General features: G+C 63.6%; 54 protein-coding genes (2 of these 54 running past the window's edge). 14 read left to right on the top strand and 40 right to left on the bottom strand.

What is annotated here, in order from left to right:
* The 5 genes in view from ccsB to QRM57_RS08755 are tightly spaced (at most 5 nt apart) and all read right to left on the bottom strand, a layout consistent with a single transcriptional unit that may run on beyond the window.
* On the bottom strand, positions 1-283 hold the start of the coding sequence (gene ccsB / locus QRM57_RS08775) for a c-type cytochrome biogenesis protein CcsB (protein WP_235517350.1). It extends 785 nt beyond the left edge of the window; the window shows 283 of its 1,068 coding nt (coding positions 1-283); the start codon lies at positions 281-283; its stop codon lies off the left edge, out of view.
* Positions 283-2,004: a cytochrome c biogenesis protein ResB gene (resB, locus tag QRM57_RS08770; protein WP_284986299.1), complete on the bottom strand. Its 1,722-nt coding sequence runs from the start codon at positions 2,002-2,004 to the stop codon at positions 283-285. The genes ccsB and resB overlap by 1 nt, the downstream gene beginning before the upstream one ends.
* Positions 2,004-2,759, bottom strand: coding sequence for a cytochrome c biogenesis CcdA family protein (locus QRM57_RS08765; RefSeq protein ID WP_284986298.1), 756 nt, complete (start codon positions 2,757-2,759; stop codon positions 2,004-2,006). The genes resB and QRM57_RS08765 overlap by 1 nt, the downstream gene beginning before the upstream one ends.
* Before the next feature lie 4 nt (positions 2,760-2,763).
* Positions 2,764-3,369 carry a TlpA family protein disulfide reductase gene (locus QRM57_RS08760; RefSeq protein WP_235517352.1) on the bottom strand — a complete coding sequence of 202 codons (606 nt, stop codon included), beginning with the start codon at positions 3,367-3,369 and terminating at the stop codon, positions 2,764-2,766.
* Positions 3,370-3,374: 5 nt separating this feature from the next.
* The gene (locus QRM57_RS08755; RefSeq protein ID WP_284986297.1) at positions 3,375-4,040 is read right to left on the bottom strand and encodes a histidine phosphatase family protein; all 666 of its coding nucleotides are present in this window, start codon (positions 4,038-4,040) and stop codon (positions 3,375-3,377) included.
* Positions 4,041-4,247: 207 nt separating this feature from the next.
* Here QRM57_RS08755 and QRM57_RS08750 point away from each other — a divergent pair, with 207 nt between their 5' ends.
* The 3 genes from QRM57_RS08750 to QRM57_RS08740 all read left to right on the top strand — a co-directional run bounded on the left by QRM57_RS08750 (position 4,248) and on the right by QRM57_RS08740 (position 6,797).
* Positions 4,248-4,799: a YceI family protein gene (locus QRM57_RS08750; protein WP_235518626.1), complete on the top strand. Its 552-nt coding sequence runs from the start codon at positions 4,248-4,250 to the stop codon at positions 4,797-4,799.
* A gap of 250 nt (positions 4,800-5,049) precedes the next feature.
* Positions 5,050-5,748 carry a hypothetical protein gene (locus QRM57_RS08745; RefSeq protein ID WP_257370963.1) on the top strand — a complete coding sequence of 233 codons (699 nt, stop codon included), beginning with the start codon at positions 5,050-5,052 and terminating at the stop codon, positions 5,746-5,748.
* A gap of 251 nt (positions 5,749-5,999) precedes the next feature.
* On the top strand, positions 6,000-6,797 hold the full coding sequence (locus tag QRM57_RS08740; RefSeq protein ID WP_257370871.1) for a hypothetical protein: 798 nt from the start codon (positions 6,000-6,002) through the stop codon (positions 6,795-6,797).
* A gap of 50 nt (positions 6,798-6,847) precedes the next feature.
* Here QRM57_RS08740 and QRM57_RS08735 read toward each other — a convergent pair whose 3' ends face one another.
* Together QRM57_RS08735 and QRM57_RS08730 are read right to left on the bottom strand one after the other, a co-directional pair.
* Positions 6,848-7,555 carry a redox-sensing transcriptional repressor Rex gene (locus QRM57_RS08735; RefSeq protein WP_235517356.1) on the bottom strand — a complete coding sequence of 236 codons (708 nt, stop codon included), beginning with the start codon at positions 7,553-7,555 and terminating at the stop codon, positions 6,848-6,850.
* Positions 7,556-7,631: 76 nt separating this feature from the next.
* Positions 7,632-7,886 (bottom strand): glutaredoxin family protein, encoded by a 255-nt coding sequence (locus QRM57_RS08730; protein ID WP_257370872.1) that lies wholly within the window; start codon positions 7,884-7,886, stop codon positions 7,632-7,634.
* A gap of 140 nt (positions 7,887-8,026) precedes the next feature.
* Between QRM57_RS08730 and QRM57_RS08725 the strand changes: the two genes are divergently transcribed.
* Positions 8,027-8,845, top strand: coding sequence for an HAD family hydrolase (locus QRM57_RS08725; protein WP_257370873.1), 819 nt, complete (start codon positions 8,027-8,029; stop codon positions 8,843-8,845).
* Between the two features lie 150 nt (positions 8,846-8,995).
* Positions 8,996-9,961, top strand: coding sequence for a DUF559 domain-containing protein (locus QRM57_RS08720; protein WP_284986296.1), 966 nt, complete (start codon positions 8,996-8,998; stop codon positions 9,959-9,961).
* A gap of 200 nt (positions 9,962-10,161) precedes the next feature.
* Here the strand turns inward: QRM57_RS08720 and QRM57_RS08715 are convergent, their stop codons facing one another.
* From QRM57_RS08715 to QRM57_RS08665, 11 genes are all read right to left on the bottom strand, one after another.
* Entirely contained in the window at positions 10,162-10,260 is a 99-nt protein-coding gene (locus QRM57_RS08715) for a 30S ribosomal protein bS22 (RefSeq protein WP_003792170.1), read from the bottom strand.
* A 163-nt stretch (positions 10,261-10,423) separates the two neighbouring features.
* The gene (locus tag QRM57_RS08710; protein ID WP_211713427.1) at positions 10,424-10,636 is read right to left on the bottom strand and encodes a helix-turn-helix domain-containing protein; all 213 of its coding nucleotides are present in this window, start codon (positions 10,634-10,636) and stop codon (positions 10,424-10,426) included.
* A 139-nt stretch (positions 10,637-10,775) separates the two neighbouring features.
* Positions 10,776-11,924: a 3-deoxy-7-phosphoheptulonate synthase gene (locus tag QRM57_RS08705; protein WP_284986295.1), complete on the bottom strand. Its 1,149-nt coding sequence runs from the start codon at positions 11,922-11,924 to the stop codon at positions 10,776-10,778.
* A gap of 219 nt (positions 11,925-12,143) precedes the next feature.
* Positions 12,144-13,151, bottom strand: coding sequence for an acetylxylan esterase (locus tag QRM57_RS08700; RefSeq protein WP_284986294.1), 1,008 nt, complete (start codon positions 13,149-13,151; stop codon positions 12,144-12,146).
* A gap of 14 nt (positions 13,152-13,165) precedes the next feature.
* The gene (locus QRM57_RS08695) at positions 13,166-13,879 is read right to left on the bottom strand and encodes a DUF1961 family protein (RefSeq protein WP_284986293.1); all 714 of its coding nucleotides are present in this window, start codon (positions 13,877-13,879) and stop codon (positions 13,166-13,168) included.
* Entirely contained in the window at positions 13,876-14,526 is a 651-nt protein-coding gene (locus tag QRM57_RS08690) for a rhamnogalacturonan acetylesterase (RefSeq protein WP_257370889.1), read from the bottom strand. Before QRM57_RS08690 ends, QRM57_RS08695 begins: the two co-directional genes overlap by 4 nt.
* 21 nt (positions 14,527-14,547) lie before the next feature.
* Positions 14,548-15,420 (bottom strand): carbohydrate ABC transporter permease, encoded by an 873-nt coding sequence (locus tag QRM57_RS08685; protein ID WP_284986292.1) that lies wholly within the window; start codon positions 15,418-15,420, stop codon positions 14,548-14,550.
* The gene (locus QRM57_RS08680) at positions 15,421-16,410 is read right to left on the bottom strand and encodes an ABC transporter permease (protein WP_284986291.1); all 990 of its coding nucleotides are present in this window, start codon (positions 16,408-16,410) and stop codon (positions 15,421-15,423) included. It abuts the gene before it with no gap.
* On the bottom strand, positions 16,389-17,918 hold the full coding sequence (locus QRM57_RS08675) for an extracellular solute-binding protein (protein WP_257370892.1): 1,530 nt from the start codon (positions 17,916-17,918) through the stop codon (positions 16,389-16,391). Before QRM57_RS08675 ends, QRM57_RS08680 begins: the two co-directional genes overlap by 22 nt.
* 4 nt (positions 17,919-17,922) lie before the next feature.
* Positions 17,923-18,138 (bottom strand): hypothetical protein, encoded by a 216-nt coding sequence (locus QRM57_RS08670; protein WP_284986290.1) that lies wholly within the window; start codon positions 18,136-18,138, stop codon positions 17,923-17,925.
* A complete protein-coding gene (locus tag QRM57_RS08665) occupies positions 18,131-18,832 on the bottom strand; it encodes a YesL family protein (protein ID WP_284986289.1) in 702 nt (233 codons plus the stop codon). Before QRM57_RS08665 ends, QRM57_RS08670 begins: the two co-directional genes overlap by 8 nt.
* A 338-nt stretch (positions 18,833-19,170) precedes the next feature.
* Here QRM57_RS08665 and QRM57_RS08660 point away from each other — a divergent pair, with 338 nt between their 5' ends.
* Complete coding sequence (locus QRM57_RS08660; RefSeq protein WP_284986287.1) at positions 19,171-21,309, top strand: DUF6807 family protein; 2,139 nt, start codon at positions 19,171-19,173, stop codon at positions 21,307-21,309.
* 62 nt (positions 21,310-21,371) lie between these two features.
* On the opposite strand, the gene QRM57_RS08655 is transcribed toward QRM57_RS08660, so the two are convergent.
* The 5 genes from QRM57_RS08655 to QRM57_RS08635 are packed head-to-tail and all read right to left on the bottom strand — an operon-like array spanning position 21,372 to position 26,524.
* Positions 21,372-22,655, bottom strand: coding sequence for an MFS transporter (locus QRM57_RS08655; protein ID WP_284986286.1), 1,284 nt, complete (start codon positions 22,653-22,655; stop codon positions 21,372-21,374).
* Positions 22,656-22,685: 30 nt separating this feature from the next.
* Positions 22,686-23,327, bottom strand: coding sequence for a Poxvirus protein I5 (locus tag QRM57_RS08650; protein ID WP_284986285.1), 642 nt, complete (start codon positions 23,325-23,327; stop codon positions 22,686-22,688).
* An 11-nt stretch (positions 23,328-23,338) separates the two neighbouring features.
* On the bottom strand, positions 23,339-24,259 hold the full coding sequence (locus tag QRM57_RS08645; RefSeq protein ID WP_257370899.1) for a carbohydrate ABC transporter permease: 921 nt from the start codon (positions 24,257-24,259) through the stop codon (positions 23,339-23,341).
* Positions 24,256-25,206, bottom strand: coding sequence for a carbohydrate ABC transporter permease (locus tag QRM57_RS08640; RefSeq protein WP_257370900.1), 951 nt, complete (start codon positions 25,204-25,206; stop codon positions 24,256-24,258). The genes QRM57_RS08645 and QRM57_RS08640 overlap by 4 nt, the downstream gene beginning before the upstream one ends.
* Positions 25,207-25,237: 31 nt before the next feature.
* The gene (locus tag QRM57_RS08635; RefSeq protein ID WP_235517374.1) at positions 25,238-26,524 is read right to left on the bottom strand and encodes an ABC transporter substrate-binding protein; all 1,287 of its coding nucleotides are present in this window, start codon (positions 26,522-26,524) and stop codon (positions 25,238-25,240) included.
* 207 nt (positions 26,525-26,731) lie between these two features.
* On the opposite strand from QRM57_RS08635, the gene QRM57_RS08630 reads away from it, so the two are divergent.
* Complete coding sequence (locus QRM57_RS08630) at positions 26,732-28,750, top strand: beta-galactosidase (protein WP_257370901.1); 2,019 nt, start codon at positions 26,732-26,734, stop codon at positions 28,748-28,750.
* 75 nt (positions 28,751-28,825) lie between these two features.
* On the opposite strand, the gene QRM57_RS08625 is transcribed toward QRM57_RS08630, so the two are convergent.
* The 3 genes from QRM57_RS08625 to QRM57_RS08615 form a co-directional block, all read right to left on the bottom strand.
* The gene (locus QRM57_RS08625; RefSeq protein WP_235517376.1) at positions 28,826-30,178 is read right to left on the bottom strand and encodes an ABC transporter substrate-binding protein; all 1,353 of its coding nucleotides are present in this window, start codon (positions 30,176-30,178) and stop codon (positions 28,826-28,828) included.
* A 134-nt stretch (positions 30,179-30,312) separates the two neighbouring features.
* On the bottom strand, positions 30,313-31,236 hold the full coding sequence (locus QRM57_RS08620) for a carbohydrate ABC transporter permease (protein ID WP_235517377.1): 924 nt from the start codon (positions 31,234-31,236) through the stop codon (positions 30,313-30,315).
* Positions 31,229-32,173: a carbohydrate ABC transporter permease gene (locus QRM57_RS08615; RefSeq protein ID WP_211713445.1), complete on the bottom strand. Its 945-nt coding sequence runs from the start codon at positions 32,171-32,173 to the stop codon at positions 31,229-31,231. The genes QRM57_RS08620 and QRM57_RS08615 overlap by 8 nt, the downstream gene beginning before the upstream one ends.
* A gap of 369 nt (positions 32,174-32,542) precedes the next feature.
* Here QRM57_RS08615 and QRM57_RS08610 point away from each other — a divergent pair, with 369 nt between their 5' ends.
* Genes QRM57_RS08610 through QRM57_RS08600 form a run of 3 tightly spaced genes read left to right on the top strand, consistent with a single transcriptional unit; the run spans position 32,543 to position 36,908 of the window.
* Entirely contained in the window at positions 32,543-33,757 is a 1,215-nt protein-coding gene (locus tag QRM57_RS08610) for an acetylxylan esterase (protein ID WP_284986284.1), read from the top strand.
* The gene (locus tag QRM57_RS08605; RefSeq protein WP_284986283.1) at positions 33,754-35,802 is read left to right on the top strand and encodes a DUF6807 family protein; all 2,049 of its coding nucleotides are present in this window, start codon (positions 33,754-33,756) and stop codon (positions 35,800-35,802) included. Before QRM57_RS08610 ends, QRM57_RS08605 begins: the two co-directional genes overlap by 4 nt.
* Complete coding sequence (locus QRM57_RS08600) at positions 35,799-36,908, top strand: M24 family metallopeptidase (protein WP_284986282.1); 1,110 nt, start codon at positions 35,799-35,801, stop codon at positions 36,906-36,908. Before QRM57_RS08605 ends, QRM57_RS08600 begins: the two co-directional genes overlap by 4 nt.
* 84 nt (positions 36,909-36,992) lie before the next feature.
* Here QRM57_RS08600 and QRM57_RS08595 read toward each other — a convergent pair whose 3' ends face one another.
* From QRM57_RS08595 to QRM57_RS08575, 5 genes are read right to left on the bottom strand one after another with little or no spacing between them, the layout of a single operon-like run.
* Positions 36,993-38,447 (bottom strand): aldehyde dehydrogenase (NADP(+)), encoded by a 1,455-nt coding sequence (locus tag QRM57_RS08595; protein WP_284986281.1) that lies wholly within the window; start codon positions 38,445-38,447, stop codon positions 36,993-36,995.
* On the bottom strand, positions 38,428-39,564 hold the full coding sequence (locus QRM57_RS08590; protein WP_257370906.1) for a mandelate racemase/muconate lactonizing enzyme family protein: 1,137 nt from the start codon (positions 39,562-39,564) through the stop codon (positions 38,428-38,430). The genes QRM57_RS08595 and QRM57_RS08590 overlap by 20 nt, the downstream gene beginning before the upstream one ends.
* Positions 39,564-40,469 (bottom strand): 5-dehydro-4-deoxyglucarate dehydratase, encoded by a 906-nt coding sequence (locus tag QRM57_RS08585; RefSeq protein WP_235517384.1) that lies wholly within the window; start codon positions 40,467-40,469, stop codon positions 39,564-39,566. Before QRM57_RS08585 ends, QRM57_RS08590 begins: the two co-directional genes overlap by 1 nt.
* A complete protein-coding gene (locus tag QRM57_RS08580) occupies positions 40,466-41,464 on the bottom strand; it encodes an NAD-dependent epimerase/dehydratase family protein (RefSeq protein ID WP_284986280.1) in 999 nt (332 codons plus the stop codon). The genes QRM57_RS08585 and QRM57_RS08580 overlap by 4 nt, the downstream gene beginning before the upstream one ends.
* A 30-nt stretch (positions 41,465-41,494) precedes the next feature.
* Positions 41,495-42,907, bottom strand: a complete 1,413-nt coding sequence (locus QRM57_RS08575; RefSeq protein WP_284986279.1) for a Gfo/Idh/MocA family protein — start codon at positions 42,905-42,907, stop codon at positions 41,495-41,497.
* Positions 42,908-43,086: 179 nt separating this feature from the next.
* Between QRM57_RS08575 and QRM57_RS08570 the strand changes: the two genes are divergently transcribed.
* Complete coding sequence (locus tag QRM57_RS08570) at positions 43,087-44,118, top strand: LacI family DNA-binding transcriptional regulator (protein ID WP_257370909.1); 1,032 nt, start codon at positions 43,087-43,089, stop codon at positions 44,116-44,118.
* Positions 44,119-44,185: 67 nt separating this feature from the next.
* Here QRM57_RS08570 and QRM57_RS08565 read toward each other — a convergent pair whose 3' ends face one another.
* Positions 44,186-44,884 (bottom strand): FadR/GntR family transcriptional regulator, encoded by a 699-nt coding sequence (locus QRM57_RS08565; protein WP_284986278.1) that lies wholly within the window; start codon positions 44,882-44,884, stop codon positions 44,186-44,188.
* 78 nt (positions 44,885-44,962) lie between these two features.
* On the opposite strand from QRM57_RS08565, the gene QRM57_RS08560 reads away from it, so the two are divergent.
* Entirely contained in the window at positions 44,963-46,294 is a 1,332-nt protein-coding gene (locus QRM57_RS08560) for an alpha-hydroxy acid oxidase (RefSeq protein ID WP_284986277.1), read from the top strand.
* A gap of 20 nt (positions 46,295-46,314) precedes the next feature.
* Here the strand turns inward: QRM57_RS08560 and gdhA are convergent, their stop codons facing one another.
* The 3 genes from gdhA to QRM57_RS08545 all read right to left on the bottom strand — a co-directional run bounded on the left by gdhA (position 46,315) and on the right by QRM57_RS08545 (position 49,726).
* Positions 46,315-47,652: an NADP-specific glutamate dehydrogenase gene (gene gdhA / locus QRM57_RS08555; protein ID WP_284986276.1), complete on the bottom strand. Its 1,338-nt coding sequence runs from the start codon at positions 47,650-47,652 to the stop codon at positions 46,315-46,317.
* A 207-nt stretch (positions 47,653-47,859) separates the two neighbouring features.
* Complete coding sequence (locus QRM57_RS08550; RefSeq protein WP_257370912.1) at positions 47,860-48,393, bottom strand: ArsR/SmtB family transcription factor; 534 nt, start codon at positions 48,391-48,393, stop codon at positions 47,860-47,862.
* A gap of 106 nt (positions 48,394-48,499) precedes the next feature.
* Positions 48,500-49,726 (bottom strand): acetoin utilization protein AcuC, encoded by a 1,227-nt coding sequence (locus QRM57_RS08545; RefSeq protein WP_284986275.1) that lies wholly within the window; start codon positions 49,724-49,726, stop codon positions 48,500-48,502.
* A 103-nt stretch (positions 49,727-49,829) separates the two neighbouring features.
* Between QRM57_RS08545 and QRM57_RS08540 the strand changes: the two genes are divergently transcribed.
* Both QRM57_RS08540 and QRM57_RS08535 read left to right on the top strand, forming a co-directional pair.
* Positions 49,830-51,263: a TrkH family potassium uptake protein gene (locus tag QRM57_RS08540; RefSeq protein WP_284986274.1), complete on the top strand. Its 1,434-nt coding sequence runs from the start codon at positions 49,830-49,832 to the stop codon at positions 51,261-51,263.
* A 40-nt stretch (positions 51,264-51,303) separates the two neighbouring features.
* Positions 51,304-51,942, top strand: a complete 639-nt coding sequence (locus QRM57_RS08535) for a potassium channel family protein (RefSeq protein ID WP_011775951.1) — start codon at positions 51,304-51,306, stop codon at positions 51,940-51,942.
* A 3-nt stretch (positions 51,943-51,945) separates the two neighbouring features.
* On the opposite strand, the gene proC is transcribed toward QRM57_RS08535, so the two are convergent.
* The 5 genes from proC to topA all read right to left on the bottom strand — a co-directional run.
* A complete protein-coding gene (gene proC, locus QRM57_RS08530; RefSeq protein ID WP_235517393.1) occupies positions 51,946-52,776 on the bottom strand; it encodes a pyrroline-5-carboxylate reductase in 831 nt (276 codons plus the stop codon).
* A gap of 307 nt (positions 52,777-53,083) precedes the next feature.
* Positions 53,084-53,917, bottom strand: a complete 834-nt coding sequence (locus QRM57_RS08525) for a sugar phosphate isomerase/epimerase family protein (RefSeq protein WP_235517394.1) — start codon at positions 53,915-53,917, stop codon at positions 53,084-53,086.
* A gap of 1 nt (position 53,918) precedes the next feature.
* Positions 53,919-55,034 (bottom strand): Ppx/GppA phosphatase family protein, encoded by a 1,116-nt coding sequence (locus QRM57_RS08520; protein WP_235517395.1) that lies wholly within the window; start codon positions 55,032-55,034, stop codon positions 53,919-53,921.
* Positions 55,035-55,111: 77 nt separating this feature from the next.
* A complete protein-coding gene (locus tag QRM57_RS08515; protein WP_235517396.1) occupies positions 55,112-55,546 on the bottom strand; it encodes an SseB family protein in 435 nt (144 codons plus the stop codon).
* A 66-nt stretch (positions 55,547-55,612) separates the two neighbouring features.
* Positions 55,613-56,769, bottom strand: partial view of a type I DNA topoisomerase gene (topA, locus tag QRM57_RS08510; RefSeq protein ID WP_284986273.1) — the final stretch only. The gene runs 1,567 nt beyond the window's last position; the window shows 1,157 of its 2,724 coding nt (coding positions 1,568-2,724); its start codon lies off the right edge, out of view — the gene reads right to left on this strand; its stop codon occupies positions 55,613-55,615.

Raw genomic sequence — 56,769 nt, 5'->3', positions numbered from 1 at the left:
CCGCGGTTCCGCCCTCAAAGGTGAGGCTCGACGTCGGCCGCTCGGCGCGGCCTGCAGGCCCACCGGCGTCGGCGCCGCCCAGGGCTGCACCTACGCGACCAGCTGCTACCGTCACCTTTTCGCCGGCCGAGCTGGCCGCCGCCTTGAGGTCCACGGCTTGGAACGTCTTGCTGCTTTTCGCCAGGTCCCAAGCGAAGGCAATGAACGCCACGGTGTACGTGCCGGCGGCCAACAGCATGAACAGTTCGCTGTACTGGCCCAGGGTTTCGTTGATGGCTGGCATTACTGGTCCTTCGAGGTTGAGGAAGAGACTGCTGTTGTGGGGGGTGCCTGAGGCGTTTCCGGGAGGTTCCATTCCCGGGCAAAGTGTTCACGGAGGGCCGCGGCCTCGCCGGCCAACCTGTGGTCTTCACCGCGGGCAAGGAGGCCGTATTCCACCATGGTGCGGCCGTCGGCGTGGGTTCCGGTGCGTACCCAGACGCGGCGTCGGTTGACGTACAGGGACGTCATGAGTCCTGCGACTGCCAGGAGGCCGAAAATCAAGGCATACAACTGGCCGGGGTTGTGGTGGATATCCACGCCAATGTACTTTTTCACGCCGTCGAACGTGATGCTGCCCTTGCCTTCGGGCAGGTTGACGGTTGCTCCGGGAGTCAGGGTGATGCCGCCTGCCGCGAGGTTGCGGCTGTTCAACGGCTTGAGCTTCTCGACGTCCAGTTCAAACACGTTCTGGGGCACGCCCTTGTCCAGGCCAAGGTCACCGTAGAACGAGTTGAGGCTCAGCTGCGGGTTGACCAGTTCGGGGGCTCCGCTGAAGGAGATCCCGTCACTGGTGACCAACGCCGTGGGGAGGAAGAAGCCCACGAATCCGAGCTGTTCAGGCTTGGCATCCGGCACCTTGATGACCACGGAGGAGTAGTAGTTGTCGCCTTGGACCTTGGCGATGACCGGGCCTTGGAAGGACACGTTGCCCTCGCCGTCGCGGACGGTCACCATGGGTGCGTAGCCGTTTCCGGTGAGGTACAGGCTGGTTCCGCCCAGGGAAACGGGATCGTTGACCTTGAGGGTTTCCTTTTTGGCCGGCGAATCAGGAGTTTCCTTGGTGGTGACTTCGGCGGTGTAGTCGATGGGCTGGCCGGCCTTGCCCGGTGATTCACGGTCGAACTTGGCATTGAACTTGTCCAGCTGCATGGAGTAAGGCTGCAGGGAACTGCTCTGGAAGTTCGTGCCGGGCGTGAATTGGTCGTAGCCCACCAGGGTGTTCACGAATGTATCGCCCTCCACCAGGATGCGCTGGCCGCTGTAGCCGAAGAGGCCACCAATTGCCACGGACACCAACACCCCGATCAGGGACGTGTGGAACACCAGGTTGCCCACCTCCTTCAGGAAGCCGCGCTCGGCACCCAGGGACGGAAGGTCGCCGTCGGCGTTCCTGACCTCGACGCGGTAGCCGCGTTTCTTAAGCAGTCCAGCGGCATCGTTGATGGCCTTCGACGCCGGGATCCCGGCGTCGGCGGGCAATGCGAGGGTGCCGTACTCCGGCAGGCGGGAAAGGCGCTTGGGAGTGCGCGGGGGCTGCGACTTCATGGCCTTGTAGTGGGCGATCGCGCGCGGAGTGACACAGCCGATCAGCGAGATGAACAGCAGGATGTAGATCGCAGAGAACCAAGCAGACGAGTACACGTCGTAAAGCTGCAGCGCATCCAGGAACTGGCCGTAGGACGGGTTGTCCTTGATGTATTGGGTGACCACGGCAGGGTTGGCGGGCCGTTGCGGGAACAATGACCCGGGAACAGCCCCCACCGCGAGCATGAGCAACAGGAAAAGCGCCGTCCGCATGCTGGTGAGTTGCGTCCAGGCCCAACGCAGCATGCCCCTGAAGCCAAGCGCGGGAAGCGCGGCCTCGGACTTTGCCTGCTGGAGTTTGCCTTCGCCTGCTGTGCCTTCTGCGGTGGCGCGGTCAGCGGGAGGCGACTTCTTCTTGGCTTTCACGGACTCACTCATCAGATCGGCAACTTCACGTCGTTTTGGAACCAGTACTGCAACTCGGTCACCCAGGTCCCCCACACTCCGGTGGCCATCAGGATGCCGAGCAAAATCAGGATGCCTCCGCCGATCCGCTGTATAGCCAGGCGGTGCTTGCGGAAGAAGGACATGACGCCCATGCCGCGGCGAACGGCCAAAGCGATCAGGAGGAACGGAATGCCCAGGCCAAGGCTGTAGATGAAGGCAAGGAATGCACCCTTGGCCGCCGACGAACCGCCGGACAGGCTCAGCAACTGTACCGCGGAGTACGTCGGACCGATGCAGGGTGCCCAGCCGAGGCCGAACGTGAGCCCCAGCAGAGGTGCGCCCCACAGGCCCGCCGGCGGTTTGGCGTGGATTTTCGCGTCACGCTGGAGCCAGCCGAAACCGCCCATGAACACCACGCCCATGACAATCACCAGAAGGCCAAGCACCTGGGTGATCCAGGCGTTCTGCGGACCGGTCAGGAGGGTACCCAACTGGCCGAAGGCACCGCCGAGCAGGACGAAAATCACCGAGAAGCCAAGCACGAACAGGCCGATTCCGGCCAGCATGCGGCCACGCCGCTGCTTTTCAAGGTCGACGCCGGTCAGTCCAGTGACGTAGCCAAGGTACCCGGGCACCAGGGGCAGCACGCATGGCGAGAGGAAGGAGACCAGCCCGGCGAGCAGTGCCACGGGCACAGCCAGCAGCAGGGATCCGTTGAGGATGGTCTCGGCGAAGGGACTGTTCACGGTTCTACTCGGCCACTGCGGAGGTGATGAGGGCCTTCAGGGTGCTCTTTTCAATTTCGCCAAGCACGCGGGAAGCAACCTTGCCCTCCTTGTCCAGGACCAGGGTTGTGGGCACCGCGCCTGGTGGGACGATTCCCGACACGGAGAGCAGCACTGCCCCGTCCTTGTCGTTGAAGCTCGGGTACGTGAGGTTAAACGTCTTGTCGAATGCCTCGGCCGTTGGTTGCTCGTCGCGCAGGTTCACGCCGAAGAACTGGACGCCCTGGTCCTTGAATTCCTGGTGCAGGGCTTCGAGCTGCGGAGCTTCGATGCGGCAGGGAGCGCAGGCGGCAAACCAGAAGTTCAGGACCGTGACCTTGCCCAACAGGTCTTCCGGCTTTACTTCCGCGCCGGTGAACAGTGTGCCTTTGAGTGCCACAGGAGCCGAGCGGTCAGCCTTGGCGAACTCGGTCACGGAGCCGTCGCCGGCTACATAGTTCTTGTTATCGCCCTTCCGGGCCTGTTCGGCCAGGGAGTCCTTTTGGGCGCACGCTGAAAGGCCCATGGTGAGTCCGGCCAGCAGGACACCCCCTGCAGTCAATACTCCTCGGCGTGAAAGATTCTTATCCATGTTCCTTAGGCTCCGGGAGTGCTTGCGGCGCCGGGGAGCAACGCTGCGGCAGGCTCGCTGTATTCGACCCGGACGATCTTGCCGTCCTGGTCCAGGGTGAGGGAAGTCAGGGAGGTGAGGGTGCATTCACGCTTGCGGGGGTCGTGCGCCAGCCGGCGGCCTTCGGCCGTCAAACGGGTGGACCAGATGGGCAGTTGGTGGCTCACCAGGATGGCCTCGGCGCCGTCGCCGCCCAACTCGATGGCCTTGACGCGGGCGTCCTCAACTGCAGCCAGGACACGGGCGGCCTGCTCCTTGTAGGGCTCACCCCAGGACGGCCGCATGGGATTGAGGAAGTAGAACCAGTGCTTGGGCTTGAGGAATTCTCTCTTGGTGGGGTGCAGTCCCTGGAAGTGGTTCTCTGCCTCGATGATCCGGGGTTCCGTGTGGATCTCAAGTCCCAGTGCCTCAGCCGTGGGCAGCGCCGTTTCCTGCGCGCGGGTCAGCGGAGAAGCCGCCAAGTGTACGATCTTGGCGCCTTGGGCAACCTGCGCCGAGAAGTGCTCGGCCAGCATGCGGGCCATCTCACGACCGCGTTCGGAGAGGTGGAATTCCGGCAGGCGACCGTACAGGACGCCGTCGGGATTGTGGACCTCGCCATGGCGAAGCAGATGGACAGTTGCTTGGGGCATGTTTACCAGTTTCTCAAAGAAGCGGGGCGATCCGAAATCTTCTACCGCTAGTAGAACTCAAAGTTTTACAGAAATGTTCCGTGGAGTTGGAATAAAAGATGCATATGCATGTTTATACTAGACACGAAGCTCGGTTGACGCTTCAAGCAATGAGTTCAGCCGGGCAAGCACGCAGTACCTTCCACTACCCATAGGAGCAACACCATGATGACCCTTCCCGCTTCCGTTACGACCGGCACCTGGACCCTCGACGCTTCGCACAGCGAAATCGGCTTCACCGTCCGCCACGCAGGCATCAGCAAGGTCCGCGGCCAGTTCAAGGACGCCTCGGCCACCTTGGAAGTTGGCGAAACCCTGGCGGACTCCAAGGTCTCCGCAACCATCCAGACCGCCAGCTTCGACTCCGGCGACGTCAACCGCGATGGCCACGTCAAGGGCGAAGACTTCTTCGATGTCGAGAAGTTCCCGGAAATCACGTTCGTTTCCCGCCACGTCAAGGCCAACGGAAACAGCTTCGACCTCGTGGGCGATCTCACAATCAAGGGCGTGACCAAGGAGGTTTCCATCGAGACCGAGTTCAACGGCGTGGCCGTCGATCCGTTCGGCAACACCCGCGCAGGCGTTTCCGGCGAAACCACCATCAGCCGCAAGGAATTCGGCCTCACCTGGAACGCAGTCCTCGAAGCCGGTGGCGTCCTGGTCAGCGACAAGGTAGTCATCAACCTGGAACTCGCGTTCATCGCACCGGCTGCCGCCTAAGTCCAGCCTGTACCCCGCGCGGATCCTTCCCTTGTCCGTAACCCCCGCGGCACAACGCCGGGTGTGACTCTCAAGGGCGGGATTCATAGCGGGACCCCCACAACGGCGCCTCCTCAGCATCACGCTGCGGGGGCGCCGTTTGGCTGTCTCGAAGATCACCCGCCAATTATTCGGCAGATACCCCCTGATTAGCTGCGAGTTGGCTCCGAATTTCCTATGCATCCTTCAACCACCGGTCTAAAGTGATGCCATGAGTACCCCAGACGAAGCACCTCAGCCACAGCAGCCCGGCTCACAGCCTCCGCAGCCCGGCAATGTTCCTCCTGCGGGTTACCAGCCACCGCAGGCCTACCAACCACCCCAGGGCTACCAGCCCCCATCCCAACCGGGGCAATACTCCCAGCCCGGAGCGTCCCAACCTGGCCCGGCGCAGCCCGGTGCCGCCCAGCCCGGGTTCCACTTCGAAATGCCCACCGACGGCCCACGCAATTTCAACGACGTCATGCCGCAGGGCGGCTTCTCGGGAATGTTCAAGACGCAGGGCCTTCCCACGGAGTTGAAGGTTTCCTACTTCATCTGGGTGATCTCCGGACTCCTGGGCCTGCTGTTTGGGCTCATCGGATTCTTCGCCGTCATCGCAGCTTTCGCTTTTGCACCGGCGTTCGCCGCGATCGCCCTGGTCCTGCTCCTGCTGGCCCTCGCCGTTGCAGCCGCCCAAGTAATCCTTGCCATGAAGATGAAGGAAGGCAAGGAGTGGGCGCGGCTCGCCTTGACCATCGTGGCCGCCGTTTCACTGTTGCTCGCCATCTTCGGGGCGGCCAACGGTGGAGGTTCCGGCATGGGCCTGGGCGGTAACTGGTTCGGTTTCCTGGTCAGCGCAGTCGCCGTCGTCTTGATGTGGCTGCCCAACTCGCAGCTCTGGTTCAAGGCAGTCAAGGGCCAGGTCTAGCGTCCACGCCAGTTCCGTCGTCGGGCTCTACCGATGTGAAGGCCGCGGTGCAATCCCTACGGATTACCGCGGCCTTCATCATGAAGGCGTAAGCCCACATGATGATTTTCGCCCTAGCCATGGAATTCCTGCGTGTGTTTGGCTATAGCGTCAGACCCGGGATGTACGGTGGAAACAGAACCACGCTGGGGGCAGGGTCATTTTGCTGATCCCGGCGGCCGAACCAGCAGTCGAACAAGCAAAGGAATGCCATGAGCAACCCTCCCTACCCGCCGTCGAACCCGGGTGACGCCAACCAGCCTGAGCAGGCCGGCTCTCAGCCGTCCGCACCTCAGTACGGCCAGCAGTCCCCGCCTTCTGCACCGCAGTACGGGCAGCAGGCTCCGCAGTACGGGCAGCAGTCCCCGCCCGCCGCGCCGCAGTACGGGCAGCAGTCGCCGCCCGCCGCGCCGCAGTATGGGCAGCAGTCGCCCCAGTATGGCCAGCAGGCCTCACCGTACGGCCAAGCCCCGTCCGCGCCCCAGTATGGCCAGGACACCAACTGGCCGAGCCAGCAGCCCGGCCCCACTACGGTGCCGCCGATGGTCAACTACGCCTTCTGGATGATCATCGCAGCCGGCGTCCTCTCAGCCATCAGCTCGCTGCTCCTTGCCACCACCGGTGCTGACGCCTTCATCAACGCCATGAACCAGCAGGCTGCGCAGCAGGGCACCGACCTTCCCGCAGGCTCTATGGAGGGTATGCGGGGCGTCATCTCCGTGAGCGCCATCGTTGGCGCCATCATCTCCCTGGGCCTCTACGCGCTGGTGGGCTTCAACGTCCGCAAGGGCAAGAACTGGGCAAGGATCCTGGGCACCGTATTCGCCGCCATCTCAGTCCTCGGCCTGACCAGCCTCTTCCAGTTCGGCCCCACCTACGGCGTGCTGCAGCTCGTGGTGATCCTGCTGGGTGTTGCAGCAATCGTCATGCTGTACCTGCCGGCGTCGGCTCCTTATTTCCGGAAGCCCCAGCCGTTCGGCAACCCGTACCAGACTCCGTACGGCCGCTAAACCGGCGGGCCCTTCAAAAGGCAACCCAGCGGGCGTAGACCCGGCGAAGGCTAAACAGCCTGGCCCGGTGTCTGCGCCCGTTGTGCGTGGTAAGCCAGGATTTGAAGCTCCGTGGCCATGTCCACCTTGCGGAGGTTGACGTGCGGCGGGACCTGCAGCAGCACCGGAGCGAAACTGAGGATGCTTCGGATTCCAGCGGCGATCACGCGGTCGCAGACTGCCTGCGCCACTGTGGCCGGCAACGCGAGCACCACCATGTTCGTGTGCGTACGCTCCAGCACCCGCTCCAACTCGGCTGAGTCGCTGACCCGCAACCAGCCCACCTCGTTGCCGATCACCATAGGGTCGGCGTCAAAGATAGCGACAACGTCGAAACCCCTGGACTCGAAGCCGCCGTACCGGGCCAACGCCTTGCCGAGGTTACCGGCACCGACGATCGCGACCTTCCAGTCATGGGTCAAGCCCAAGGCCGCGGCGATATGACGGCTCAAGTATTGGACCTCGTAGCCCACGCCGCGGGTGCCATACGAGCCGACGTAGGAGAGGTCTTTGCGGAGAGTGGAGGAACTCACGCCGGAGGCTTCGGCAAGGGCTTCGGACGAAACCCGCTCCACGCCTTCTGCCAGCAAAGAGTTGAGCGCACGCAAATAGAGAGTCATCCGGGCCACAGCCGCGGGTGGGATCTGCTTGGCGGCAGGTTCGTTGTCCTCGGAAGTTGCTTCCGCGGACGGTTCCAGCGCAGTCACGGTATTCTCCATTGCGTCGCTTTGTTGTTCCACTCTATGACCCCCGGGCGGGCTCAACCAAAGCGATTACTTACGGGTAACGGCACCCTCAGCCCTCCAGGGCTTTCTTCAAGGTACGGGTCAGCCGTTCCTCGTCGATCTTCCAAAAATCCCGCTGCACACCGTCAACAAGGACCACGGGAATCTCCTCCGCGAAGCGCTCCCGCAGCTGCGGATCGCCGTCGATACTCTGTTCTTTCCACTCCAGACCGAGGCTTGCGGTGACACGCTCGACGGCGGCACGCGCCTCCGTGCAGAGGTGGCAGTCAGCTTTGGTGAGGAGGACGACGTCGGGAGTAGCCATGGGATAACGGTAACCTCCCAACCAACCCTCACTCACATCCCACCCCCACCCCACCAACCCTCACTCACATCCCACCCCCACCGGAGCGTGTGCCAGTGCGCCAACAGCGAGGTGTACCAGTGATTGACTAGACTCAAGTCATGCCCGAGGAGAAGAACGCCGCTGTCGCCGCAGCTGCCAAAGCGCAGAAGCACACCGGCGAAGCTGCTTTCTTCGACGTCGACAACACGTTGATGAAGGGCGCCAGCCTCTTCCATGTGGCCCGAAAGATGTATGAACGCAAGGCGTTCACCTTGCCGCAGGCTGCTGGTTTTGCTTGGAAGCAGTTCAAGTTCGTGCTGCGCGGCGAGAACATGGAAGACGTTCACGCGGTAAGGGATTCCGCACTCACTCTTGCGGCAGGCATCACTGTTGATGACATCAAAGCCTTGGGCGAAGAGGTCTACGACGAGATGATCGAGTCGCGGATCTGGCCGGGAACCAAGGCTCTGGCTGAACAGCACCTCAGAGTGGGCCGCAAAGTCTGGCTGGTAACGGCAACCCCGATCGAGGTGGCCACCGTAATCTCAACCCGCTTGGGCTTGACGGGCGCGCTGGGTACTGTCGGCGAAGTACACGACGGCATGTACACGGGGAAGCTCGTGGGCGACATCCTGCACGGACCCGCTAAAGCAGTCGCGGTCCAGCTGGTCGCCGACCGCGAGGGTTTGGACCTGGACCACTGCTGGGCCTACAGCGATTCTGCCAACGACATCCCGCTGCTGACCATGGTGGGGCACCCCGTCGTCATTAACCCCGACGCGAAGCTGCGTCGGCACGCCCGCGACAACAATTGGCCCGTCTACGACTTCCGCTCCGGCCGCCGTGCCGCAACTCTCGGGCTCAAAGCAGCTACGGTGGGCGGCGCGATCTATGGTTTGTGGCGGGGCTTCTCCAGGTTCCGCGGCCCCCGCATCTGATCCTCTCTCACGTCCCACCCCCCTTCAAACTAACCCTCGCTCACATCCCACCCCCCTTTAAACTAACCCTCGCTCACATCCCCAGGACGTGGTCCGCGTCCCTGTGGATAACTTCTGCAGCTCCAGCGGGATCTGGGTCAGAATGCCGGTATGCAGATTCCCGTACCCGTGCCCTCCAAGCTGGCATCCGCCCCGTTTACACTTTCGGAGGCCAAGGCCGCCGGCCTCGCCCATCCACAGCTCTGGAAACGCGTCAGTATCGACGCTGTGAGCAAGGGCATATACCGGCCGAAGGACTGGGCCTTTGATCTGGAATCGGCTGCTCGCTCGCTCTCGGCTGCGAGCCCTGGCGCTTGGATCTCACATGTCACTGCCGCCAAGATCCACGGATTTTCACTCCCACCTTGGCTGTCAGATTCCAATGAGCTGCATCTGAGCAAGCCGCGGAGTCTGCCTGCGGTGCGGCGAAAAGGTGTCACCGGCCACACGGTTGTGGTCTCGGAGGGTGAAGTAGAGCTCAATCACGGCATGTGGATCAGTACACGTTCCAGGACCTGGTTGGACTTGGCCCGAATGCTTCCGCTGAATGAACTGGTCAGTGTTGGCGACGAACTCATTCGCATCCCCAGGCCCGAATTTGAGCAAAGGGACGCGCCGTTCACGACCATCCACGAACTACGCACCATGGTGGATCGCCACAAGAACCTGCAGGGCGTTGTCCGTGCGAGGGAAGCACTGGATCTGATGCGGGTCGGTGCCGACTCGGCGCCGGAGACTGCGCTCCGCCTGGCTATGTTCGATGCTGGTCTTCCCGACCCGGAACTACAGGTGCGGCTCTACGTCAACGATCCCTTCTCGCCTTCAGCCGACCTCGGCTACCGCGAGCGTCGGGTCGCTATCCAGTACGACGGCGGTCATCACCTTGCGCAGGAACAGATCCTCAGTGATCGGCGAAGGGACAAGGCATTCGAGGCAGCGGGGTGGACGGTGCTCATCTTCGGTAAGTCGGACCTCGCGGACAACTTCGCGAATGCCACCCGTCAGATCAAAAAGGCTCTAAGAAACGGCTGGGTAGACCCATCGGTCCAGGCGGGCTTCGCGCGGCCCCACGCGTGAGCGAGCGTCCAGGGGAAACAGGCGGAACGTGAGAGAGCGTCCGGCAGGAAACAGGCGGGACGTGAGAGAGCGTCCGGGGGAAACAGCCGGGACGTGAGAGAGCGTCTAGGGGAAACAGGCGGGACGTGAGCGAGCGTCCGGGGTGCAAAAATGCCCGCCACCTCGAAAGGCAACGGGCATTCACGCTTGATGAAGTATCTCTACTTCTTATTGCGGCGCTGGTGGCGGGTCTTGCGAAGCAGCTTGCGGTGCTTCTTCTTGGCCATACGCTTGCGGCGCTTCTTAATAACTGAACCCACGAAAGTTCCTTACAAACTAGAAGGTCCTGTCTGTTGGAACGGATCCGCGGAAGCAGACAGTACAACTGACAGATTCTTACATTGACGTAAAACGTTCCTTAACAGAGTACCGCTTCAAAGGGGCACCCCGTGACCACGGTCCGTGGGGCGGACTGCGGCAGCCTCAGGCGGTCTCGGATTGCCCGTCCACGACAGCACCCTTAAGGTACTGGGATACGGCCTCTTCCGGAACCCGGAACGAACGCCCGAACCTGACGGCGGGCATTTCGCCTGAGTGAACCAGGCGATACACGGTCATTTTGGAAACACGCAAGACGTCGGCCACTTCAGCCACCGTCATGAAACGCGCATTCGAGAAGTTAGTCTCCGCGGACATTTCCCATATTCCTTTGCTCTCAGACAGTAAGACACCCCCAGTAGAACGGTGTGCCGATGCTGAGCCATCCAACAACCATGTGCTAGATACTCTAGAGGCTGATGGGGCCAATGTGAAAGCATTTCCGGAAAGTGGGACCCTACTCCCCCGATGCCACCCGGCGCTTCCGGGCCGAGGCTGCGAGCTGCTCCAACACCGAGGCAGTAACGTCCCACTCCATGCAGGCGTCGGTGACGCTCTGGCCGTAGACGAGTTCCTGCTCTCCGGCCAACTGCTTGGCCGTATCCAGATTCTGCGCCCCACCGACAAGGAAGCTCTCCAGCATCACACCCGCAACAGGCGAAGAAGACCCGGTTTCCAGCTGCGCACCGATTTCGAGTGCAACCTCAGCCTGCCGGTGGTGGCTCTTGCCGCTGTTGGCGTGTGAAGCGTCCACGATGAGGCGCGGGTTGAGTCCCTTGGCGGCGAGCTTGGCCGAGGCCGCTGCGACGTCGTCGGCAGAGTAGTTGGGGCCCTTGCGTCCACCGCGCAGGATCACGTGGGTATCGGGGTTACCGGACGTAGCCACCAAAGCCGCGCGGCCGTCGTCGTCGATTCCCAGGAAAGCCTGCTCAGCGGCAGAGGCACCGCACGCGTCGATGGCTACCTGGAGGTCGCCGTCGGTCCCGTTCTTGAAGCCAATGGGCATGGACAGGCCGGACGCCAACTGGCGGTGGATCTGGCTTTCGGTGGTGCGCGCACCGATGGCGCCCCAGGACACGAGGTCCGCCATGTACTGCGGGCTGATGGGCTCCAGGAATTCAGTGGCCGTCGGCAGGCCCAGGGCTGTGACCTGCTTGAGGAAGCCGCGGGCTGCGCGCAGTCCTGCAGCGATGTCGTGGCTGCCGTCCAGGTGGGGATCGTTGATGAGGCCCTTCCAGCCCACCGTGGTGCGCGGCTTCTCGAAGTAGGTCCGCATGACGATCAGCAGGTCTTCCTTGTGCTTCTCGGCCTGGCTGACCAAACGGCGGGCGTATTCAAGCCCAGCCTTGGGATCATGGATGGAGCATGGACCAACAATGACCAGCAGGCGATCATCCACGCCGTCCATAATGGCGCGGACCTGGTCACGCCCACGGTCGACGACGGCAGCTGAGCGGGCGTCCAGCGGCAACTCAGCGATGAGGTCCTGGGGAGCCGGCAGCGGCTCGAAGCGCGCTACCCGCAAGTTGGAGGTTGAGGGCTGCGCGGCGTCAGCGGTGTCGGGGGCTGAAAGCGATTCTGCGGGTTCTGCGGCGATGCTGGTCATGTCTGGGTCCTGTCCGGGATGCGGAGCGGGCCCCTTTTCAGAACCCGCCGGATATGGCGAAGGGCAGAGAATGATCTCTGCCCTGTTGGCTCTGAAGGAAAGTTGGATGCGTGTCAGTTAGACGCGGGCCCCTCCAGAGCCAACGAAAAATACGCATACCAACGGTTTGTCATAGCCACACCATAACCATGCCCGGTCAAACCCGGCAAATTTTGTCCACTATGAGGACAACAGCTTGCGCAGGTACTGCAGCTGCCTGACCCAGTGGTGTTCCTGGCCGCCTTCGTGGTTGTTGAAACGGTAGACCTCTATGTCCTTCTCCGGCGCCCCAGCATCCAGACCGTAGTTGTTGTAGCTCGCGAACACCGTAGAGGGCGGGCAAATGTCGTCCATTTGGGCTGCGGAAAAGAGCGCCGGGACGGTGGCCGCGCGGCCCAGGTGGACGCCGTCGAAGTAGTTCAGCACTGCGAGCATGGCGTCGTAGCGGTCCCTGTGCCGGCCGAGGAACGAGGCGATTTCGGGGTAGGGCCCGCGCGGCGTAATGTCGATGGCACGCGGGAAGTCCTGCAGGAACGGGACGTCGGGCAGCGCGGCAATAACGCCGTCGAGCCGTCCGGCCACAAGGCCCGCGGTAGCGACGGTGATGCCGCCGCCTTGGCTCACGCCGGTCAGGACCACTTTGGAGGGGTCGACGGCGGGATGGTTCTGCGCCGCTTCTACCGCCCGGAAGGCGTCCACGTAAACCCGACGGAAGTAGTAGTTGTCCGGATGGTCGGCGCCGCGGGTCATGAGGCCGGCATAGTTGACCCCGCCCGCCGAGGGGTGCGGATCCGGGGTATCGCCGGAGACACCGCCGTAGCCCTGGCCGCGGCTGTCCATGATGAAGTGCGCGTAGCCTGCCTGCGCCCAGCGCGTGTTCTGGTTGACCAGTCCACGGCCGCCTGAATAGCCGATGTACTCCACCACTACCGGGAGCTGAGCGCCGGGTTCACGATCCGCCGGCACGTGGAGCCAACCCTTGATGCGGTCTCCCCCGAATCCGGAGAAGGTGACATCGAAGGTGTCGATCACCGTGAGGTAGTTGTCCACCGGCTCGAACACTGCGTCCAGCGGCAGGGCCCTTGCTTCGGTGATGGTGCGGTCCCAGAAAGCGTCAAGGTCAGCCGGCGCCACAGCTGTGGAGGTGTAGTCGCGAAGCTGTTCGAGGGGCAGGTCAAAAAGAGGCATGAGGAGATCCTACGTCATAGGTTAGTGCGCGCCGTCACAGGACGTAGCGGCTGGATTGGGCTGATGGTGAGGTTGCGGTACGCGGCTTTGAGCGGAGCCATCTGGCGGATCCCAAAGTAGCCGCCGCCCAGCGGCTCCGGGCCGGGGTCAACCCAGTCGAACAACGGCAGGCCATTGATCGAAAAGGCCACACGTGGCCCGTCCTTGAGCACTTCCAGCTGGTAGAAACCGTCGGCATCCTCGGCCGGAGGAAGGGGGTCGGCGCCTTGGGCCACGAGTTCGAACCCCGCACTTTTGCGGAGATTGCAGGTGCGGAAAGCTCGCTCCAAGGCGTGCTTGTGCCGGAAATAGGAGACATGAAGGGCGTCGATATCCCCCGAGTGGTATTGCGGGTAATAGCCGGTCCGGGGAGCAAGGGTCGTGGAGAACAGGTCCTCGCCGCCGTGCCCCCGGGCCGCGAAAAACACCATGGCCAGGCCGGGTTCCTCCAGCGGCCGGAACTCCCAGGCGATCCGGACGGAATCCGGGATTTCTTCCGGGCACCACAGGGTCCAATGGGCGTGGTCGCCGTGGACTTCAGCGTCAAGGGCGCCCGAGAGGACCAGCGCGCTGGTGCCGCCGCCGCGGGAAGCCGGCCCGCCGTCGTCGTACGTTTGGAACTGGACCGGACCCTCCGCGATCCAGGTGCGAACGTCAGCAGGTCCCCGCAAGGGGTTGGAGTAGATCAAGCGCGTGCCCCAACAAAGCCGAGGGTTTCCAGCTGTCCCGCCACGTATCCGGCAATCATTGTGGCCCCCTTCTGGTGGAAGTGCGTGTTGTCCTCCAGGCCGCCGGCCCAGTGCGCATGCTCGCCGGGGGCAAAGTGGGAGAACAGCTCCTTGGACTTCTCCTCCCCAAGCTCTTCGTACAGTGTCCGGGTCCACTGGTTGAGGTCGATGACGTCCAGGCCCAGCTCGCTTCCGAGTTCACGCACGACGTCGGGATACTCACCCAGCGTCTCGTGCAGGGTGCCGGCGAGGAAGTACCGACGCTCCACCGACGTGCACAGGATGGGCACGCCACCCTTGGAGCGGACCTCGGCCACCATGCGACGAAGGTTCTCTAAGTAGCCCGTCCGCGCCGCGAGGTGTTCACGCTTCTGGTCGTTGTGCCCGAACTGGATGAGCACCACGTCGCCCACCACGGTCTGGTTCAGCAGCTGGGTCCAGAGCCCCTCCTCACGGAACGACTCCGTGGTGGCGCCGCCCTTGGCGAAATTGTGGACGGCACCCCACCAGTAGGTTTCGGGGGCGAGGTGGGCGCCCCAGCCGCTCATCGGGTATTCGTAACTGGGGCAGGCGGCCACGGTGGAGTCGCCCGCGAGGAGGATTTTCATGGTTGTACCTTTCAATGCGCCTCAGCCCTTGACCGAGCCGATCAGCATGCCCTTGGCGAAGTGCTTCTGCAGGAAGGGGTAGAAGATCAGGATGGGGAGGGTGGCCACCACGATCACGGCGAACTTGATGCCTTGCTCGGGCGGTATGTAGCTCGGGTCCACGTTCCCGGTGCCCAGGAGGTCGGACGCTGCGGTGACCTGGCGGAGGTACATCTGCAGGGTCCACATGTTGTTGTCGCTCAGGTAGAGCAGTGGAGACATGAAGTCGTTCCAGATTCCCACCGCGTAGAAGAGGGCGAACGTGGCCAGCACCGGTTTGGACAGCGGCAACAGAATCCGCCAGAGGATCCCGATTTCCGTGGCGCCGTCCATCATTGCCGACTCTTCCAACTCGTCCGGGAGTTCCTGGAAGAAGTTCTTGATGATGATCAGGCTGAACGGGTTGATGGCCGCCGGCAGGATCAGGGCCCAGTAGGTGTTCAGCAGGCCCAGGTCCTTGACCAGCAGGAACGTGGGAATCATGCCGCCGGAGAACACCATGGCGAAAACCACCAGGGACATGATGAGCTTCCGGCCGCGCAGGTTCTTCTTCGCCAGCGGGTAGGCCATGGTGACGGTCAGGATCAACTGGATCAAGGTACCCACCAGTGTTACCAGCACTGTGGTGACCAGTGCCTTGGTGAACGCCGGAGTAGAGAAGATGTACTCGTAAGCCGAGAGGGTGAACTGTTCGGGCCAGACGAAGAACGCCCGCCGGGTGATTTCGGCTTCGTTGGCGAAGGAGCCGGCCAACACATAGACGAACGGCAGCAGCGTGATGATGCCGACCAGGCTGAGGAAAACGTAGTTGGCGGCGTCGAAAACCCGGCCGCCGCGGGTGTTGTGAATCTTCATTTAGAACAGTCCGCTCTGGTTGAACCGCTTGGAAAGCCAGTTGGTGCCAAAGATCAGCACGATGCCTACCAGGGATTTGAAGAGTCCGACGGCGGTGCTGTAGCTGTAGGCGCCCTGGGTGATGCCCACGAAGTAGACGTAGGTATCGAAGACGTCGGCCACGCTGCGGTTGAGGGCGTTGGTCATGAGGTAGATCTGCTCAAAGCCGGTATTGAGCATCTGCCCGATGGCCAGGATCAGCATCACGATGATGGTGGACCGGATGCCGGGCAGGGTGATGTGCCAGACGCGCCGGAACCTGCCTGCGCCGTCAATGATGGCCGCCTCGTACTGGTCCTGGTCCACTGTGGCCAGCGCCGCCAGGAAGATGATGGTTCCCCAGCCGGTGTTCTTCCAGATCTCCTGGAGCACGATCAGTGGCCGGAACCAGTTGGGATCGGACAGGATATCCACGTTTGTCCCCAAGAGCCCGTTCACGAACTGGAACAGCGGGCCGATGTCCAGGGCAAAGAGCAGGAAGCTCAAGGACGCCACGATGGTCCACGACAGGAAGTGCGGGATGTACACCAGTGTCTGGACGGTGCGCTTGAGCACTGACAGGCGGACCTCGTTGAGCAGCAGTGCCAGGATGATCGTCAGCGGAAACGCGATCCCCAGGTTCAGGAACGCAAGGATCAGGGTGTTGCCGAGCAACCGCGGGAAGTCGGGGTTCGCGAAGAAGTCAGTGAAGTTGGTTACACCCACCCACGGGCTGCCGTTGACGCCGAGGAACGGAACGTAGTCCTTGAACGCAATGGACACGCCGTACATGGGCCCGTACCGGAAGACCGCAAAGTAGAGGACTCCGGGCAGAAGCAGCAGATACAGCCACTTGTAGTGCGCAAAGTGGACGGCGAACCCACGCCGCCGCGGGGCGGGCGGCTTGGCGGCCACCCGCTCCGGGGCCTTGGCTTCAACAACCGGCGCGGTCACTTCTTGTTGTCCTGCCACAGCTTGTTGATTTCTTCCTTGACCTTGTCACCGCCGCTGGTGTTCCACAGCTTGATGGCGTCCTTCAGGCCCTGTTCGTCGGTCTGGCCTGCCAAGTACTTGATCCGGGCATCGGCCACGATGTTGTCCAGTTGGGCACCCTTGGCAACATAGGTGGGCGACACGAACGCCGCTGCCGGGTTGTAGACGGCGCTCTTGAGGTCCTTGGCCATGACGGCTACACGGTCATCGAACACCTTCTGCTCGTACTCGGAGGCCTGCTTGACGGGGTAGAAGTTGTTGCCGGTGACGTTGGTTCCGAGCTGGGCGAAGCTCTTGATGTCGGTATTGACGGCCTTGCCCTCAGGAGTTTCAGGCTTGATGGTGGCGGCCAGGCCGTCCACGACGTTGAAGTTCACGCCCTCGATCCCGTTGTTGATCAGGACGGCTGCTTCTTTGCTGTTCAGCTTGTCCAGGAAGGTCAGGACGTTCTTCAGGTCTGCCTCGGTTTTGACGCTGGACTTGGGGATGGCCAGGAAACCGGAGTAGCCATCGGTGGGGTGGGCGTGCAGTTCGCCGTCGGGACCCTTGAGGCTGCCCACGAAGCCCACCTTGTTTTGGAAGTCGTTGGGGTTGGCCTGCTTGAACAGGTTGATCAGCACGCTCGCCCGGGAATCGACGTCGATGATGATTCCACCCTTGCCGTTGAAGAACGGCTCGTTCCACTTGGTGCTGTCGAAGGTGGCGAAATCGGGGTTGATCAGCTTTTCATCCACCATTTTCTTGATGAAGCGGTTGGCCTCAAGGAATTCCTCGGTTTCAAAGCTGGGAACGAGTTTTCCGTCGCGTTCGGCCCAACGGTTTCCGGCGCCGTACCAGGTTTCGATGAGGTCGTAGGGGCTGTTGGTGCCCAGCCCGCCCCACTTGGGGATGGTGATTCCGTAGGTGTCGTTCTGGCCGTTGCCGTCCGGGTCCTGCTCGGTGAACGCCTTGGCTACTTTGTAGAGGTCCTCTGTGGTTTCTGGTGCCTTGAGGCCGAGTTTGTCCAGCCAGTCCTGGCGGAACATCACGGCAGCACGGATCGGGTTGCGGCCGCGGTAGACGCCGTAGACCTTGCCGTTGACGCTGGCGTTTTGCTGGACCTCCGGGAAGGTGGTTTTGAGGTTCGGGTAGTCCTTGAGTTTGTCTGTCAGGTCCCAGAATGCACCGGCTTCGGCGTTCTTCACGAAGCCGGGCGTCTTGCCTTGGACCACCAGCACATGCGGGATGTCGGAGGACGCCAGCGTGATGTTCATCTTGTCTTCGTAGGATGCGTTGGGCGTCCACGTGATGTTGACGTCCTTGCCCGTGAGCTCCTCGAGCTTTTTCTGGACGGCGCCGTCGGCTGTTGGCGGTTGCGCCTCCAGGAACGGTGCCATGATCTTGACGGATGAAAGGTCCGACGCCGGCGCTTCGCCACCGCAGGCGGTCAGCGCCAAGGCAGCGGATACGACGACGGCGGCGGCCAGCGTGTGTTTTCTACGGATCATTTTCCTACTGCTCCACTTCTTCGGGGTTGTTATGGTCCGACGACGCTCCCGGAAACCTTTTGATGGTCCACAGGTGCTCGCCGTTCATGCCTTGATACGTTTCATTAGTGCTCTCGCCAGAGGCGTTCCGAACAAGCTCCGCATGCACCTGGACATCCAGGGGACGGTGGAGGACCTGGTTCCCGCCTGGTCCGGGCCGCACCGGGTTGATGTCAGGCAATGCCGGCTCCCCTCGTCACAACAGCTGCCGTTGCCCCGGCCGCGGGTGTCCCCGCGGCCGCATCTGCCGACAGGGCACCCGCCATGGCTTCATCGTTGGCGGTGAAGAAGCGGTCGCATAGCCAACCCGTGACATACAGCCACGCTCCGATCCCGAAGAACGGAATCAGCCCTGGAACGGAACGGCATACGAACAGGGCGGCTGCCGTGACGAATACGAGGATTACGGTTCCGGCCAGATGGCGCATGGCGAAGCGGGACGACATCAGGAAGTACTGGGGCACGGAAAGGTTGTAGCGGGCAAACATCGGGAAGAGGTAGCAAGCTACCCCCGCCCCGAACAGCGCCATCATGAACAACCCCGTCGAGGCGATCTGCGAGCCAAGGTCCCATCCTGCCGAAAAGTAGTCCCAGTTGAGCGTTAGGGCCACCCCGACTGCCGCCAAGGGCAGCCCCAAGGCATTACCCTTACCGAAATTCCTGGCGTACTCCCTGGCGAAGCGCCGCACCAGTGGTGCGGCACCGCCCCGTACCTTGTCCCGTACCAGCAGCTGCGCTGCAGCAGTACTGGGACCGAATCCGAAAACAACGCCACCCAAGACCGTGAAGATGATCCACAAAACGTTCAGGCAGGCTATCCAGACGAGCGTGTCGAACAGTGAGTAGGCCTTGAAACTAAATCCACCAGACGCCATGGCTCCCCCTTTCTCCATCGTTGCAGAACAGGCCCAGGGTTCCGATGGCACTGGTTCTGTCGAGTGGCACCGGAAGGCGGCGTGGGCCGGCTGAGTGGGCGCGGCCCGGGTGGGCCACATCACAGAGTAAACGCTTTCCCGAAAACTTAGACGCTGCACATGGACCGCGTCAAGAGACTTCTTGAATCGTTACATTTCTGCCCGGAGCGCGTTACACTGGGCGGAGCCGAAAGTGGGAAAGCGCTTGCTGGGTATAGCCTGAACCCGCCGGACCACATGAAATGCAACCCGGACGACGGCGTCACTCGCCTTCGCCGCATCGCCAGCAGAGGAGAGCCATGGAAGCCCGCTCCGTCGAGTCAACCAGCAGCCAACACCACGGTGACGCTCCGCAGTTGCGCAGCGAAGGAGCAGCGCATGGAGCAGCGCATGGAGCAACGCCACCGTCAGCACCGAGGCCGCGGACGACACTGGCGCGGATCGCCTTGGTAGGGGTGCATGGCTTCGGCGTCCATCACCTGCACAATCTCGAAAGGCTACGGGCGGAGGGCCTGGTGGACTTGGTCGCTGTGGCCGATCCCAACCCTCCGGCCCCGGGAACGCTGCCCGCGACAACGGCCGTGCATTCGAATCTGGGAGACCTGCTGGCCGGCAACCACTCCCCGGACGTCGTCATCGTGGCCACCCCCATCCAGACCCACGCACCCTTGGCCCTGTCCGTGCTGGCCGCCCAGGCCGACCTCTACCTGGAGAAGCCCCCGGTCGCCTCCATGAAGGACTTCCTCCATCTCCAGGAAGCTGCGAGCGCGGCCGGTCGAAGTGTTCAGATCGGTTTTCAGAGCCTGGGCTCGCACGCCCTGGCCGCACTGGACAAGCTGGCGAATGGCCAATCGGCACCCGAACTTCCCCGAATAGGGACCCTCAAAGGCATCTCCGCCACCGGCCGATGGGTTCGGGATCGCGCCTATTACAAGCGCTCCCGTTGGGCGGGCAAGCGGAGCCTCGACGGCGTTGATGTGGTGGACGGCGTAGCGACGAATCCGTTGGCCCACGCCATCGCTACGGCGCTTCGAATTGCCGGTGCACGGCACGCTGAGGATCTGGCCGTTGTAGACACCGATCTCTACCGCGCGAACGACATCGAGGCGGACGACACCTCCGTGATCCGGATGCGTACCACCGCTGGATTGCCCATCACATGTGCCCTCACGCTGTGCGCCACGGAGTCTGTGGAACCGTACGTGACGCTTCACGGCACGGAAGGAACGGCGGTGTTCCATTACACGGAGGACCGCGTGACGGTTCGCACGGAAGACGGTGAAACCTCGCATATTTTTGGTCGCGATGACCTCACCGAGAACCTCTTGCAGCACCTGTCCGAAGGCACGCCGCTGCTCAGTCCACTCGATCACAGTGGCGCGTTCATGCGCGTCCTGGAAACCATCCGCACGGCCGATGAGCCGGCCCTCATCCCCACGGAAAACGTGGTCTGGGTGGGATCGGGCGATCAAGCACACGCCGTGATCCCTGGCATCGAGGACATCCTGGACCGCGCCACCCGTGCGCACGCCACCTTCTCCGAGCTGGGTCTGTCCTGGGCGCGGCCGGTCACGTCAGGCGCCGAGGCCCTGTTCGCCAACCCCGCCGACCCCGCCGACCAGCAATCCGCCCAGCCCGCCATCCCGGCTGCCGTCCTGCGCAGCGGAAGCGGCCTCCAGCCAAGCCTCTCCCCCCGGCCCTACCTGCACCCGGTGTCTACCCGGGCCGGAATTGTGGTGACCGACCACCTGGCGTCGGACCACGCCTGGCATCTGGGTGCCGGATTCGCGCTGCAGGATGTGAACGGCAGCAACTTCTGGGGTGGTCGCAGCTATCGGAGGACCGCCGGAAAGTATGTTGACCTGGACGATCACGGCCGGGTGGACATCGCTGGCATAACCCGCGGACGCGACTACACGGAACTGGAGCTTGAGTGGTTCGGGGCCGACGGCAGCCTGCTTCTCAAGGAGCATCGCACCTTCAGTCGCAGCCTCATCAGCCCCACCACGTGGCGGCTGGACATCCAGACCCAGCTGACCGGCGTCGTCGATGTCACGCTGGGGAGCCCGGGTTCGCATGGTGCCGCGGGCAGCGGCTACGGTGGCTTCTTTTGGCGGCTGCCTGTCAACAATTCGCCACGCGTCTTCTCCTCAACAGCAGAGGGTGAGCCGGCCGTGCATGGTTCCGTTTCGCCGTGGCTGGCTTGGTCGGGAGAGTTCGACGGCGGTCCGGCCACCTTGGTGTTCGGCGCGCCCCTGGAGTCCCCCGACCCGTGGTTCGTGCGGTGCAACGGTTACCCGGCAGTGGGTTCCGCCTTGGCCTGGGACACGGCGGTGGAACTGGCCCAGGGCACCTCCCTGGCGCGCACCAACACGGTGTGGATCAGTGATGGGTCCTTGGACGTGCACCAGATCGAAGAGCTGATAGCCAGCCGCTGATTACACGCTCCACGTCCCCGCGAGCGGGCATTGGATGACAGTCCCGGCCCTTGTAACTGCCATCAAATGCCACCTCGACGGGAACAGCGCCACAGCAGCAACCCGATCACCGTGGCAGACGCCATGCCCAGCGCACCGGTGATGACCAGCCCCGTACGGACACCGAAATCCTCGGTCAGCCAGCCGGCCAACAACCCACCCAAGGCGTGACCACCCAGGAGCAAGGGGAAGTAGAGGGCCAGGACCCGGCCGCGCACACTGGCCCCGGCTTCGAGCTGGACGGCAGTCGCTGCGCTGGTGAGGAATACCAGGGTCATGAAGCCCACCACCACCAGCATCACCACAAAGGACTCCTGGCTCGGCATGAGGGCGGCCACTAACTGGCTCAGGCCAAAGAGCCCGGCGCTGGCAACGATCCCCTTGCGTCCGAATCGTTTGATCCTGGTGGCGATCAAGGCACCAGCCAGCGCTCCGAGCGCGCTGACGGTGTTGAAGAGGCCAAACCCGGCCGGACCGCTGTGCCACACCCGGTCAGCGAAGGCCGCCAGGACAACGGGCCCGTTCATGCCGAAGGCACCCAGCAAACCGGCCAGGAGCATGGTGAGGAGAAGTGGTGGACGGGCACGGACGAAGCGGAATCCGGCCAGGACCTGGCCGCGGCCTTTCCTGTGGCCGTGCGGTTCCGGGGAGTGGTGGAGCTCCCCCGGACGGATGGATCCGATCAGCACCAGGACCACTGCGCCAAGTCCCGCGTTGGCAGCGAAGGCAGCGGCCGGTCCTGCATGGGCAATCACCACACCCGCCAGCGCCGGACCGGCCATGGCGCCCAGTTGCCCGATGGCACTGTTCAGCCCGATGGCCGCCGGCAGTCCGGCGTCGCCTACCACTTCATTGACGAAGACCTGCCTGGCCGGCCCGTCGATCGCACTGGTGATTCCCAGAGCGACGCAGGAAGCGTAGACCACCCACACGTCCGTGCCGCCCGCTGCATTCCACACCGCAAGGCCGGCAGCAAGCACCACGGCGACGGACTGGCATAGCAGCAGGATTCGACGTTTGGGGAAGATGTCCACCAGCACCCCGCTGACGGGGCCCACCACCAGCATGGGAAGGAACTGAAGCGCAACGGCCACGCCTACGGCAGCCGGGCTGCCAGTGAGCTGGAGGACCAACCAGTCCTGAGCGAGCCGCTGCATCCAGACGCCACCGCTTCCCACCAAGGAGAGGGTGACGAAGATCCGGTAATTGTGGTGCCGCAGCGGGTAGTGCCAGGACTCCGTGGAGCGGGCACGCGCGGTGCGGGTCCTGGTGGATTGGGGGCGCGGTGGGAACGGGCGCGGCGACACGGGGAGGTCTGCTCGATTCAGCGGGTTGGCCTAGCGGTGGGATCGGATCTTGATGGCGGCTGCCGCGAGCACCAGAGTTCCGGGCACGATCACGAACAGCGCCTGCAGCATCCAGACAAAAACAACGGCCATCAACAAGGCGGCGAGAAGGAGCAGCGAACCACTCCAGTCACGCAGCGAATCGCTCTTCGCGCCGGCATACGCCGCCGCCCAGCGCTGGGTACCCGGAACGTCTGCGGGCACATCGCCCTCGTCCTCGTTCCATGCCAGCTGGCCACTCCAATTGGCCGTGATGCGCAGCAGGAGCACCGCACCGGCGGCCGCCAGAATGACTGTGGCGGGCAGGATCGCAGCCCGTCCCGGCAGTTGCCCCACCAGCGCGAGCAGCAGGTTCAGGACAATCACGACGGCGGCTGCCGCCGTCGTGATTCCCAGCTTCCAACTGCCGGGCAGCGCCTTACGGAAGTTCCCCCACAAGCTGCGCAGGGAATCGTCCCTGCCGCTGAGGTGCCTTTCCAGATGGGCGACGCCGGCCGCATAGGCAGCCGGCGCCGTCACGAGAGGAACGGAGAGGAGGAGAACAATGACTCCGGCCAGGATGGTTTCGGAGAACAGCGCAAAACGGTTGACCGGGATGCCTGGTGTTCCGCTTGACGTGCCAATGGTGCTCATTGTCCGCTCCCCTAGCCCTTGAGTCCTTGGGTGGAAACGCCCTCGACGATGTAGCGCTGGAACACCAGGAAGAACACCAGCACGGGAAGGAGCGCCAGCACGGACATGGCGATCATGGCGCCATAGTCGGAGCTCTGGGTCTGGTCCACGAAGAGCCGCAGAGCCAGGGGCAATGGGTACTTCTCGGGAGTGTTCAGGTACAGCAAGGGGCCCAGGAAGTCGTTCCAGCTCCAGATGAAGGAGAAGATCGAGGTGGAGATCAGCGCGGGCTTCATCAGCGGCAGCATGATGGACCCGAAGATCCGGGCGTGCCCGGCACCATCAATGCGGGCCGCTTCGTCCAGTTCGGCCGGGAGGCCTCGCATGAACTGGACCATGAGGAACACAAAGAAGGCATCCGCGGCAAGGAACTTACCGATCAGCAGCGGCACGTAGGTGTCCACAAGGCCGAGCTGTTGGAACACGATGTACTGCGGGATGATCACCACGTGGAACGGCAGAAGCAAGGTAGCGATCATCATGCCGAAGAACAGCCCGCGGCCGGGGAAGTTGATCCGGGCGAAGGCGTAGGCGGAAATGGAGGCGGACAGTACGGTGCCCACTACAGCGCCAACAGCCAGGATCAGGGAGTTGGTGAAGAACGTCAGCGTGGAGACACCACCGATGCCGTCCATGGCGGTGGCGAAGTTGTCGAAGCTGAAGTTGGCTGACCAGAGGGCGTTGTTGGCCCCGCCGATCTCGGAGTTCGGCTTGAAGGACGAAGCGATCATCCAGATAGCCGGGTAGAGAACCATTACCACCAGCGCCAAGGCAACGATGTGGAAGATGGCGCTCTTGATCCGCTTGGCCGTGACGGACTCGGACTTCGGGTTGTACACCGGAGCCTGCGTGGCCGGCGGAGTGGACTGGGTGGGGGTTGCCATTGTTGTCACTTTGAATCACCGCTGTAGTGGACCCAGGACTTGGAGGTCTTGAAGAAGATCAGCGTGATGATGCCGACCACGATCACCAGGAGCCAGGCCATTGCCGAGGCATAGCCCATCCGGAAATCGCTGAACCCGCGCAAGTACAGGTAGAGGGTATAGAAAAGGGTGGAGCCTGCGGGACCGCCTTCACCGTTGGAGATGATGTAGGCCGAGGCGAAGATCTGGAACGCGTGGATGGTTTCCATGAGCAGGTTGAAGAAGATCACCGGGGAGAGCATGGGCCAGGTGATGTTGATGAACTTCCTGACCGGCCCGGCACCGTCCATGGACGCGGCCTCATAAAGGTCTGCGGGAATCTGCTTGAGACCGGCCAGGAAGATCACCATCGGTGCCCCGAACTGCCACACGGTCAGCAGGATCATCATGCCCATGGTCATGTTGGGGTTGCCCACCCAGCCCCCGAGGTTGATGCCGAAGAACGACAAGCCCTGGTCGACGGGACCGGAGTCACCAAACATTGCTTTCCACACGATCGCGATGGACACACTGGCCCCGATAAGGGACGGCGCGTAGAACGCTGACCGGTAGAAGCCCTGGCCTTTGCGCTTGCTGTTGAGGAGCATCGCGATCGCCAAGGCTGCGGCGAGCTTCAATGGCGTTCCGAATACCACGTACTGCAGGGTGACTCCCACTGATTGGAGGAAGCGCTCGTCCTGCAAGAGGGTGGTGTAGTTGTCCAGCCCGATCCATTTGGGGGCATCGAACAGGTTGTAGTTGGTGAAGGAGAGGTACAACGAGGAAATCATCGGGCCCACGGTCAGGGCGATGAATCCCAGGAGCCACGGCAACAGGAAGGTGTATCCGGCGCGGGCGTCCGCTCCCCGCCGCCGCGACGTACGCGGTTGCGGGGCTGCGGACGAGGCACGCCTGCTCAGGGTTGGGCTTTGAGTCACAAGATCAGTCCGTCAGTTGGGAAAGCCTGGATCAGGCGTTCTGCTTGATGAGGTCTTCGGCTTCCTTGAACCACGCATCAGCTGCGCCGTCGATGGTCAGCTTGCCGTAGTTCAGGTCCGAACTGACCCGCTTGAACGTGGACTCCAGGGTGCCGAATCCCACGATGGGGGGCTCGGGAGCGTCCTTCAGGTACTTCTCGATGGACTTCTCATAATCCACCACCAACTTGTCGGTTCCTTCGAACGTGGTGCCGTCGCGCTGGGTCTTCGACGCCGGGACGCCGCGGGAGGTCTTGAAGATCTGGCCAACCTCGGGATCGTTGACCATGAAGTCGATGAAGCGGGCCGCAGCATCCTTGTACTTGGTCTTGGCGCTGGCAACCATGAGCATGGAGGGCTTCAGGAAGAGACCCAGGTTGTCGGGATCGTCGGAGGGCACGGGAACAAGCTTCAGTTCCTTGGCACCGCTGTCCGCGAGGTAACCGGCCATGAAGTTGTCCCAGGTGACTTCCGTTGCGGTGACGTTGGAACCGAACGGGGACTTTGGCAGCAACTGGGTGGTCTTGTCTTCGCCGACGATTGCGCCGGTGCCGCGCAGGTCCGCGCTGAGGTTCCACCACTTCTTCAGGTCGTCCTTGGAGAAACCAAGCTTCCCCTCATCGGTGAAGGCCTTGATGTTGTTCTGGCGCAGCCAGATGTTGAAGTTCCACCAAACACTGGTGTAGTCAGTGCCGCCGAAGAGCGTGCCATTGCCCTTCTGCCCAACCTCGGCGAGGAAGGCGTTGAACTCCTTGTAGTTCCAGGAACCGTCCGGCTCGGCAATACCCAGCGAAGCGAGCTTCGCGGGATCGTAGTAGACAGCGAAGGCGTTGGTGCTGGTGGGGATGCCGAACGTCTTGCCCTTGATCTGGCCGGACGGAAGGAGGGACTTGTCGAATCCGTCGGTGTTGATCTTGACGGTGCCGAGGTCCAGGAGCTGGTTTCGCTGGCCGTAGTCGCGGAGGTAGGAGAGGTCCCACTGCATGACGTCCGGCAGGCCACCGCCGGCGGCTTCGGTGGCGCGCTTTTGCCAGTAGCCTGCGAAGTCTGAGAAGTTGCCGTTGACTTTGATGTCCGGGTTTTTGGTCTCGAAGAGCGCAATGGCCTTGCGGGTCCGTTCTGCACGGTCGTCATTGCCCCACCAGGTGTAGGTGATGGTGACGGGTTTGTCCGCGGAACCGGTCTGGCCCGAGGACGATGACTGGCCACAGGCCGAGAGGAACGCGGCAGATGCGGTGCCGAGTGCCACCGTGGTGAGGAATTTCCTTCTGTCGATCATGAGAGCCTCCTTGCTCAGTTGGTGCAAGCTTGTGGAGTTCTCTACAACGTGGCAGTGATCTCGCTTACACTCGTTCTGAATCGATACAATAGCTGCAATACGGAAACTGGGCAAGCGTTTTCCAAAGAACGCGTTTTGACCGATATTCTGCATTCATACGTTCAGCAGCACCCGCACCAGTTCGGCCAACCTGACGAAGGAGTCCCCTTGACCTCCCCCTCTATTCCCCGCAGCCCCTCGGTCTGGAACAGCATTGGCGGCCTCGCTTACGGGGGCGACTACAACCCCGAACAGTGGCCCCGGGATGTCAGGCTCGAGGACATTGAGCTCATGAAGGAAGCCGGCGTCAACTTCCTCAGCGTTGGCATCTTCTCCTGGGGCCTCCTGGAACCCAGCGAAGGCAATTACGACTTCGGGTGGTTGGACGAGGTCATGGACAACCTCCACGGAGCCGGCATCAAGGTAGCCCTCGCCACGGCCACCGCTTCACCGCCGGCCTGGCTGGTCCGCAAGTACCCGGAAATCCTTCCCGTCACGGCGGAAGGCATCCGACTGGAGCGCGGATCGCGACGTCACTACACGCCGTCGTCAGCTGTTTACCGCCGGTATGCCACCGGCATAACGCGCGTGATCGCCGAGCGCTATAAGGACCACCCCGCGCTGGCGCTCTGGCACGTGGACAACGAACTCGGCTGCCACGTTGGGGAGTTCCACGGCGAAGAAGACGCCGCCGCTTTCCGTGCCTGGCTGGAACGCCGTTACGGCACCATCGAAGACCTGAACGAGGCTTGGGGAACGGCATTCTGGTCCCAGCACTACGCCTCATTCGAAGAGATCATCCCACCCGGAGCGGCCCCCACCACGCTCAATCCGGGCCAGCAACTGGACTTCGTCCGATTCAATTCGTGGGCCTTCATCGACTTCTACAGGGAACTATTGGCCGTGATCCGCGAAGTCACTCCCAACGTGCCGGCAACCACCAATTTCATGGTCTCCAGCGCCACGAAAACCCTGGACTACTTCGACTGGTCCAAGGACATGGACGTCATCGCCAACGACCACTACCTGGTGGCGGCAGATCCTGAGCGCGCCATCGAACTCGCCTTCAGCGCCGACCTCACCCGTGGCGTGGCGGGCGGAGATCCGTGGATACTCATGGAACACTCGACGTCGGCGGTCAACTGGCAGCCCCACAACCAACCGAAAATGCCCGGCGAAATGCTCCGGAACTCGCTGGCGCATGTGGCCCGTGGGGCGGACGCCGTGATGTTCTTCCAGTGGCGCCAAAGCAAGGCGGGCTCCGAGAAATTCCACTCGGCCATGGTTCCCCACGCCGGCCGCGACACCCAGGTGTGGCGGAACGTCGTGGAACTCGGCGATGCCCTGGACAAGCTCGAACCTGTCAAGGGATCCCGGGTGGAATCGCGCGTTGCGATCGTCTTCGATTACGAGGCCTGGTGGGCTTCCGAACTGGACTCGCACCCGAACAACTCGCTGAAGTACCTCGACACGATGCGCGCTTTCCACCGCTCCCTGTACCTCCGTGGAGTGACTGCGGACTTCGTCCACCCCTCCGGTGACCTGTCCGGATACGACCTCATCCTGGTCTGCACGCTCTACTGCGTGACGGACGCCGCGGCGGCCTCGATCGCTGCGGCCGCCGAGGGTGGCGCTACCGTCCTGATCAGCTACTTCAGTGGCATCGTCGACGAACGGGACCATGTTCGGCTCGGCGGTTACCCGGGCGCTTTTCGGGATTTGCTGGGCGTCCGCAGCGAGGAATTCCATCCTCTTTTCCCAGGCGCTTCGGTCACGCTGAGCGATGGAACTGTTGGCACGGTCTGGAGCGAACACGTATCTGCAGGCGCCTCCACAGACGTCCTGGCAACGTTCACCGACTACCCGCTCGATGGTGTGCCCGCACTGACCCGGCGCACCGTCGGCAGTGGTTCGGCCTGGTACCTCGCAACGCTTCCGGACAACGACGGCATCGACGCACTGGCAGCCCGACTCATCGAAGAAGCAGGGGTGACAGCCGTGACCGAGTCCTCACCCGGCGTCGAACTGACCAGGCGGCGTGCCGAAAACGGCCGCAGCTTCCTGTTCGCCATCAATCACAGCCGCGAGGACCAGGCCGTCAAGGCCGACGGCGACGAGCTGCTCAGCGGGGCCCGCTTCACGGGCGTGGTTCCCGCCGGGGCGGTCGCCGTCATCGCGGAGGACTGACGCAAACCCCGCGTTAAACGAAGCGCCCCGGGCGGATCACGAATGATCGCCCGGGGCGGTTCCCGCGGATAAGGACTAGCTGATGGCGGACTTCATTTCGTCCACGGCTTTCTTGCCCGCTTCGTCGGTGGAGAGCCTGTTGAACAGGACTTCGGAGGTGTAGCGCTTCACGATTTCCTGGATGGCGCCGGCACCCTTCGGCGGTGCGGCCGGAGCATCCCCGAGTTCGCCCTTGATCTGGTCGATGAAGGTCACTACCTTGACATCGGCCTTGGCGAGCTTGGGCGCAATGGCATCACGCACATCAGAGTTCGGGTAGACGCCGCGGTCCGCGAGGAGGGCTTCGCCGGCCTTGACGTTGTTGGTCAGGAAGTCGATGAACTTCGCTGTTTCTTCAGGGTGCTTGGTGCGGGAGGAAGCGGACCAGAACTGGGAGGCCTTGTACCAGAGCTTGGCGTCGGCAGCCTTGCCGGTCTTGGACGGGAAGCGCAGGATCTGCAGCTCACCGCCGGCAGCCTTTTCGAGGGCCGGAAGCTGGTTGGACCACCAGAAGGCGAGACCGTTCTTGCCGGTTGCGAGCCCACTCTGGTCCAGCGGCGCAGCTTCGGCTTCAACTACCTCCGAGGCGGACGGGACCGCCTTCTTCTCGCTGAGTTCCTTCAGGAAGCTCCACCACTGGGCAATATCGGAGGGTTCGAAGCCCAGTTTGCCGTCATCGGTGTAGAGGGACTTGCCGTTCTGCCGGAGCCATACTCCAAGGGAAGCCTCATCGGTTCCATACGCCGCGGCCCCATAGGTGCCCTTGGGCGACTTGGCGGTGACCTCGGCCGAGATCCGCTCGAAGTCTTCCCAGGTCCAGGTTTTGTCATCGGGCAGTGCCACGCCTGCTGCCTTGAAGACGGCGGGATTGGCCAGGATGGTCGCAGCGTTGATGCCTGCCGCGATACCGGTCAGGCCCTTCTCGCTCTTACCCGCATCCAAGGCCGCCGCGTCCAGCTTGGATGTATCAATCTTGTACTTGGAGAGGTCCAGCAGTGCGCCACGAGTGGAGTACTCGGTAATGTACTTCTCGTCCATCTGGATGATGTCCGGGGCGTCATTGGCGGCAACCTGGGTGGCCAGCTTGTCCCAGTAGCCGCTCCAGTCTCCATACTCGGGCTTGATCTTGATGTTGGGGTTTTCGGCTTCGAAGGCCGCGATGGCTGCCTGGGTTACCTGGGCCCGCTTGTCGCCGCCCCACCAGGCGAAGCGAAGCTCCACTTTTCCGTCGGCGCTCTTGGCTTCCGAGCCGCCACCGCAGGCGGTGAGCGCCAGGACCGCGGCGGCCGTTGCCGCGACGAGGGCCGAGGCGCGGAGCCTGCGCTTGGTTCGGCGGGGGGCCCCTGTTGTTGCGAGGGCGACTGCTTCACCCTTGGGTTGTGCGGGCACTGTTGTCTCCGATCTTCATTGATCCTGATGCGATATGGGAAAGCGTTTTCTTAGTTGTGTTTATGATACGAGTCACATTCTTGTATTACAAGATAGCGACTTGTATTAGTTGCTGGGAAATTACGACGGCCGGCCTACTTGATACCGGTGGTGGCGATGCCCTTAATGAGGAATCGCTGGCCGAACAGGAACACCAGGAACACCGGGAACAACGACACGATGGACATGGCGAAGAGTGATCCCCAGCTGGTTGCGGACTGCGAATCGACGAAGGCGCGCAGTGCAACGGGAACTGTGAACATGTCCGGATCCGTCAGGTAGATCAGGGCTCCGAAGAAGTCGTTCCACGTCCAGATGAACGTGAAGATGGTGGTGGTGGCCAAGGCCGGGACCATCAGGGGCAGGATCACGCGGAGGAAGATCCGCGGGTGTCCGGCGCCGTCGATGCGGGCCGCCTCGTCAAGCTCCTTTGGAATGCCGCGGATGAACTGGACCATGAGGAACACGAAGAACGCATCGGTGGCCAGGAGCTTGGGAACGATGAGGGGCCAGAAGGTGTTCACCCAGCCGATCTGGGAGAACAGGATGTACTGGGGCACGATCACCACGTGGAAGGGCAGCATGATGGTCAGGAGCATGATGCCGAAGAACAGCTTCTTGCCGGTGAACTGCAGGCGGGCGAAGGCGTAGGCGGCCATGGAACAGGACACCAGGTTGCCTACGATCGAGCCCAGCACCACAATCGCCGAGTTGATCATGTAGTGACCGAACGGGTGGGTCAGGGCCGACCAGCCGTCGGTGTAATTTGTCATGTCCAGGCTGTTCAGCCAGAGGCCCGGTTCGCGGAAGATCAGGTCATTGGGCCGCAGGGAAGAAACCACCATCCACAGGAGCGGGTAGATCATCACCAGGCCCACCACGATCAGGATGGCGTGCTTGACCAACCCTTTGACGCGGGCACTACGGCTGAAGGCCAGGTTTCCCGGCGATTCACGGCGGCGCGGAGCCTTGCCCGGCTCGGTGGTTTTTGCTGCGGGAAGGCTCTGGAGTTTAGTCATCGTAGAACACCCAATACTTTGAAGCGATGAAGTTGATGGCGGTGAAGACACCGATGATGACCAGCAGGACCCAGGCCATCGCTGAGGCGTAACCCATGTCGAACTGGCCAAAGCCCTTCTGGTACAGGTACAGCGTGAAGAACATGGTGGAGTCGGACGGTCCGCCGTTGCCGCCGGAGACGATGAATGCCTGCGTGAACGACTGGAACGAACCGATGATCTGGAGCACCAGGTTGAAGAAGATGATGGGGCTCAGCAACGGGAGGGTGATCCGCCAGAACCGCTGGAGGGTGGTGGCGCCGTCAACTTCCGCGGCTTCGTAGTACATGTTGGGGATCTGGCGCAGGCCTGCCAGGAAGATGATCATCGGAGCGCCGAACGTCCATACATGCAGGAGGATGATCGAGCCAAGAGCTGTGCTGGGATCCGAAATCCAGCCGGGTCCTTCGATGCCCACCATGGCCAGGACCTGGTTAACCAGGCCCGTGGTGCCGAAGATCTGCTTCCAGAGGATGGCAACGGCGACGGAACCACCAAGGAGGGACGGCAAGTAGAAGATGGAGCGGTAGAACGGCAGGCCGCGAAGACCCTTGTCCAGGACCAGCGCGATCAGCAGGGCCACTGCCAACTGCAGGGGAACACCCACCAGTACATAGGTGAAGGTGACCCGCAATGAGTTGTGGAGGCGGGCGTCTCCGAACATCCGGACGAAGTTGTCCAGGCCCACCCATTCCGGAGGCTGCAGGAGGTTGTAGTCCGTGAAGGACAGGTACAACGACATCAGCATGGGGCCCACTGTGATGGCAACCAAGCCAACGAGCCAAGGAAGAAGGAAGATGTAGGCCGCTTTGTTGTCGCGGCCGTTGGCCTTCTTCTCTTCCTTGGTCATGGGGCCCTTGCGGCGGGTCATCGTTGAGAGTTCACCAATGGCACTCATGGATTCCCCCTCTCCGGACCGCGAACGCCCTGCGGCGTCCCCGTGTGTACTACAGCGGCCATGTGGTCTCCTTTGGTCATCGTGGCCATCCACGGAGTTCGAGTCTGTTGATGCTTGCCTTCCGGGATGCCGTCGATCTTCCGGCACTCCCCTGAGTTACCGGGATTGACTCCCGATGTTCAGCGGCTCCGTACCAAAGTAAACGTTTTCTTGACCCATGTACAGCCTTTTGCTAATTTTTGAGAAAGCGTTTTCTTACGAAGCCGCCAGCATCGATTTCCCACGCTGAAGAAGCCCGGCGTGCGCCTCCGCACACCCTCCCGCATCGATAAGGCAGGACACCATTGTCAACCAACCCCAGCGCCTGCCATGACCCCCGCTGACATGGCCGGAACTGCTTTTCGTCCGAGTGCGCTGGCCGGGTATGAGGACTGGCCAGGCTACGCGCCACACTTTCACCGGGCCGGGTCGGCCACCGCCCAGGAACTCAGCGACGTGCTTGGCATACCGGCTGTCGTCCCGGACCTTGGATACACGATCCACTCCGAAACAGCGCACGACGACGTCATCACCACCCGCCTCTCCTGGCAGTTGGGCTTCGGGCCGAGGACGTCCGCGTGGCTCGTGCGCCCAGCCCAGAGCACCGGCCCGCTGCCGGGACTCCTCGCGATGCACTGCCACGCCGGCATCAAGTCGTATGGCGCCGAACGGCTCGTGAAGCTTCCTGCCGGGGTCGAAGACCACGACGCCGATAGCCCTTTCCCGGGTGGCTTCGGCCCCGTGCCGCCAGGGTTGCAGGCGAAGCTCTACGGCGGCCGGGCCCTTGCCACCTGGTTGGCCCTACAGGGCTTCGCGGTCCTTGCCCATGACGCCTTCATGTGGGGCAGTCGTCGTTTCGGGCTCGACCCCCTGCCCTTCCGCTCTGCCACAGCGGTAAGCGGCCAGCAGTCGCTCTGGCGGGAGGCCGGCGTCAAACCTTCCGCGTCGGCGCTCTACGACGCCGCGGCCGCCGCCCACGAGGAAACCGTGGCCAAAGCTGCGACGCTGCTGGGCAGCAGCCTCGCCGGGACGGTGGCCCATGACGATCTCGCGGCGCTGGACATCCTCTCCTCGCTCCCGGGAGTGGACCAACACAGGATCGGGTGCCTCGGCTTTTCCGGCGGCGGCGGGCGCGCGATGCTGCTCGCGGCCCTCGATTCCAGAATTCGCAGCTACGTGGTGACGTGCATGATGACCACGTTCGCCTCGCTGTTGCCGTCGTACCTGGATGCGCACTCCTGGTTGCTGCACTCCCCCGGCCTCGCCCAGCTGGGCGACTGGCCGCACCTTGCCGCCCGGTCCAGTGCACGCGCGCTGGTCCAGTACGCCCTCGATGACCAGCTCTTCCCGGAACAAGGAATGGGCGACGCCCACGCCCATCTCTCCAGCGCACTACCGGAGCTGTACACCGGTACTTTCTGGCAGGAACCACACGTCTTCAGCAGAGCCATGCAAGACGAGGCAGCAGCTTTCCTCACCGAGACCCTGCGGTTATCGGCCACCAAAACAACCCACGAACCTGACCCCGCTAGGACAGCATCATGACGCAACAATTGGCCACCACAACAGCGGAGGGCCCAACACGACTCCCCCGCGTCGCACTGGTGGGTGTGCACGGCTTCGGCGAACGGCACCTGGAGAACCTGGATCGGCTGAGTGCTGCAGGTGCCTTGGAGCTGGTGGCAGTCGCCGATCCGAACCCACCGGCCAAGGACACACTCGAACCGGGCGTGGATGTCCACGCCTCGCTCGACGAACTCCTGGCCGCCGGAGTGGCCCCCGACGTCGTCATTATCTCCACGCCCATCCAGACCCACGCGCCGTTGGCCATTGCTGCACTCAACGCCGGAGCCAACGTGTACCTCGAAAAACCGCCGGTGGCCTCCATGGTGCAGTACCGGGAAGTCATGGCGGCGGCCGCGAGCGCCGGCCGCCTGGTCCAGGTAGGGTTCCAGAGCCTGGGTTCGGACGCCCTCCCCGCGATCGAAGCACTGGTGGGGTCCGGTGCCATCGGAGAGGTGCGAGGCATCAGCGCCACGGGCTTGTGGCTCCGGACCAAGGCTTATTTCAAACGGTCCCGGTGGGCCGGCAAGCGCAGCCTGAACGGTACGGACGTGGTGGACGGAGTGGCCACCAACGCCTTGGCGCACGCAGTGGCCACCGGGTTGTGGCTGGCCGGGGCAAGGACCGTGGCGGATATCGAATCCGTGGACACCGATCTATACCGTGCCAACGACACCCAGAGTGACGACACCTCCGTGGTGCGGGTACGCACCACCCACGGCACGGTACTGACGTGTGCACTGACGTTGTGCGCGCCGGAGCAGTCCGCACCGTCGGTCACCGTGTACGGCACCGAGGGCCAGCTGACCCTCTTCTACACGGAGGATCGGTTGGAGATCACCACGCCTGGGGGTGTCCGGACTGAGACGTTTGGGCGGAAGGATCTCCTGGAGAACCTGCTTGCCGCACGCACCCACGAGGACCTGCTCAGCCCTCTCGGTGGGGTTGGCGCCTACGTGTCAGTGCTCGAAGCCATCCGGACAGCGGATTCGCCCCGAGCGATCCACCCCGACTTCATCACGTGGGACGGCGACGGCGACGATGCTCACCCCGTGGTGCACGGCATCGAGTCCCTGATCCGTCGCGCTGCCTTGGGGCATGCCACCTTCGCCGAGCTCGGAGCGCCGTGGACTGCAGCAGGTGGTCCGGCGTTGGAGATCAACGGCGCTCCCGTCGCTACCATCCAGGACGGGACCCGCATCCGGCCGACCTCGTCCCCCCGCCCCTACCTGCACCCGGTGCGGACCCTTGCCGGCACTGTAGTCACCGACCACATCCCGGAAGACCACGTGTGGCACCTTGGCGCAGGTGTTGCCCTCCAGGACGTGGATGGCGTCAACTTCTGGGGCGGCCGGACCTACACCCGCGACGCCGGCGCGTACGTCTGGCGCAAGGACCATGGCCGCATCGTCACCGAATCCGCGGAGCACAGTAACGGGCAGCGGCGCGAACAGCTGGGCTGGATAGGGCCCGACGGCAGCCGGCTGCTCCGCGAACAGCGCGAGTGGCGCTGGGCCGCCGTCGGGAATTCAACGTGGAAGCTGACGCTCGATTTCACGCTTGAGTCAGCCACCGGTCATCCGGTCCTCCTGGGCAGCCCCGGTTCCAACGGGCGGCCGCAGGGCGGTTACGGCGGCTTCTTTTGGCGCTTGCCCAAGGTCAGCGACGCGACCATCTGGACTCCGGACGCCCGCGGCGAGGACGCCGTGCACGGCAGCGTGGCGCCGTGGTTGGCGTGGTCGGGAACGTTCGACGCCGGAACCTCCGGCGCCGCGCACGTCACCGGAGACCCCGGTTTGGGCCACCCGGCAACACTCGTCTTCCTTGCCTCACCACAGGCGCCGGACCCATGGTTCGTGCGGCATTCGGGCTATCCCGGAGTCGGATTGTCGTTGGCCTGGGATGCCCCGGTGCCCACCGAACCCGGGAACCCTGTCCACAGGACCGTCACGGTGCTCATCACGGACGGCTTCCTGGCAACGCAAGACATTGAACAGCTCATCACTACCTTGGGGGAATCGGCATGACCACGCCAATACAGTCCACAACGCCCACCACAGCACTTACCGCTCCCGGCAACGTAGCCGACCGCGCCGTGAAACGCCGCCGCGTGCTGGACATCCTGGACGCCGCGGGCCGGGACTCGCTCCTGCTCACCACCAACACCGCGCTCACCTGGTACCTTGACGGCAGCCGGATGCACATCAGCCTCGCCGGCGATCCCGTTGCTGCCCTCCTGGTGGACCGCTCCGGCGACCACCTGGTGACATTCAACAATGAGGCCGGGCGGATCGCCGATGAGGAATTGCCGGAAGGGGTTAGCCTGTCCACCGTTCCGTGGTACGGCCAACTGCATGCCGCGGCCGCGGGACTGGCCATCGACGGGAACCCGTTGGTGGAAGCGGCCGTGACCACCGAACTGCGGGCGGCCCGCCAGCAGCTCTTGCCAGCCGAGTCCGCCCGCTACGCTGCACTATCGGCGGATGCTGCGGCTGCCATGACCGAAGTCCTCACCGCAGCGACCCCCCAAACCACCGAATTCCAGCTGGTTTCGGCGCTTGCCGCCAGGATCGTCGCGGCTGGGGCCGAGCCCTTGGTCCTGCTCTGCAACGGTGCCGATCGGAGCGATTTCCGCCACCCCTTGGCCACCCACTCGCCCATCGGCAGGCGCGCCATGGCGGTGGTGTGCGCACGCCGGAACGGTTTGGTTGCCAACGTCACCCGTTGGGTAGCGTTCGACGCCGGGACTGCGGAGGAGCTCGACGCCGAGGCCCGCATCGCGGCCGTTGAGGCCGACATCTTCCGGGCCACAGTCCCCGGGGCACAGCTCAACGAGGTCTTCGCCGAGATCAAGACTGCTTACGCGCGGCACGGCTTTGGCGACGATCAGTGGACCCTCCACCACCAGGGTGGGCCCGCCGGTTATGCGGGCCGCGATCCCCGGGTCACCGCAGACGTAACGGACACCATCGTGCTCAACCAGCCCTTCACGTGGAACCCTACGGGGCCCGGTGTGAAGATCGAGGACACTGTGTTGCTCACGGATTCCGGCCTGCGTGTCCTGACCGTTGACGACCGTTGGCCGACCGCGGAAGTTGACGGCCGTCGTCGTCCGCTGACGTTGCGTCCCTAAGCCCTGTTGCGTCCGTAAGCCCTGCAGGGCCCATACGAAAGGGGCGGGTCACCATCACGGTGACCCGCCCCTTCTGCGTGTGCCCTAGCCAACCAGGGTGAGCACACCGTCCACGCGACGCGGGATACCAAGCGGGTTGGCGTCGTGCAGGGCTGGGTGCAGCACGCTCTCAGGCGCATCCTGGTAGGCCACCGGGCGCTGGAAACGGCGCACAGCGGTGGCACCCACTGAGGTGAACAACGACGTCGTGGCCGGGTACGGGCCACCGTGCTGTTGGGCCCAGTTCACGGCGACACCGGTAGGCCAGCCATCGAACAGGACCCGGCCGGCCAGGGTGCTGAGCTGCTCTACCAAGCCGGAGACATCCTCGCCGGGCTGGGCGTGCACCGTGCCGGTGAGGCTCCCCGGCACCTTCGCGAGGGCTGCCGACAGCTCCTCTTGGTTCGCATATTCGATGAGCAGGGTGGTGGGGCCGAAGCACTCTTCCAGCAGTTCATCCGGGCGTTCCAGTACGTTGGCGGCACTGGTGGAGAACACCACGGGCGCGGCACCGTCGGCCAGGCTGTCCTGCTGGACCGTGCCACTGACGACGGCGACACCCGGTTGGTCTGCGACGCTGCGCAGCCCGTCCGGGTAAGCCTCGGCGATGCGCTCGGTAAGCATGGCAGCCGTGGGCTTGTCCTTGCTCGCCTCGGCCAGTTGTGACGCGAAATCGGTGCCTGCAGGGATAAAGACCAGTCCGGGCTTGGTGCAGAACTGGCCCGCGCCCATGGTGAAGGAACCGGCCAAGCCCGCAGCGAGCTGCTGGCCACGCTCGGCCAGGGCATCCGCGGTGATGACCACCGGGTTCAGGCTGCCCAGCTCACCGTAGAACGGGATGGGTTCCGGGCGGGACGTGGCGAGGTCGAACAGTGCCCGGCCACCGGGAATGGAGCCCGTGAATCCCACCGCTTTGATGGCCGGATCCTGGACGAGGGCTGTTCCGGCCTCGCGGCCACTGACCAGCGCGAAGATGCCGTCCGGGGCCCCGGCCTTGGCCAGGGCTTCCGTGACGATCTCCGCGGTCCGCTCGCTCAGGCGCAAGTGACCTGAGTGGGCCTTGACGATCACCGGGCAACCGACGGCCAGTGCGGACGCGGTGTCGCCTCCCGCCACGGAGAAGGCGAACGGAAAGTTCGACGCCGAGAACACCGCCACCGGTCCGATCGGACGCAGGATGCGGCGAAGGTCGGGCTTGGGCGGGGTGGCCGTCGGGTCGGCGTGATCGATGACGGCCTCAAGGTAGGAGCCCTCGGTGATCACTGTGGCGAACAACCTGAGCTGTCCACTGGTCCTCGCTACCTCGCCGGTGAGCCGGACGGTGCCCAGGCTCGTCTCGGAATCTGCGATGGCCACCAGCTCGGTGACGTTGGCGTCCAAAGCGTCGGCGACGGCGGTCAGCCAGGCCGCGCGTTCGGCGTCATTTGCCGTTGAGGTCGCCTTGAACGCTGCGGTTGCGGCGTCCGTGATGGCGGTCAGGTCAAGAGTTGCTGTACTCAATGCGGTTTCCTTTGCTTTCAGGGGCTGGCACTTTTAGGTGCTGCGAATGCTGCCCGGCGAAGTCGAAGCCGAGCCCGATGCGGCCGGCACTGCTGAGCCTGCTGTTGTGGAGACGTACCGGGGAGGGCCCGGCGAGGATCCCGAGTTGACCGAACGAGGCGTCCTCCACGTCCTCCACGCTAACGGCTTCGGCCAGGGTGAGGGCAAGCTGTCCGGAAAGCTCCGGGAGCAGGTGCGGCGCCACCCTGATGCTGTTGGCCCTGGCCAGTTCGACAATCCTGCGGAACGGTGTAATGCCACCCACCCGGACAATGTTGGGCTGGATGATGTCTACCGCTTCGGCTTCGATGAAATCGCGGAACCGGTAGATGGTGTGGACGTTCTCGCCCAGGGCAATGGGCACCGGGGAGTGCTTGCGCAGGCGGCGGTAGGCCCAAAGGTCGTCGGCGCGGATCGGTTCTTCCAGCCATTCCAGTCCGTACTCCCCCAAAACATCCAAGGCACGGAAGGTATGGGCCAGGTCCCAACGCTGGTTGGCGTCAATCATGAGCAACCGGTCCGGGCCAATGACCTTCCGAACGGCGGCGACGCGCTCAGCGTCTTCCCTCAGTTCGGGTTTGCCCACCTTGATCTTCACCGCGTTGTGCCCGGCGGCAACCCAGCGGTGCGCTTGCTCCACGAGTTGCTCCACGGTGTAGTGCAGGTTCACTCCGGAGCCATAAACCTCCACCGATTCCCGGCGCTGGCCCAGGAGACCGGTGACAGAGGTCCCTGCCTGCCGCGCTTTCAGGTCCCACAGGGCCAGGTCCACACCGGCCATGGCGATGGTGGTCAGGCCTCCCCCGCCGGCTTCGTGCAGCCGCTTCCACAGCTGATCCCAGACAATGTCCGCGTTCGCTTCCAAACCAACAATGAACGGTGCGATGTCGTGGTCCAGGAGGGCCTTGACCGCCTGGGGACCGATGGTAGGTGTCCACGAGAAACCATGGCCCGTGCCGCCGTCGTCCGTAGTCAGTTCGGTGACGATCACGTGGTTCTCTGGCGCCTCTGCACCCCAGCTGCGCAGCAGCGGGACCGTGATCAGCCGGGTGGCCAGGCCCGTGATGCGGGCCGCCATCAGCTGCCGGCCAGCTCGTGGCCCTTGGCCAGGATGGACTTGAGCTCCAGGAGCTGTTCCTCGGAGGGGTCAACCAGCGGCGGGCGGACGGGGCCGACCGGCAATCCGGCAAGGCGAAGTCCGGCCTTGATGAGGGAGACGCCGAAGCCCGGAGTCTGGTCACGGAGACGGACCAGCGGCGCATAGAAGCCCTCGAGCAACGCGTGGCGTCGTTCTTCGTCACCGGAAACGTAGGCGTCGTAATAGGCCTTGGCGATCTCCGGTGCCATGGCGAAAGCGGCCGAGGAGTACAGGGGAATGCCGAGACCCCGGTAGGCGCCCTGGGTCAGTTCGGCCGTCAGCAGGCCGTTGAAGAGTGCGAAGTCCTTGCGTCCGCTCGCGTTGATGGCCGAGACGATTTCCTGGGCCAAGCCGACGTCGCCGATTCCGTCCTTGAAGCCAACCACCTTCGGGTTGGCGGTCAGGCGGGTGATGGCTTCGGCAGTGAATTTGGCGGTGCCGCGGTGGTACACGATCACCGGAAGGCTGCTCGCCGCGGCGATGGCTTCGACGTACGCCACCACGCCATCGGTGGGCCCGGTGACCAGGTACGGCGGGAGCACCAGGAGCGCATCCGCACCGGCTTCCTCGGCCACCTTGGCTGCCGCGATGGCGTGGCCCAGCGGACCACCGGCACCGGAAACTACCGGCACGGCACCTGCAACGGCCTCGACGGCGGCAGTGACCACCGTGCGGATCTCGTCAAGGGAGAGCGCATGGAATTCGCCGGTGCCGCAGGCCGGGAAAACGCCACCGGGGCCGAAGGGAAGGCGGGAGGTGATGTGCTCCTTCAGCAAGGCCACGTCTACGGTGCCGTCTTCAGCGAAGGGAGTGACGGGGAAGAACAGTACGCCGTCGAAGTTCATGGTGTCTCCTTGGTTGCTCCCGCCGGGACCAGGCCGGCGTGGATCTCGTCATTGAGTGCTGCTTGTTCGGATGCTGCGGTGTCCGGGCCCTCGTAGGGCGGAGTGAGTTCGGTCCGCCACGTGCGCTCGGGCTCCCAGCCGAGGAGTTCGCGGGCCTTATCAATGGAGAACGCGGGGCTGGTCCCGGTCAGGTGTTCGGTCAACGGCCCGCTGCCGGGGAGGAAGCGTGGGAAGAGCTCTGCGAGGGGCGCGGTGGCCAACGCATCCTTCGCGCCAACAAAGAACACCTCGCCGTTCGGGATCGAGTCCATCTTGTCCAGAAGCACGTCCAGGAAGTCGGCCACGTCCCGGGCATCCACGTAGTTGAACTGCGCGGGCGCCGAGAAGGCGGGATTGTCCAGGCGTTCGCGGACCGTGTGCCCCTGCTGCGTCAGGGCACCTTCCCACTCTTCGGGGGAAATCACATAGCACGGACGGAAGGCCGCATATCTGATCTTCTCGCCCTGGGCGGCCGCAAACATCTGTACGGTTTGTTCGGCGATCAGCTTGGACAGCGCATAGGCGTTCCATGGCTTGGGCGGCGTCTGCTCGTCCAAAGGGAACGACGGCGGCAGCCATCCGGCCGGTGAACCGTAGCCCAGGGCGGTGGGGCTGGACGCCGTCACGATCTTCGGAACGCCTGCGTCGGTGGCTGCGCTGATGACCGCGTACGCGAGCCGGGTGTTGGTGCTGAAGATGACGTCCTCGGGTGCGCTGAAAGGTACGGCAATAGCAGCGAGGTGGATCACGGCGTCGGGCGCTGTTTCGCCGATGAGGCGTTCCGCCTCCCCCGGCGCCAGCAAGTCTGCGGTGTATTGCTCAGCACCTGCCGGCAGATGCTCCGCCGGGACGGCGTCCCGGTCAACTGAGATCACCGTGTGGCCGGCCCCGGCGAGGCCGGCCACAACGCTGCGGCCAAGCCGGCCGGAGCCGCCGGTGATGAAAATCCTGCTCATTCTGTGTTCCTTGCGTGGGTAGTGAACCGGTCAGCCCTGGCTACGGCTGAGGTCGGCGCCGAGGCCAAGTTCGCTGATGCGGACGGGAAGGTCGGTCTCAAGGGACTGGTTGCCGGCGATGCCCACCGACACGGAGCGGAGTCCGTCGATGTAGCCGGACGGGCGGCCCAGCGGGTCAATGCCGGGGCCGTTGAAGAGGTCGGAGAGCAGGAGGTTGTCGCCGCCGCCGTGGCCCCCTTCGCCGTTGATGATCGGGACTTCGTAGGCCGCTTCCCAGTGCCGCTGGACCACCAGGCGTTCGCCGTTGCGGCGCACAGCGTCCTCTTCCTCGATCGGTGTGGCGCTCGGGTCCACCACGGTCTTCTTGTCGGTACTGGATTCGACGGCGGCGCGTTCCACCACCTCAAGCTCAGCCCGGCCCTCGGTGCCGTTGACGGTGACGCGGTAGCCTTCCCACGGGCTGTGGGCGTTCAGCGAGTAGCTCAGCGTGGGTCCACCCTGGTAGTCCACCACCAGCGCGAGGTTGTCCTCAATGGTGATTCCTTCGGTGAAGACGTCCTGGTCGCGGAGGTAGCCGTCGAACTTCTCGTTGTCGTAATACAAAGCCTTCAGGCGCTCGTCCTCGCGCATGTCCAGGCGGAAGGGATCGTGCTCAAGGCCATCAACGGTGCCGCGCTCCGGACGGGCTCCCAAGCCACGCTCTGCTGCGTTCTTGTCGCCGTAAAAGCGCAGGCCACCGGAGGCAAAAACGCGCTCCGGAACATCGTTGATCCACCAGTTGACCAGGTCAAAGTGGTGCGAAGCCTTGTGGATGAGCAGGCCGCCGGAGTTCTTCTTTTCTCGGTGCCAGCGGCGGAAGTAGTCAGCGCCGTGCACGGTGTCCAGGACCCAGCTGAAGTCGATGGAGGTGACTTTGCCGATGACCCCGTTCTGGATGACTTCTTTCAGCGCACTGTTGCGCGGCGAGTAGCGGTAGTTGAACGTGACTACCACCTTGCGGCCGGTCTTGGCCACGGCCTCCGTAATACGGCGGCAACCCTCGACGTCGATGGTCAGGGGCTTTTCAACCACGACGTCGGCGCCCGCCTCGAGTGCCTCCACAATGTAGTCCGCGTGGGTGTAGTCGGGCGTAGTGACGATGACGCGCTCGATGCCGTTGGCTTGGATGAAGCTGGTGAGCTGTCCGGGCTCGAAGGAAGCCACGGGCTCTGCGCCGCCGAGCTCCTTGATGAGGTCCTGGTAGAACTGCACGCGGCCCTGGTTGACGTCGGATAGGGCAATAAGTTCAGCGACGTCCGCGTGCTGCCCGTAGATGGCCCGGATGTACATCTCGGAGCGGCCTCCGGTGCCGATGAGGGCAATCCGGGTTCGCTGGGGGCTTTCGTCCTGGGCTGTAGTTGCGCCAGGTGCGGTCTGGGTCTCGGCTGAGTCGACGTTGACCATGTGGATGCCCCTTTCAAAGAGCAGGAGTGAACCGCTTGACGGCCCGGCTTCGTATGGGAAGAATCATGAGAAAGCGTTTTCTCAGAGCGTTATAAGCTTTGTATCAAGACTCTGGTGGTCACGTCAACCATTGCTCCAACGACGGAGCAAACGGGAGGCGGCCAATGGGAAGGGGCCACATGGCACGCAGGAACACCAACAGGCGCGTCGGGATCGCCGACGTCGCGGAGAAGGCGGGCGTCTCGCACGCCACCGTGTCACGCGTCATGAACGGTAACGCTGCCGTGGACCCTGGAATCGCCGCGCGCGTCCGGGCCGCCGCGGCCGAACTGAAGTACCAACCAAACCCGGTAGGCCGCAGCCTTGCGCTGGGCAAGACAGACACCATCGGCATTGTGGTTCCGGACCTGGCCAACCCCACATTCCAGGCCATCCTTCGCGGGCTCAGCATCGCAGCCGCGCAGGACGGGTATCGCGTCCTCATCGCCGACTCCTCCGAAGTCACCAGCGAGGAAGCGATCCTTGCCGGCGAGGCTCGGCGGCGCTGCGACGGCGTGGTCCTCTGCGCACCCCGAATGTCGGATGCCGAACTTGAGGAACTCGCTCCCACCCTGCATCCGCTGGTACTCATCAACCGAACCACCGTGGCCACCAATACGCCCAGTTTGAGCGTGGACTACGGCCAAGGGATCCAGGAATTGGCCCAGCATTTGGTCTCCCTGGGCCACCAACGCCTGGCGTTCCTCTCCGGCCCCGAGCACAGCGCCTCAAACCGCCAACGCCTGGCAGGGCTTGACCAGTTCCGCACCGGGCACCCGGACATAGAACTGCAAATGCTCGACGGCGGCTCCAACTTCGATTCCGGCCACGAATCCACCGAAGCCATCATCGCCAGCGGTGCCACGGGAATTTTGGCCTTTAACGACCTCGTTGCCATGGGGCTGCTCAGCGGCCTCCACGAACGCGGAGTGCGCGTGCCCGAAGACATCTCCGTGACCGGCTTCGATGACATCCCGTTCGCGAAATACACCACTCCCCCACTGACCACGGCAGCGGTGCCCATCAACGAGCTCGGAAGCCTGGCTTGGCGGCGCATGCGCGAACAGATCCAACAAGCCGGGGAGGCTGCCACCCAGGCGCAGGATGAGTTCTCGCCCAGGATGGAGATCCGCAAGAGTACCGCGGCGCCCGCCCTCAAGCCCGCCTCTTAAAGCAACGCGGGGTCACTTACGGCCCATCCTGAGGGTCATCATGGGCCCTAAGTGACCCCGCGTTGCTCTAGATCCGGGGGACTCCCGCGCCCACTCCGGCCTCCGTGTAGAAGCCCTGGATGTGGGCCGCCACAAGCTGGGCCGCCTTGCCGCCGTCGTTGTTGTTCACGGCGTTCAGGATGGCGCGATGTTCGGCGCGAAGCCTGGTGGAAGTCGCGTTCCAGTCGGGCAGGTTTTCCGTCAAAGTGCTTGCGTAGTTCTCGATTGCACCCCTCAGCGAGGCCATCATGGCGCTGACCACCGAGTTGCCCGCAGCCTGGGCTAGCGCCACGTGGAACCGGGCGTCGAGTGCAAGGAACGTGTCGATGTCCGGGGCCTCATCCATTTGGTCCAGCAGCGCGGCAGCTTCCTCCAAAGCGGGAACGCCGACCTGGGCCCGTTCGGCCGCCCAGGATTCCAGCAGCACGCGGGTCTCCACGATGTCGGCCACCGGAAGGTGGCGGGTGGCCACATGCAGCCGGAGGGTTGAGCCCAGGGCGGACCCCGGCTCCGCGATCACCACCGTCCCGGCATCCTTGCCCGAACCCACGCCAGCGCGGACCACCCCCATTGCCTCAAGGATCCTCACGGCCTCCCGCACGGAGGTCCGCGAAACCTGGAGCTGCTCGGCCATGGCACGCTCGCCCGGGAGCCGGCCTCCGAGGGTGAGGTCTCCGTCAGACAGCTGCTTCTCGATCCACTGCAGGACCAACTCGTGCGTACGCATATCCGAAATACTAGTTGATGTGGTCCAACCACATGGATTACAGTGTGGTTAGACCACAGACTTTCAAGGGAGAACCTCATGACCGAGACACTGGATCCCAAGCTCACGGCCGCCCCCGCCAACGCCGGCAGCGACGAAAACGTGACCCGACCACCCCAGCCGCGGCCCGCCGTCGTGCAGCCCCCTGCCCTCAAGCGCCGCATACCCAAGGTCTCAGACCTGGCGCCGCTGATGCAGTTCAAGAAGCCGGAGTTCAGCAAAACCGCACGCCTCAAGCGCGCCAGCACCATCTGGGAGCTGCGTGAAATTGCCAAGCGCCGCACCCCTCAAGCACCGTTCGACTACACCGATGGCGCAGCCGAAGAAGAAATCACGCTGCGCCGGGCCCGCCAAGCCTTCCAGGACATCGAGTTCCGCCCGGGCATCCTGCGCGATGTATCGAGGATCGATCTACGCACCGACATCCTGGGCCAGGAATCGCGGCTCCCGTTCGGCATCGCACCCACCGGCTTTACCCGCATGATGCAGTCTGAAGGCGAATACGCCGGCTCGCAGGCCGCTGAGGCTGCAGGCATTCCCTACACCCTGTCCACCATGGGCACAGCGTCCATCGAGGACGTCGCCACTGCCGCGCCGAACGGCCGGAACTGGTTCCAGTTGTACCTGTGGACGGACCGCGACCGCTCGCTGGAACTCATTGAGCGGGCCGCGAAGGCCGGCAACGACACCCTCATGGTCACCGTGGACACCGCAGTAGCCGGAGCCCGCCTGCGCGATGTCCGCAACGGCATGACCATTCCGCCGGCATTGACCCTCAAGACCGTTCTTGACGCGTCCTACCGTCCGGCCTGGTGGTTCAACTTCCTCACGCACGAGCCCCTGACGTTTGCCTCGCTCTCCCGCTACACAGGCACGGTGGCGGACCTCATCAACTCCATGTTCGATCCCACCCTGACCTATGAGGACCTCGACTGGCTGCGGGAAACCTGGAAGGGCAAGCTGGTGGTCAAGGGCATCCAGACGGTCGAAGACGCCCGCCGCGTGGTTGACCATGGCGCCGACGGCATCATCCTGTCCAACCATGGCGGCCGCCAACTGGACCGCGCCCCGATCCCCTTCCACCTGCTGCCCGAGGTGACATCGGCGCTGAAGGCCGACAACAGCCAGGCCGCGGTCATCCTGGACACGGGCATCATGAGTGGCGCAGACATCGTGGCAGCCCTGGCGTTGGGCGCGGACTTCGCCCTGATTGGCCGCGCCTACCTCTACGGCCTCATGGCCGGGGGCCGCGAAGGCGTGGACCGGACCATCCAGATCCTCGAAAAGGACATGACCCGCACCATGGCACTACTGGGCGTCAACAAGGTGGCCGACCTGAACCCGGACCACGTCCGCCTGCCGCAGCGCTAGCCGCACCCAACCAGGGGGCGCTAGATCAGGCCCTGCGCCAGCATCGCGTCGGCTACCTTGACGAAGCCGCCGATGTTGGCGCCCACCACGTAGTTTCCGGGCGCACCATATTCGTCGGCCGTTGCCGCGCAACGGTCGTGGATGCCCACCATAATCTCGGTCAGGCGCTGTTCAGTGTGCTCAAAGGACCACGAGTCGCGGCTGGCGTTCTGCTGCATTTCCAGTGCAGAGGTGGCCACGCCACCGGCGTTGGCAGCCTTACCCGGGCCGAAGAGGATCCCGGCCTCCTGGAAGACCGACACGGCCGAGCGGGTGGAGGGCATGTTGGCGCCTTCAGCCACCGCGATGAGTCCGTTGCTGACCAGCTTGGCGGCAGCATCGCCGTCGAGCTCGTTCTGCGTGGCACATGGCAGCGCAACGGTGCCGGTGACATCCCACACGGAACCACCGGCCACGTGGTTGGAGCCGGGGCGGCGGGCGGCGTAATCGGTCAGGCGGCCTCGCTCGACTTCTTTGACCTGGCTCAACAGCGCGACGTCGATCCCGGCTTCGTCCACGATGTAACCGGCGGAGTCGGAACAGGCCACCACAGTGGCACCGAGAAATTGCGCCTTGGCGATCGCGTGGATGGCCACATTGCCCGAACCGGAGACCACAACGCGCTGGCCGTCGAAGGACTGTCCCCGGGTCTTGAGCATCTCCTGGGCGAAGATCACCGTGCCGTAGCCGGTGGCTTCGGGCCGGACCAGCGAGCCACCCCAGGAGATGCCCTTGCCCGTGAGCACACCGGATTCGTACCGGTTGGTGATGCGCTTGTACTGCCCGAAGAGGTAGCCGATCTCGCGGCCACCCACGCCAATGTCGCCGGCGGGAACATCGGTGTATTCACCGATGTGGCGGTACAACTCGGTCATGAAGGACTGGCAGAAACGCATGATTTCAGCATCGGATCGCCCACGGGGATCGAAATCCGAGCCGCCCTTGCCTCCGCCGATCGGCATGCCGGTGAGCGCGTTCTTGAAGATCTGCTCGAAACCGAGGAACTTGACGATTCCCAAGTACACGGACGGGTGGAAGCGGAGGCCGCCCTTGTAGGGACCCAGCGCGGAGTTGAACTCGACCCGGAAGCCACGGTTCACGTGCACGCGGCCGGCATCGTCGGTCCACGGAACGCGGAAGATGATCTGGCGTTCAGGCTCACACAGGCGCTCCAGGACAGCGCCCTCAAGGAACTCAGGGTGACGGTCGTGCACAGGACCGAGGCTTTCAAAGACCTCAATGACGGCCTGGTGGAATTCCTTCTCCCCCGGGTTCCGCGCCAACACGGTGTCCCGGACAGCCTCGAGCCTTGAATCCATGCGTCTTCCTATCCTCAGTACGCCGGCCAGCGGCGGGACGATCAGTCCCGCCCATGGTTGCACCCGAGGAGGTGGGATCTCCATCCGGGGCGTATATGACCCTCAGTGAGGAGTTAACACAACTGTAGAAAATCGTTGAAAACACAAGGAAACCGGAAGTGAACATAGGCTCACAATGTGAGCGGAATCACTTTGGCGTGAGTCCTATTACCGCTTGCGACCGAATTTGGGCAGGTTGGGGAGGTTCGGGAGATTGGCGAGGAGGTCGGCGGCTTTCGTCGCAGCCCGCCCGACAGTACGGCCAATCTGCTGGGGAACAGTGTCGTCGGACGTCAGGTCCAAGGAAACCGGAGTCGCACTGGCATGGACTTTTACGGCCTGGCCGACTGCGTCCGTACGGGTAGGGGCCTCTTCAGGGGCGGCGTCCGGCGCAGCGGCGGCCACCTCGGTGGAAGGCGCGACGGCGGCCGGAGCCGCGGGTCCGACGTCGAACGTTTCCAGCCAACTCACCACACCGGCGAGCGGCTTGGGATTCAGGGCGTAAAACCGCTTCTGGCCCTGGGCGCGCATGCTGACGAGGTCCGCCTCGCGGAGCACTTTCAAATGCTTGGAGATAGTGGGCTGGCTTGCAGCCAGTTCTTCCACCAGTTCGCCTACAGCTTTATCCCCAGAGCGGAGGGAGACCAGGATGTCGCGCCTGGTTGCCTCAGCTATGACGGCAAATACGTCGTCAGTCACCATGCCTCCCACACTAGCGACATATACGCCAAAAGGCATCCCTATGTCGTTGTGATGCGGCCTGCAAAACGCGTTGCCGCGCGGACGCTGCGCGCTGCCCCGCAGGGGATCAATCGAACCAGGGGTCCAGTCCGTACAACGGGAAAATCTCCTTGCGGGTGGCGATGACCGTCCGATCAACATCATCGGCCGGGTCGTAGCCGACCTCCCACGAGCGCCACCACACGTCGACGTCGTCGCCCATCTTCTCCGGCGCCCATACTCCATACGTTTCCTTCACGTATGTCCGCCATGCTTCGGGGACGGGCGTGCTCAGCGGGACCGGCCGTTGGGTCACCATGCCGATCAGGTGGCTCCACGCCCTCGGCACCACACCCGTAACGTCGTAGCCGCCTCCACCGGTGGCGATCCAGCGGTTGTCGCAGTAGCGGGCGGCGAGGCTCCCGACAGCGGACGCGGCCTCGCGCTGTCCGTCGACGCTGAGGGTCAGGTGCGTCAGGGGGTCGTCCCGGTGCGAATCGCACCCGTGCTGGCTCACGATCACTTCGGGTTTGAAAGCCCCCACCAATTGGGGCACCACCGCGTGGAAAGCCCGCAACCAGGCAGCGTCACCGGTGAACGTGGGAAGGGCAACATTGACTGCCGTTCCGGGTGCCTCCGGGCCGCCGGACTCGTTGGCGAATCCTGTCCCGGGGAAAAGTGTCAGGCCGGTTTCGTGGAGCGAGATGGTCATGACCCGGGGGTCGTTCCAGAAGATGCTCTGCGTCCCGTCGCCGTGATGCGCATCCACGTCGATGCTGACGATCCGCTGCACACCGCCGTCGAGCAGTCTTTGGATAGCCATGGCGACGTCGTTGTAGACACAGAATCCGCTGGCCCGCTCCCGGGCCGCATGGTGCATGCCGCCGCTGAAGTTCACGGCCCGAACGGCGCGACCGGACAGGATGGTGTCCGCCGCCAGCAGGGAACCGCCGGCGAGGCGCGCGCTGGCTTCATGCATACCGGCAAAGGCGGGATCATCCTCCGTGCCAAGGCCGCGGCTCTCCTCGGGGCGGGTGGGGTCCGCGGAGACGCGGCGCACAGCTTCCACATACTCGCGGCTGTGAACACTGTAAAGCTCGACGTCGGTGGCCACCGCGGGTGCCTCGACGGCCACGTGCTGGTGGTCGAATAGCCCCAGGGAACCCGCCAGCCGCGCCGTCAGCTCGAGCCGCTGCGGCGCCATGGGATGGCCGGGGCCGAAGTTGTAGGCGGTCATGGCTGGGTCCCACACCACCGTCGTTGGCAGTGCGGAGCGCGTAATGCTGGAAGCAGTTGTTCCAAGCCCGGAGTTCATCCAGAACAGGCTACCTGAGGCTGGCGGGGCCCAGCGCCCGGTTACGCCGCAGGAATAGTGGTTTACTACTCAGGAAAGCTTGTTTCAACCGAGGAAGAGCGCCATGTCTCAAAGCCAGTCGCGGTCCACCAGCCCGACCAACTGGCAACCCAACCAGCCGGAGCGGGAAGGTCTGTGGATCTTCACCCGGGTGCGCGACTTCATCGACAACATTGCCAACACCTCACCGGCCCGACTGGCTCTGACCGTGTTCGCGGTGGTGATCCTTGTCTTCACGGGTTTGCTGTCCCTGCCCGCCGCTTCGACCAGCGGTACCGTCACACCCTTGCACCAAGCCATGTTCACCGCGGTCTCCAGCGTTTGCGTCACCGGGCTGACCGTGGTTTCCACCGCAGCCCACTGGACGTTCTTTGGGCAGCTGGTCATCCTGGTTGGCATCTTCGTTGGTGGCTTGGGCACCCTGACCCTCGCCTCGCTCCTGGCCCTGATGGTCAGCAAGCGGCTGGGCGTCCGCGGGAAACTCATTGCCCAGGAAGCCATGAACAACGCGGGCCGCCTCGGTGAAGTGGGTACCCTCCTCCGGATCGTCATTGTGACGTCCGTGGTCATTGAGGGAGCCCTGGCGTTGGCCTTGATCCCGCGCTTCATCATTCTCGGCGAGGATTTCTGGCAGGCCGTCTGGCACGGCGTCTTCTATTCGATTTCTTCCTTCAACAACGCCGGTTTCACGCCACACTCCGACGGCATTGTTCCCTACGAGACCGACCTCTGGATCCTCATCCCCCTCATGCTGGGCGTTTTCCTTGGCAGCCTGGGCTTCCCCGTGGTGATGGTTCTGCAGCAGAACGGGCTCAACTGGAAGAAGTGGAACCTCCACACCAAGCTGACCATCCAGGTCTCCTTCATCCTGCTGGCGGCCGGGACAGTTCTCTGGGGCCTCATGGAGTGGGACAACGTGCGGACCATCGCCAACATGAACCTCGGCGACAAGATCACCCATTCGCTGTTTGCCTCCGTCATGACCCGTTCGGGCGGCTTCAACCTGGTGGACCAAAACCACATGGAATCCACCACCATGCTCCTCACCGATGCCCTCATGTTCGCAGGCGGCGGCTCGGCTTCCACCGCAGGCGGCATCAAGGTGACCACCATTGCGGTCATGTTCCTCGCCATCATGGCCGAAGCCCGCGGTGACGCCGACGTGAAGGTCTATGGCCGCACCATTCCCCAAGGAACCATGCGCGTGGCCATCTCCGTGATCGTCGCTGGCGCCACCCTGGTATCCGTGGCAGCATTTTTGTTGCTCTCCATCAGCGGAGCCTCGCTGGACAGGGTGCTCTTCGAATCCATCTCAGCCTTTGCCACCGTGGGACTGAGCACCAACCTCAGCGCCGAGCTGCCGCCGTCGGGCGTTTACGTCCTTACAGTGCTGATGTTCGCCGGACGCGTCGGCACCGTTACCCTTGCCGCCGGGTTGGCCTTACGCCAGCGCAGCCAGTTGTTCCACTATCCGGAAGAGAGGCCAATCATTGGCTAGTACCACTGGGGCCGCCAACCGCCCCGCCCACAACGCCCCAGTGCTGGTCATCGGCCTGGGCCGGTTCGGCTCAGCAACGGCCGAGCAACTGGTCAAGCAGGGCCGCGAAGTCCTTGCGATCGAGCGCGACAGGACCCTCGTCCAGAAATGGGCACCGGTCCTGACACACGTGGTCGAAGCCGACGCCACCAACATCGACGCCCTGCGCCAACTCGGCGCACAAGAGTTCAGCTCTGCCGTGGTGGGTGTAGGTACGTCCATTGAATCCTCGGTGCTGATCACCGTGAACCTGGTGGACCTGGGCATCCAGCACCTGTGGGTCAAGGCCATCACGCCCTCGCACGGCAAGATCCTGACCCGGATCGGCGCCAACCACGTGATCTACCCCGAAGCCGACGCCGGAGTACGCGCCGCCCACCTGGTGTCCGGCCGCATGCTGGACTTCATCGAGTTCGACGACGACTATGCGATCGTCAAGATGTACCCGCCCAAGGAAACAGTGGGCTTCACCTTGGAGGAATCCAAGGTCCGCTCCAAGTACGGCGTGACCATTGTGGGCGTCAAAACCCCGGGCGAAGACTTTACCTATGCCCGGCCGGAAACCAAAGTGTCCGGCCACGACATGTTGATCGTGTCCGGACACGTGGACCTGCTGGAGCGCTTCGCCGCGCGTCCCTAGGAATCAGCCGAGCTGCTTGGTGATCTCTGCCGCCCGGGCTGCTGCGGCGCGGGCACCGTCGGCGATGATCTTGGGGATGCCGCCGTCGTCAAAAGCCATGATGGCCCGCTCGGTGGTGCCGTTGGGGCTGGTCACAGCAACCCTCAGCTGCGTGGGGTCCGCGCCTGGCTCAGCCAACATGAAGCCGGCGCCGGCCACTGTTTCGCGGGCCAGCATGACGGACAGCTCCCGGTCCAGGCCCAGCTCGACGCCGGCTGCAGCCATGGCCTCAGCCAGGTAGAACGCGTAGGCGGGTCCGGAACCGCTGATGGCCGAGAGCGCGTCAACCTGCTCTTCGGGGATTTCCACCACCGTGCCGGCCCCGGCCAGGGCCTTCTTGGCCTGCTCCAGTTGCTCCGGGGTGCAATGCGTCCCGGGCGATACGGAGACAACGCCACGGCCGAGCCTGGCAGGCGTGTTGGGCATCGTGCGGATGACCGGCTGCCCCTCAGGCAGAGCGGCTTCGAGTTGTGCAATGGAGACAGCCGCAGCGACGCTGACCACCAAGGTGTCCTTCGCCAGTGCTGGGCTGATCTCGCGGGCCAGGTCCAGGATGCCAACCGGTTTGACGCCCAGGATGACCATTCCGGCGCCTTTGGTGGCCACTTTGTTGTTATCCGGGTCTTCTTCGCCGGCGATGGCCATAACGCCATGGCGCTGGGCCAACTCGTCCGCGCGTTCCGCACGACGGACGGTGGCAACAATGTCGGACGGGTCCGCCCCCGCGGCCAGGAGACCGCCCAGGATTGCCTCGTTCATGGATCCACAGCCAAGGAATGCGATTCGGTTGCTCATGGCTCCATCATTGCAGTTGGCATCCGACGGGGTCTAACGGGTTGAACATTCCCAGCTTGCTCCCAAGGTTATTGCAGGCAGCACTCATGCTCGGTGCCTAACGTAGTTATTACCTCATTGAGGGTGCGAGTGATGAGGCGGGCATGGGGATGTCCGCCACAAGCACCGGTGGCCGGGCGGGTTTTCCCCCATTTCCCGATTCGGCCGCCGGTGCTTTCGCCTTTAAGCAGCAGAATCCCGCCCTCGTCCGCCTGCCGGGCCGTAGTACGGCGGGGCTGGCGAACAAGAACGGGAAAGCCCGACGCCGTTACTGGTCGGAGCTGCGCACCAGAGGAACGCTGAGGTGCTGGCGGGCGAAGCGCAGGGTTTCCGCCAACATCTCCTCGCGCTCCCCCGCTACCTTTGCTTTACGGGTGGAAATCTCGGCCACCACCACGCCGTCGAATCCGGAAGCCGCCAAATACTGCAGCGAATCCGCGCACTGCTGCGTGCCCATGCCCGGCACCAGGTGTTCGTCCTTCCCGGAGCCCGACCCATCGGTCAGGTGCACGTGGCGCAGCTTGCTTCCCAGTGCCTTGATGGCTTCCAGACTGTTGGCCCCGGCAGTGGCAGCATGCGAGAAGTCCCACGTGACGTCGTCGTAATCCTGGCCCAGCGGGTCCCAGTGCGGCAGGTACGCCACAGCTTCACGGCCGCGCACCCGCCACGGGTACATGTTCTCCACGGCGATCCGCACCTGGTACGTTTCGGCCATTTCCCGGACGCCCTCCACGAAGTTCTCCGCGTAATTGGACTGCCAGCGGAATGGCGGGTGCACCACCACGGTGTCGCAATCAACCTCCGCTGCCATCTGGCACGATTTCTCGATCTTGCTCCACGCCGAACCCCAGACCTGCTGCGTCAACAACAGGGTGGGTGCGTGGATGGAAACGATCTTCTGGTGATAACGGTGGCTCAGCTGGATGAGGGCGTCGGGGTTTTGGCTCACCGCGTTGTTGGTAACCATCACCTCCACGCCCTCGTACCCCAGGTCCTGGGCCACGGCAAAGGCGTCGTGGACGCTCAGCGGATAAACGGACGCACTGGACAGCGCCACCGGGATCTGGCGGTCATTCACTTCAGGTTCGACGTCGTTACTCATCTCAGGAGGCCAGCCCGCCTGCCACAGGGGCTGGGATGGGTGATGGGGATGGTGTGTTTACCGGGACCGGGAATTCCTTGACCGGGTGAGGCTCGTCAATGTCCGTGGTCTTGCCACTTTCTTTGGACTTCTTCTTGGATTTGTCCTTCTTGCGCTTGCCCACGTGCGGCGCAGGATCCAGGGCGTCCTCGAACACCAGCTGGTCCAGGCGGCGAAGGATCAGGCCTTCGCGCAGGGCCCAGGGGCAGATCACCATGCTGGGGAACTCAAAGAGCTCCAAGGCCGCCTCGGCAACCAGGGCGCCGGCCAACAACTGGGGTGCCCGGGCGTCCGATACTCCGGGAAGGTACAGCCTGTCCTCCACCGTCATGGCCGAGATGCGTTGTGCCCACAGCCCCAGATCAGCCGCATGCAGTTCGCGTTTCACATAGGGGCCGGCCGCGCTGGGCGCTGCCCCCGCGATCCGTGCCAGTGAACGGAACGTCTTGGACGTGCCGGCCACCAGGTTGGCCCGCCCGAGGTCGTCGAATTGACGGACCACCGGCTTCAACGTGGAACGGATATAGCGCCGCAGCTCCTTGACGCTCTTGGCCGTGGGGGGATCGTCATGGAGCCAATCGCGCGTCAGGCGGCTGGCGCCCAAAGGGACGGACGTGGCGAATTCAGGGAGCTCGTCTGTTCCATATGCCATTTCAAACGAACCGCCGCCGATGTCCAGGTCCAGGATGGGCCCGGCGCCCCAACCGTACCAGCGGCGAACAGCGAAGAACGTCATGGACGCTTCCTCGCTGCCCGTGAGTTCCTGCAGGGTCACGGTGGTCTCGTGTTTGACCCTTGCCAGGACCTCCGGACCGTTCGTGGCCTCGCGGATGGCGGAGGTACAGAAGGCCAGGAGGTCCTCGGCCTTGTGCGTGGCAGCGAACTCCCAGGCCTCCAACACGAACTCAATGAGCTCATGCTGTCCGGCATCGGTGATGTTTCCGTCGCCGTCGAGGTATTGCACCAATGACAGGGGGCGCTTATGGGAAGCGAAAGCTACCGGGCGCGCGCCGGGATGAGCATCCACCAGCAGGAGATGGACGGTGTTGGACCCGATGTCGAGAACGCCAAGACGCATTCTGCCATTATTCCCCGATTCGAAGGCCGCAAAGCAATTTGTGGACGTCGTTTCGCATTCGGGGATCTGGTTGGCCGCTATTCGGTGGGCTCGCCGGCTTCATCAGCGCGCTTGAAGTCGCGGCGGATGTTCGCGATGCCTTCCGGATCGATTTCGAAGCCAAACTCGCTGCCAGGATTGATGACCATGCCCAGCTCATCACCGATGTTGCCGAGAATGGCTGAACCCATGGTGCCCAGGACGTGCGGGGCTGCTTCAAGGAAGCGTTCGTCGACGCGGCTGGGGTGGCTGAACACCGCCAGGACGGGCTGGCCATCAGCGTTGGACAGCACCAGTGGCTCCACCGAGGAATCAGGGCCGTCCACGGCTTCCGAGCTGACGAGGTAAACCTCGTTGTTCAGGAAGGCGAGGATGACGTCCACCGGGTTAGCGTCCGGTTGTTCGGCCATGGCGAGCTTCGCCTCAAGGTCGTTCAAGGGTTCGTTGTCCGGGGAAACGGTCTGTTCAGTCATGGTTCTACTCGACCACGATGCCGGCCGGGACGCAATTCGCTCATGCTGTCCCGGCCGTCGCAGTTGTTACTTCTTGGCTGCGGCCTTACGTGCCGGCGCCTTCCGGGTGGTGGTCCGCTTGACCGGACCCTTGGCCCGCTTTTCAGCCAAAAGCTCGACGGCGCGCTCCCGGGTCAGTTCCTCAAGGGACGTTGAGCGCGGGACCGTAATGTTCGTGACGCCGTCGGTGATGTAGGGCCCGAAACGGCCTTCCTTCACCACGATATTCTTCTCCGACACCGGGTCAGGACCGAACTCGGCAAGAGGCGGCACGGCTGCCCGTGCGCCACGTTGTTTGGGCTGCGAGTAGATTTCCAGCGCCTGTTCCAGGGTGATCGTGAAGATTTCCTCTTCCGATCCAATGGAACGTGAGTCGGTACCCTTTTTCAGGTAGGGACCAAAACGGCCGTTCTGAACGGTGATGGGGTTGCCGTCGGCGTCCTCACCCAGGACCCGGGGAAGGCTCATGAGCTGCAGGGCCTCGTCCAGGGTGACAGTGTCCACTGTCATGGACTTGAACAGCGAACCTGTGCGGGGCTTGGCCTTTACGGGCTTCTTCGGCGGCTTGGGCTTGCCGTTCTTGTAGTACTCCACGGGCTGGTTGGCCAGTTGTTCCTCGGTCATCTCGGGGATGATCTCGGTGACGTACGCGCCGTAGCGCCCGTTCTTTGCCACAATCGTGTGGCCGGTGTGCGGATCCGTGCCCAGGACGCGTTCCTCCGGGGCTGCCGTTTCCATGAGCTCTTTGGCTTTGGCTGCGGTGAGCTCGTCCGGAGCCAGTTCCTCAGGAACATTCGCCCTGGCGGACTCCACTACTTCGCCGGTCTTCTCATCCACGGTGGGAATGGAGCTTTCCAGGTACGGCCCGAACTTGCCCACCCGCAGCGTAATGCCCTCTGCGATCGGCACCGAGTTGATCTCGCGGGCATCGATTTCACCGAGGTTGTTCACGATGCTCAACAGGCCGGGATCAGCGTCTTCGCCGTAGTAGAAGTGCTTAAGCCAGGCGGTTCCTGCGGCCTGGCCATTGGCGATCTTGTCCAGGTCGCCTTCCATGTCCGCCGTGAACTCATAGTCCACATAATCGGTGAAGTGCTGCTCCAGCAAGCGGATCACAGAGAACGCAATCCAGCTCGGGACCAAGGCGGAGCCCTGCTTCCGGACATAGCCGCGGTCCTGGATGG

Source organism: Arthrobacter sp. fls2-241-R2A-172 (assembly GCF_030208885.1).
Lineage (GTDB): Bacteria > Actinomycetota > Actinomycetes > Actinomycetales > Micrococcaceae > Arthrobacter.
Note: the sequence above shows the minus strand (reverse complement) of the source record. Positions and strands in the feature narration are given on the sequence as shown.

Bases quoted from the DNA above. Each gene is read 5' to 3' on its own strand.
- QRM57_RS08760 (WP_235517352.1), bottom strand. From the start codon at position 3,369: ATGGATAAGAATCTTTCACGCCGAGGAGTATTGACTGCAGGGGGTGTC.
- QRM57_RS08745 (WP_257370963.1), top strand. From the start codon at position 5,050: ATGAGTACCCCAGACGAAGCACCTCAGCCACAGCAGCCCGGCTCACAG.
- QRM57_RS08575 (WP_284986279.1), bottom strand. From the start codon at position 42,907: ATGGTCAACGTCGACTCAGCCGAGACCCAGACCGCACCTGGCGCAACT.
- QRM57_RS08540 (WP_284986274.1), top strand. From the start codon at position 49,830: ATGTCTCAAAGCCAGTCGCGGTCCACCAGCCCGACCAACTGGCAACCC.
- QRM57_RS08735 (WP_235517356.1), bottom strand. From the start codon at position 7,555: ATGGAGAATACCGTGACTGCGCTGGAACCGTCCGCGGAAGCAACTTCC.
- QRM57_RS08570 (WP_257370909.1), top strand. From the start codon at position 43,087: ATGGCACGCAGGAACACCAACAGGCGCGTCGGGATCGCCGACGTCGCG.
- QRM57_RS08725 (WP_257370873.1), top strand. From the start codon at position 8,027: ATGCCCGAGGAGAAGAACGCCGCTGTCGCCGCAGCTGCCAAAGCGCAG.
- QRM57_RS08675 (WP_257370892.1), bottom strand. From the start codon at position 17,918: ATGATCCGTAGAAAACACACGCTGGCCGCCGCCGTCGTCGTATCCGCT.
- QRM57_RS08740 (WP_257370871.1), top strand. From the start codon at position 6,000: ATGAGCAACCCTCCCTACCCGCCGTCGAACCCGGGTGACGCCAACCAG.
- QRM57_RS08590 (WP_257370906.1), bottom strand. From the start codon at position 39,564: ATGGCGGCCCGCATCACGGGCCTGGCCACCCGGCTGATCACGGTCCCG.
- QRM57_RS08615 (WP_211713445.1), bottom strand. From the start codon at position 32,173: ATGAGTGCCATTGGTGAACTCTCAACGATGACCCGCCGCAAGGGCCCC.
- QRM57_RS08525 (WP_235517394.1), bottom strand. From the start codon at position 53,917: ATGAGTAACGACGTCGAACCTGAAGTGAATGACCGCCAGATCCCGGTG.
- QRM57_RS08720 (WP_284986296.1), top strand. From the start codon at position 8,996: ATGCAGATTCCCGTACCCGTGCCCTCCAAGCTGGCATCCGCCCCGTTT.
- gdhA (WP_284986276.1), bottom strand. From the start codon at position 47,652: ATGGATTCAAGGCTCGAGGCTGTCCGGGACACCGTGTTGGCGCGGAAC.
- QRM57_RS08620 (WP_235517377.1), bottom strand. From the start codon at position 31,236: ATGACTAAACTCCAGAGCCTTCCCGCAGCAAAAACCACCGAGCCGGGC.
- resB (WP_284986299.1), bottom strand. From the start codon at position 2,004: ATGAGTGAGTCCGTGAAAGCCAAGAAGAAGTCGCCTCCCGCTGACCGC.
- QRM57_RS08600 (WP_284986282.1), top strand. From the start codon at position 35,799: ATGACCACGCCAATACAGTCCACAACGCCCACCACAGCACTTACCGCT.
- QRM57_RS08565 (WP_284986278.1), bottom strand. From the start codon at position 44,884: ATGCGTACGCACGAGTTGGTCCTGCAGTGGATCGAGAAGCAGCTGTCT.
- QRM57_RS08755 (WP_284986297.1), bottom strand. From the start codon at position 4,040: ATGCCCCAAGCAACTGTCCATCTGCTTCGCCATGGCGAGGTCCACAAT.
- QRM57_RS08660 (WP_284986287.1), top strand. From the start codon at position 19,171: ATGGAAGCCCGCTCCGTCGAGTCAACCAGCAGCCAACACCACGGTGAC.
- proC (WP_235517393.1), bottom strand. From the start codon at position 52,776: ATGAGCAACCGAATCGCATTCCTTGGCTGTGGATCCATGAACGAGGCA.
- QRM57_RS08635 (WP_235517374.1), bottom strand. From the start codon at position 26,524: ATGATCGACAGAAGGAAATTCCTCACCACGGTGGCACTCGGCACCGCA.
- QRM57_RS08685 (WP_284986292.1), bottom strand. From the start codon at position 15,420: ATGAAGATTCACAACACCCGCGGCGGCCGGGTTTTCGACGCCGCCAAC.
- QRM57_RS08580 (WP_284986280.1), bottom strand. From the start codon at position 41,464: ATGAGCAGGATTTTCATCACCGGCGGCTCCGGCCGGCTTGGCCGCAGC.
- QRM57_RS08515 (WP_235517396.1), bottom strand. From the start codon at position 55,546: ATGACTGAACAGACCGTTTCCCCGGACAACGAACCCTTGAACGACCTT.
- QRM57_RS08700 (WP_284986294.1), bottom strand. From the start codon at position 13,151: ATGCCTCTTTTTGACCTGCCCCTCGAACAGCTTCGCGACTACACCTCC.
- QRM57_RS08520 (WP_235517395.1), bottom strand. From the start codon at position 55,034: ATGCGTCTTGGCGTTCTCGACATCGGGTCCAACACCGTCCATCTCCTG.
- QRM57_RS08705 (WP_284986295.1), bottom strand. From the start codon at position 11,924: ATGACCAGCATCGCCGCAGAACCCGCAGAATCGCTTTCAGCCCCCGAC.
- QRM57_RS08550 (WP_257370912.1), bottom strand. From the start codon at position 48,393: ATGGTGACTGACGACGTATTTGCCGTCATAGCTGAGGCAACCAGGCGC.
- QRM57_RS08560 (WP_284986277.1), top strand. From the start codon at position 44,963: ATGACCGAGACACTGGATCCCAAGCTCACGGCCGCCCCCGCCAACGCC.
- QRM57_RS08650 (WP_284986285.1), bottom strand. From the start codon at position 23,327: ATGAGCACCATTGGCACGTCAAGCGGAACACCAGGCATCCCGGTCAAC.
- QRM57_RS08750 (WP_235518626.1), top strand. From the start codon at position 4,248: ATGACCCTTCCCGCTTCCGTTACGACCGGCACCTGGACCCTCGACGCT.
- QRM57_RS08610 (WP_284986284.1), top strand. From the start codon at position 32,543: ATGACCCCCGCTGACATGGCCGGAACTGCTTTTCGTCCGAGTGCGCTG.
- QRM57_RS08710 (WP_211713427.1), bottom strand. From the start codon at position 10,636: ATGTCCGCGGAGACTAACTTCTCGAATGCGCGTTTCATGACGGTGGCT.
- QRM57_RS08665 (WP_284986289.1), bottom strand. From the start codon at position 18,832: ATGGCGTCTGGTGGATTTAGTTTCAAGGCCTACTCACTGTTCGACACG.
- QRM57_RS08690 (WP_257370889.1), bottom strand. From the start codon at position 14,526: ATGAAAATCCTCCTCGCGGGCGACTCCACCGTGGCCGCCTGCCCCAGT.
- QRM57_RS08545 (WP_284986275.1), bottom strand. From the start codon at position 49,726: ATGAACTCCGGGCTTGGAACAACTGCTTCCAGCATTACGCGCTCCGCA.
- QRM57_RS08605 (WP_284986283.1), top strand. From the start codon at position 33,754: ATGACGCAACAATTGGCCACCACAACAGCGGAGGGCCCAACACGACTC.
- QRM57_RS08730 (WP_257370872.1), bottom strand. From the start codon at position 7,886: ATGGCTACTCCCGACGTCGTCCTCCTCACCAAAGCTGACTGCCACCTC.
- QRM57_RS08585 (WP_235517384.1), bottom strand. From the start codon at position 40,469: ATGAACTTCGACGGCGTACTGTTCTTCCCCGTCACTCCCTTCGCTGAA.